Origin of the sequence: Butyrivibrio sp. AE3006, assembly GCF_000424165.1 — a bacterium.
GTDB lineage: Bacteria > Bacillota > Clostridia > Lachnospirales > Lachnospiraceae > Butyrivibrio.
Genome location: NZ_AUJJ01000028.1, coordinates 1 through 53,224, shown reverse-complemented (window position 1 = coordinate 53,224; position 53,224 = coordinate 1). Strand labels below are relative to the sequence as shown.

45 protein-coding genes, 2 tRNA genes, 1 rRNA gene and 1 riboswitch are annotated in these 53,224 nt (G+C 41.5%); of the genes, 5 read left to right on the top strand and 43 right to left on the bottom strand.

Annotated elements, in window-relative coordinates:
* The 9 genes from G603_RS0114305 to tsaE form a co-directional block, all read right to left on the bottom strand.
* Window positions 1-142: ribosomal RNA gene (locus G603_RS0114305) — 16S ribosomal RNA — on the bottom strand; the annotation flags it as partial.
* A 324-nt stretch (window positions 143-466) separates the two neighbouring features.
* A tRNA-Ser gene (locus tag G603_RS0114300) sits at window positions 467-555 on the bottom strand.
* Between the two features lie 39 nt (window positions 556-594).
* Window positions 595-680 (bottom strand) — tRNA-Ser (locus tag G603_RS0114295).
* A gap of 109 nt (window positions 681-789) precedes the next feature.
* On the bottom strand, window positions 790-1,500 hold the full coding sequence (gene ispD / locus G603_RS0114290) for a 2-C-methyl-D-erythritol 4-phosphate cytidylyltransferase (protein WP_026670657.1): 711 nt from the start codon (window positions 1,498-1,500) through the stop codon (window positions 790-792).
* A 33-nt stretch (window positions 1,501-1,533) separates the two neighbouring features.
* Window positions 1,534-2,628, bottom strand: a complete 1,095-nt coding sequence (gene tsaD, locus G603_RS0114285; protein WP_051207916.1) for a tRNA (adenosine(37)-N6)-threonylcarbamoyltransferase complex transferase subunit TsaD — start codon at window positions 2,626-2,628, stop codon at window positions 1,534-1,536.
* A gap of 58 nt (window positions 2,629-2,686) precedes the next feature.
* Window positions 2,687-3,280 (bottom strand): DUF6715 family protein, encoded by a 594-nt coding sequence (locus tag G603_RS0114280; RefSeq protein ID WP_026524575.1) that lies wholly within the window; start codon window positions 3,278-3,280, stop codon window positions 2,687-2,689.
* A 44-nt stretch (window positions 3,281-3,324) separates the two neighbouring features.
* Complete coding sequence (locus G603_RS0114275) at window positions 3,325-4,248, bottom strand: ribonuclease Z (protein ID WP_026670655.1); 924 nt, start codon at window positions 4,246-4,248, stop codon at window positions 3,325-3,327.
* A complete protein-coding gene (gene tsaB, locus G603_RS22090) occupies window positions 4,241-5,425 on the bottom strand; it encodes a tRNA (adenosine(37)-N6)-threonylcarbamoyltransferase complex dimerization subunit type 1 TsaB (protein ID WP_026670654.1) in 1,185 nt (394 codons plus the stop codon). Before tsaB ends, G603_RS0114275 begins: the two co-directional genes overlap by 8 nt.
* 1 nt (window position 5,426) lies before the next feature.
* Window positions 5,427-5,867, bottom strand: a complete 441-nt coding sequence (gene tsaE, locus G603_RS0114265) for a tRNA (adenosine(37)-N6)-threonylcarbamoyltransferase complex ATPase subunit type 1 TsaE (RefSeq protein WP_026670653.1) — start codon at window positions 5,865-5,867, stop codon at window positions 5,427-5,429.
* An 88-nt stretch (window positions 5,868-5,955) separates the two neighbouring features.
* Window positions 5,956-6,102: riboswitch (FMN riboswitch) on the top strand.
* Window positions 6,103-6,173: 71 nt separating this feature from the next.
* On the opposite strand from tsaE, the gene G603_RS0114260 reads away from it, so the two are divergent.
* Both G603_RS0114260 and G603_RS0114255 read left to right on the top strand, forming a co-directional pair.
* Entirely contained in the window at window positions 6,174-6,929 is a 756-nt protein-coding gene (locus tag G603_RS0114260; RefSeq protein ID WP_026670652.1) for an ECF transporter S component, read from the top strand.
* A gap of 132 nt (window positions 6,930-7,061) precedes the next feature.
* Entirely contained in the window at window positions 7,062-8,144 is a 1,083-nt protein-coding gene (locus G603_RS0114255) for an HD-GYP domain-containing protein (RefSeq protein WP_026670651.1), read from the top strand.
* A gap of 41 nt (window positions 8,145-8,185) precedes the next feature.
* On the opposite strand, the gene G603_RS0114250 is transcribed toward G603_RS0114255, so the two are convergent.
* From G603_RS0114250 to G603_RS0114090, 33 genes are all read right to left on the bottom strand, one after another.
* Window positions 8,186-9,478 carry a UDP-N-acetylglucosamine 1-carboxyvinyltransferase gene (locus G603_RS0114250; protein ID WP_026524579.1) on the bottom strand — a complete coding sequence of 431 codons (1,293 nt, stop codon included), beginning with the start codon at window positions 9,476-9,478 and terminating at the stop codon, window positions 8,186-8,188.
* A gap of 114 nt (window positions 9,479-9,592) precedes the next feature.
* Complete coding sequence (locus tag G603_RS0114245) at window positions 9,593-11,086, bottom strand: M23 family metallopeptidase (protein WP_242829634.1); 1,494 nt, start codon at window positions 11,084-11,086, stop codon at window positions 9,593-9,595.
* A gap of 87 nt (window positions 11,087-11,173) precedes the next feature.
* Window positions 11,174-11,773, bottom strand: coding sequence for a hypothetical protein (locus tag G603_RS0114240; RefSeq protein WP_026670649.1), 600 nt, complete (start codon window positions 11,771-11,773; stop codon window positions 11,174-11,176).
* Between the two features lie 277 nt (window positions 11,774-12,050).
* Window positions 12,051-12,692 carry a GTP pyrophosphokinase gene (locus G603_RS0114235; protein ID WP_035793384.1) on the bottom strand — a complete coding sequence of 214 codons (642 nt, stop codon included), beginning with the start codon at window positions 12,690-12,692 and terminating at the stop codon, window positions 12,051-12,053.
* 26 nt (window positions 12,693-12,718) lie between these two features.
* Window positions 12,719-13,645 carry a glycosyltransferase family 2 protein gene (locus G603_RS0114230; RefSeq protein WP_026670647.1) on the bottom strand — a complete coding sequence of 309 codons (927 nt, stop codon included), beginning with the start codon at window positions 13,643-13,645 and terminating at the stop codon, window positions 12,719-12,721.
* Between the two features lie 58 nt (window positions 13,646-13,703).
* Complete coding sequence (locus G603_RS20530; protein ID WP_035793397.1) at window positions 13,704-14,795, bottom strand: LCP family protein; 1,092 nt, start codon at window positions 14,793-14,795, stop codon at window positions 13,704-13,706.
* A gap of 80 nt (window positions 14,796-14,875) precedes the next feature.
* Window positions 14,876-16,285, bottom strand: a complete 1,410-nt coding sequence (locus tag G603_RS0114220; RefSeq protein WP_026524584.1) for an undecaprenyl-phosphate glucose phosphotransferase — start codon at window positions 16,283-16,285, stop codon at window positions 14,876-14,878.
* Window positions 16,286-16,307: 22 nt separating this feature from the next.
* A complete protein-coding gene (locus G603_RS0114215) occupies window positions 16,308-17,291 on the bottom strand; it encodes a glycosyltransferase family 2 protein (RefSeq protein ID WP_026670646.1) in 984 nt (327 codons plus the stop codon).
* A gap of 14 nt (window positions 17,292-17,305) precedes the next feature.
* On the bottom strand, window positions 17,306-18,703 hold the full coding sequence (locus G603_RS20525) for a glycosyltransferase family 2 protein (protein ID WP_196808083.1): 1,398 nt from the start codon (window positions 18,701-18,703) through the stop codon (window positions 17,306-17,308).
* Window positions 18,704-18,772: 69 nt separating this feature from the next.
* Window positions 18,773-20,515 carry a phospho-sugar mutase gene (locus G603_RS0114205; RefSeq protein WP_026524586.1) on the bottom strand — a complete coding sequence of 581 codons (1,743 nt, stop codon included), beginning with the start codon at window positions 20,513-20,515 and terminating at the stop codon, window positions 18,773-18,775.
* A gap of 69 nt (window positions 20,516-20,584) precedes the next feature.
* Entirely contained in the window at window positions 20,585-22,648 is a 2,064-nt protein-coding gene (locus G603_RS0114200; protein WP_026670645.1) for a glycosyltransferase family 2 protein, read from the bottom strand.
* Window positions 22,648-24,615: a glycosyltransferase family 2 protein gene (locus G603_RS0114195; protein WP_196808082.1), complete on the bottom strand. Its 1,968-nt coding sequence runs from the start codon at window positions 24,613-24,615 to the stop codon at window positions 22,648-22,650. The genes G603_RS0114200 and G603_RS0114195 overlap by 1 nt, the downstream gene beginning before the upstream one ends.
* A gap of 213 nt (window positions 24,616-24,828) precedes the next feature.
* Window positions 24,829-26,958, bottom strand: coding sequence for a class I SAM-dependent methyltransferase (locus G603_RS22085; protein ID WP_081667348.1), 2,130 nt, complete (start codon window positions 26,956-26,958; stop codon window positions 24,829-24,831).
* A gap of 3 nt (window positions 26,959-26,961) precedes the next feature.
* Window positions 26,962-28,236, bottom strand: a complete 1,275-nt coding sequence (locus G603_RS0114185) for an ABC transporter ATP-binding protein (protein WP_026524589.1) — start codon at window positions 28,234-28,236, stop codon at window positions 26,962-26,964.
* Window positions 28,237-28,268: 32 nt separating this feature from the next.
* Entirely contained in the window at window positions 28,269-29,291 is a 1,023-nt protein-coding gene (locus tag G603_RS0114180; protein ID WP_081667351.1) for an ABC transporter permease, read from the bottom strand.
* Complete coding sequence (gene rfbC / locus G603_RS0114175; RefSeq protein WP_026524591.1) at window positions 29,291-29,857, bottom strand: dTDP-4-dehydrorhamnose 3,5-epimerase; 567 nt, start codon at window positions 29,855-29,857, stop codon at window positions 29,291-29,293. Before rfbC ends, G603_RS0114180 begins: the two co-directional genes overlap by 1 nt.
* A 24-nt stretch (window positions 29,858-29,881) precedes the next feature.
* Entirely contained in the window at window positions 29,882-30,400 is a 519-nt protein-coding gene (locus G603_RS0114170) for a hypothetical protein (RefSeq protein ID WP_026670643.1), read from the bottom strand.
* Window positions 30,390-31,259: a glucose-1-phosphate thymidylyltransferase RfbA gene (rfbA, locus tag G603_RS0114165; RefSeq protein ID WP_026524593.1), complete on the bottom strand. Its 870-nt coding sequence runs from the start codon at window positions 31,257-31,259 to the stop codon at window positions 30,390-30,392. The genes G603_RS0114170 and rfbA overlap by 11 nt, the downstream gene beginning before the upstream one ends.
* Before the next feature lie 105 nt (window positions 31,260-31,364).
* Window positions 31,365-32,294, bottom strand: coding sequence for a glycosyltransferase family 2 protein (locus G603_RS0114160; RefSeq protein ID WP_026670642.1), 930 nt, complete (start codon window positions 32,292-32,294; stop codon window positions 31,365-31,367).
* 112 nt (window positions 32,295-32,406) lie between these two features.
* Window positions 32,407-33,495, bottom strand: a complete 1,089-nt coding sequence (gene rfbB / locus G603_RS0114155) for a dTDP-glucose 4,6-dehydratase (protein WP_026524595.1) — start codon at window positions 33,493-33,495, stop codon at window positions 32,407-32,409.
* A gap of 109 nt (window positions 33,496-33,604) precedes the next feature.
* Window positions 33,605-33,943, bottom strand: a complete 339-nt coding sequence (locus tag G603_RS0114150; RefSeq protein WP_035793380.1) for a hypothetical protein — start codon at window positions 33,941-33,943, stop codon at window positions 33,605-33,607.
* Window positions 33,940-34,311 carry a transporter gene (locus G603_RS0114145; protein ID WP_035793378.1) on the bottom strand — a complete coding sequence of 124 codons (372 nt, stop codon included), beginning with the start codon at window positions 34,309-34,311 and terminating at the stop codon, window positions 33,940-33,942. The genes G603_RS0114150 and G603_RS0114145 overlap by 4 nt, the downstream gene beginning before the upstream one ends.
* Window positions 34,301-35,278 (bottom strand): SGNH/GDSL hydrolase family protein, encoded by a 978-nt coding sequence (locus G603_RS0114140; protein ID WP_155832688.1) that lies wholly within the window; start codon window positions 35,276-35,278, stop codon window positions 34,301-34,303. Before G603_RS0114140 ends, G603_RS0114145 begins: the two co-directional genes overlap by 11 nt.
* A gap of 22 nt (window positions 35,279-35,300) precedes the next feature.
* Window positions 35,301-36,386: a hypothetical protein gene (locus G603_RS0114135; protein ID WP_026670638.1), complete on the bottom strand. Its 1,086-nt coding sequence runs from the start codon at window positions 36,384-36,386 to the stop codon at window positions 35,301-35,303.
* A gap of 32 nt (window positions 36,387-36,418) precedes the next feature.
* Window positions 36,419-37,753: an MBOAT family O-acyltransferase gene (locus G603_RS0114130; protein ID WP_051207909.1), complete on the bottom strand. Its 1,335-nt coding sequence runs from the start codon at window positions 37,751-37,753 to the stop codon at window positions 36,419-36,421.
* Between the two features lie 113 nt (window positions 37,754-37,866).
* Entirely contained in the window at window positions 37,867-38,628 is a 762-nt protein-coding gene (locus G603_RS0114125) for a hypothetical protein (protein ID WP_026670636.1), read from the bottom strand.
* Window positions 38,629-38,636: 8 nt separating this feature from the next.
* A complete protein-coding gene (locus tag G603_RS0114120; RefSeq protein WP_026670635.1) occupies window positions 38,637-39,857 on the bottom strand; it encodes a DUF6077 domain-containing protein in 1,221 nt (406 codons plus the stop codon).
* Between the two features lie 2 nt (window positions 39,858-39,859).
* Window positions 39,860-40,486 (bottom strand): uridine kinase, encoded by a 627-nt coding sequence (gene udk, locus G603_RS0114115; RefSeq protein ID WP_026670634.1) that lies wholly within the window; start codon window positions 40,484-40,486, stop codon window positions 39,860-39,862.
* Window positions 40,487-40,506: 20 nt separating this feature from the next.
* A complete protein-coding gene (locus G603_RS0114110) occupies window positions 40,507-42,012 on the bottom strand; it encodes a hypothetical protein (protein ID WP_026670633.1) in 1,506 nt (501 codons plus the stop codon).
* Between the two features lie 86 nt (window positions 42,013-42,098).
* A complete protein-coding gene (locus G603_RS0114105) occupies window positions 42,099-43,277 on the bottom strand; it encodes an SGNH/GDSL hydrolase family protein (protein WP_026524605.1) in 1,179 nt (392 codons plus the stop codon).
* Between the two features lie 191 nt (window positions 43,278-43,468).
* Window positions 43,469-44,413, bottom strand: a complete 945-nt coding sequence (locus G603_RS0114100; RefSeq protein WP_026524606.1) for a glycosyltransferase family 2 protein — start codon at window positions 44,411-44,413, stop codon at window positions 43,469-43,471.
* A 13-nt stretch (window positions 44,414-44,426) separates the two neighbouring features.
* Window positions 44,427-46,199: a DUF6044 family protein gene (locus G603_RS0114095; protein WP_026670632.1), complete on the bottom strand. Its 1,773-nt coding sequence runs from the start codon at window positions 46,197-46,199 to the stop codon at window positions 44,427-44,429.
* 14 nt (window positions 46,200-46,213) lie between these two features.
* Window positions 46,214-47,209 (bottom strand): radical SAM/SPASM domain-containing protein, encoded by a 996-nt coding sequence (locus G603_RS0114090; protein WP_026524608.1) that lies wholly within the window; start codon window positions 47,207-47,209, stop codon window positions 46,214-46,216.
* Window positions 47,210-47,377: 168 nt separating this feature from the next.
* On the opposite strand from G603_RS0114090, the gene G603_RS0114085 reads away from it, so the two are divergent.
* Window positions 47,378-49,270, top strand: a complete 1,893-nt coding sequence (locus G603_RS0114085) for a hypothetical protein (protein WP_026670631.1) — start codon at window positions 47,378-47,380, stop codon at window positions 49,268-49,270.
* Between the two features lie 184 nt (window positions 49,271-49,454).
* Here the strand turns inward: G603_RS0114085 and G603_RS0114080 are convergent, their stop codons facing one another.
* Window positions 49,455-51,083 carry an IS1182 family transposase gene (locus G603_RS0114080; protein WP_026670630.1) on the bottom strand — a complete coding sequence of 543 codons (1,629 nt, stop codon included), beginning with the start codon at window positions 51,081-51,083 and terminating at the stop codon, window positions 49,455-49,457.
* 154 nt (window positions 51,084-51,237) lie between these two features.
* Between G603_RS0114080 and G603_RS0114075 the strand changes: the two genes are divergently transcribed.
* Together G603_RS0114075 and G603_RS0114070 are read left to right on the top strand one after the other, a co-directional pair.
* On the top strand, window positions 51,238-51,939 hold the full coding sequence (locus G603_RS0114075) for a helix-turn-helix domain-containing protein (RefSeq protein WP_051207548.1): 702 nt from the start codon (window positions 51,238-51,240) through the stop codon (window positions 51,937-51,939).
* The gene (locus G603_RS0114070) at window positions 51,936-52,901 is read left to right on the top strand and encodes an IS3 family transposase (RefSeq protein WP_026669667.1); all 966 of its coding nucleotides are present in this window, start codon (window positions 51,936-51,938) and stop codon (window positions 52,899-52,901) included. Before G603_RS0114075 ends, G603_RS0114070 begins: the two co-directional genes overlap by 4 nt.
* Window positions 52,902-53,224 lie beyond the last annotated feature (323 nt).

Genomic DNA, 53,224 nt, shown 5'->3' with positions numbered 1-53,224 from the left:
GCCCACGCGTTACTCACCCGTCCGCCACTAAGATTTAACAAGATTCCGCCGAAGCCTCATCAGCGTTAAATCTCCGTTCGACTTGCATGTGTTAGGCACGCCGCCAGCGTTCATCCTGAGCCAGGATCGAACTCTCACGTTTAAAATCTATCTAATCACTTAAAGTGACTGGATCGTTCGTCTGACCAGAACTAAAGCTTGGCTTTGTTCTGTCCGTTTTTACCTTGTTAGGTTTGTTTTGTTCTCTGAATATTCGTTATTGATCAGAGCCGGTATTGCGAAACGCTTCGCGTTTCCCAATCTTTTGCTTTCGCAAAATAAAATCATTCATGTATAGCTCTTAGCAAGTAAACTTGCACGAGCTATCCCTGATTGATTTTGCTCTTCTCAATGCTGTTTGGAATTTTCAGGGTTGCATTACTATTCCATTGTCAAAGTGCATCTCATCGATGTTACTGATGAGGACCGCAGAAGGAGGGATTTGAACCCTCGCGCCGCTGTTAACGACCTGCACCCTTTCCAGGGGTGTCTCTTCAACCTCTTGAGTACTTCTGCAAAAGTGTTGACTTTAATTCTTCACTCTTCAATTTTGAGCGGAGCGAGAGGGATTCGAACCCTCGTGGCGTTGCCGCCAAACGGTTTTCAAGACCGCCTCGTTATGACCGCTTCGATATCGCTCCAAACACTATATCGGCTACTGTTTGTTGGGCTTCAACGCACAGCGCGATAATTATAATAACAACGTAGTAAACCTTTGTCAATATTAATTTTTGAAAATTTTTAATAATTTTATAGTTTCTTATTTATAATGGATTCCGCAAGGGTCAAATCCTCAGGTGTAGTGATTTTTATATTGTCATAAGACCCCTTTATAAGTTTTACCTTTCTGGTACCAAAAGTTTCCATAACCATGGCATCATCGGTAATATTTACCCCTTCTGAAAGAAGTCTTTCTTCTTCAGCAGCAAGCTTTTCATAGAGCTCTAATATCTCAGGATAGAGAAAAACCTGTGGTGTCTGAATGAGCCAGGTCTTGTCTCTGTCGGGAGTTGTAGCAGCAAATCCGTTTTCATCGGCAATCTTGATGGTATCCTTTACAGGCATACCCACAACGCATGCACCATATTCTTTTACAGCGGACAAAGCACGATCGAGAATCTCATCATCTATGAAAGGTCTTGCGCCATCATGAATAAAAACAGCCTCAGTATCTCTTGAGGCTGCAAGGAGTCCTAAACGTACACTATGATATCTTGTACTTCCTCCGGCGACTATGGCCTTTATTTTGGAAAAGCCGGCAGGATCTATTATATCTTCTTTTACCTGCTGTATGTCACTCTCGGGAAGTACTAATATTATTTCATCTATAAAACTGTTTTCAAAAGCTTTTAAAGAATACAGAAGAAGCGGCGAACCGCATATTTCCATATACTGTTTTTTTACGCCGCTTTGCATTCTGCTGCCGCTTCCTGCAGCAAGCACTATCGCTGTTGTTTTCAATGAGAATCTCCTTAACATAAATCTATAAAAAGATTAGTTACTGCTTCTTCCATGATATCTGCGTTCTCTGTCTCCAAGGGGTAGATTGGGAACAGCATTAAGATCCATTCCTGCACGGTTACCTTTTAGGTACTCGTAGTAGCCTGCGGCACCTATCATGGCTGCATTATCCGTGCAAAGTACAGGTGCAGGCCTATAGAAAGTCATTCCTCGTTTTTCGCATTCTGCTTCCAGTCTCTCTCTAAGTGCTGTATTGGATGCAACTCCGCCTGCTATTGCGACTTTTTTACATTTATATTCTTCGGCAGCTTCCATTGTGTGCTCAGTTAAAACATCTACAACCGCTTTTTGGAAGGATGCTGCCACGTCATTTTTATTAATTTCTTCACCCTTCATCTCTGCCTGATTAAGGTAGTTGAGAACCGCAGACTTTAAGCCGCTGAAGCTAAAGTCATAGGATTTTTCTGAGGTTTTGGCTCTGGGAAATGCGATGGCATCGGGATTTCCCTCTCTTGCAGCTTTGTCCACCTTGGGGCCTCCGGGGTATCCAAGACCTATGGCTCTTGCGACTTTATCAAAAGCTTCTCCTGCCGCATCATCTCTGGTCTGGCCGATTATGTCATATTCTCCGTAATCTTTTACATAGACAAGATGAGAGTGTCCGCCTGATGCAACAAGGCACATGAATGGCGGCTCAAGCTCTTTATATTCTATATAATTGGCGCAGATATGTCCTTCTATGTGATGTACGCCAACAAGAGGTTTACCTGTTGCAAAGCTTAAAGCTTTTGCTTCAGATACACCAACAAGAAGAGCGCCTACAAGCCCGGGGCCGTAGGTAACTGCAATAACGTCAATGTCATCAAGAGTCATTCCTGCCTCACTTAATGCAGCTCTCACACAGACATTGATCTTCTCCACATGCTTGCGGGATGCTATTTCTGGCACAACTCCGCCATAAACAGTATGAAGTGCAATCTGAGAAGATATGATATTAGAAAGAACTTCTCTTCCGTTTCTGACTACTGCCGCAGCGGTCTCATCGCAGCTGCTTTCGATAGCAAGAATGTTAATATCTTCATCTTTTGATTCCTGCAAAGCTTCAGTCTGTTCATTTTTGATTGACATAAATATTACGCCGTCCTCATCGGTACGGCGTTTGATGTTTTCATGATTGTTATCCATATTAATTCGCTTCCGTATCCTTTACTTCTGATACTGTCCACCCGAGGATTTTCCAGTTTTTATTGGCATCTTTTCTAAGTACAAAAAGATAGTTGTATATATTTGTATGGGTTCCGTGCCTTAAATAAACCTTGGCAAGGACGTTTGCTATTTCTTCACCGGTTTCTTTGGTTTCTTCGATGTCATTTGAAAGGACTTCATATTTGGAAATGGAATAGTCCTCTTCCTTTTTTTGATCTACCTCATCCTTAAGGCTTTGAGGCCAGTTGGACTGATTCGCAATAAGATCGTCATCAAAAATACCCTTCATTACGTCTGCCATCTGGTTAAACTCTTCATCAGTGTAGGTCTGCTTGTACATTACCTTCATTATACGTATGTACAGATCCGCAACGGTGGCAGGTGTTTTGGGATAGGTCTTGGACAGGTCCGTAGTGGTGATCTTCTGAACCTCAGTAAGTTCCTGATCTTCAGTAGTGCTGTTGGTACTGCTTCTACCTCTATTTACTATGACAAAAATGCCCAGTATAACTGCAGCAAACAGAACCATCAAAATAACAGCTTTTATAATAGCGTTCTTTTTGGAATCGTCCATATACCCCTCCTACATGTCGTCCTAATTCCGTTAATTTCTATGCTTTAGTCTTCTTCAAATCTCAAGGTTATTACTCTTCCATCTTTTGTTGCAACAGAGTTCTTGAAAATATCCTTTACCTTTGGCAGATATTCTTTGGGATTAACAAGTGAAGGGCTGTAATGTGTAAGCCACATCTGCTCCACCTGTGCCTTTTTAGCCAGTTCTGCTGCCTCATACATAGTCATATGCTTGTTTTCTCTTGCCTTTTGAAGCTTATCCTCTTCACCATACATGCCTTCACATATGAAAAGATCAGAGCCTTCGGCATTTTCCGCGATACTGTCCGTTGGTCTTGAATCTGTCACATAGGTTAGATGGATTCCTTTTCTCTGCTCGCCAAGAACCATATCCGGGGTGAAAACTTTGCCATCGTCTGTGGTTATAGTCTCGCCCTTCTGAAGTCTGTTCCAGAACTTCATTTCGATTCCCGAAGCTTTTGCCCTCTCCACATCAAATTTGCCTATGCGATCAAGATGCATGGTATAGCCGTAGCATAAAATATTGTGATTTACCTTAAAGGCTTTAATTCTGAATTCATTCATTCCGGGGAGTGTGAATTCATCGCTATCCCCTTCTATTTCATGGTACTGAATCTCAAAAGGCAGCTCCGGAGCTATTGTCCGCAAAGCCTTTACTACGCGCTGGAGCCCTTTGGGGCCAACCAAAAGAAGGGGCTCCGTTCTCTCCGCATTACCCATTGTAAGAAGCATTCCGGGGAGTCCTGAAATATGATCTGCGTGGTAATGCGTAAAGCAGATAACATCTATGGGCTTGGGACTCCATCCTGATTTCCTGAGGGCAATCTGTGTTCCCTCTCCGCAGTCAACCAGTATGCTTTTTCCGTTATATCGCACCATAAGTGCGGTTAAAAATCTGTTCGGAAGCGGCATCATTCCGCCGGTTCCAAGTAAACAAACATCAATCATTCGTATTTCTCTTCCAATAAATTACTGCATTATCGTCCGGATCATCATAGAAATTCGGACGTATTCCTTCATTAACAAAGCCAAGCTTCTCATAAAGCTTCCTTGCAGGCTGATTCTGTTCGCGAACTTCGAGGGTAAAATCCCTGCATCCGATGCCTTCTGCCTTTTTCAAAAGCTCAGTAAGCATCAAGTATCCAATCCCAGTGCTGCGAAGCTCTACTGACACTGAAACATTGGTAATATCACCCTCGCCTGAAATATTCCTTACTCCGCAAAGGCCGACTACTCTACCTGCTTTTTCTGCAACAATATAAACCGTGTCATCACGAGTGCAGGCTTCAAGTAGCTGCTTCTCGGTCCAGGCTTCTTTTCCAAGACTAGCAGCTTCTAAAGTGGCAGCATCTGTGATGTCCTCTGCGCTCATCTCTCTTATCTTAACGGCATTAGCCTTTTTCTCTTTTGCTTCTCGCTCTGCCTGTGATGCCCTTAAGTATTCGGGAGCAAAGCTGTCAGTATCTGCAATCTTGCCTTTTCTGAAATACTCCGCTGCAAGAACAGAAAGAGCTGCAGCACGCTGCCTGTTGGCAAGAGGCGGTGCAAGAATGTAATCAACCTTAAGAAGATCGTCAAGTTTATCTCTGTAAACAGGGATTCCATCCCCAAGAAGGACAACTCTTTTGCCAATCTGATTGAGCCTGTCTGCTATGTCTGCAACGGACATGGCTGCCTGCGGCATGAGAGTCTTCATCTTATAGAAAACTTCGTGCTGATCTTCATTTTCTTTTTCCGGAACAAAGGTATAGATTCCCGTATAGACCTGACTTCTTCTGGCATCCATCATGGGACAGATAATATTCTCATTGCCATAAAGGTTGTATGCCAAAGCGTCCAATGTAGGCACTGCTATAAGGGGCTTATTCAGCGCAAGGCAAAGTCCTTTCGCTGTTGCCACACCGATTCTAAGGCCTGTAAATGATCCGGGACCCGCTGATACAGCTATTGCATCAACAGTACTAAGATCAAGTGAAAGCCTCTCTTTTATCTGCTCCATCATAGGAAGAAGGAGCTCTGAATGTGTTATTTTATGCTGAATTGAAAACTCAGATAATAGTCTGTCATCCTCTGTAACTGCTACAGTGCAGACAAGCCCTGAGGTATCCAGTGAAATAATCTTCATTTTATCTGTTATCTATCGTCTCAAGGGTTATGCGGCGATAGTCTGTTCCTTTCCTTAAATCCTTTTCGATTGTTATTTCCATGTATTTTTCAGGCAATATTTCTTCTATAAGATTGGCCCATTCTATGAAGCACAGGCCTTGCCCATAAAAATAATCCTCATACCCAATCTCGTCCATCTCACTGGCATCACCGATTCTGTAGACATCAAAATGATAGAAGGGTATTCTGCCCTGATCGTAAACCTGTAATATTGTAAAAGTAGGGCTGTTTACGGGGCCCTCGATTCCAAGACCGGCTGCAACGCCCTGGGTTAAGACGGTTTTTCCCACGCCAAGATCACCCACGAGGGTATATACCATCCCGGGTTCTGCGGTCTCGCCTATTCTTTTGCCAAATGCAAAAGTCTCTTCAGCTGAAAATGTTTCTAATATTGTATTCATATAATCAGAATATTGCAGAAATCATCAAAATGCAAGTTATACCCCTATTGACGAATTTGATTTGATGAAATATTATTGTGTTTGTAAATAATATCTTCGGGGCGGGGTGCAATTCCCTACCGGCGGTGATACCCAGGTGAGAAGCTCATCTGAGGGCAAGTCCGCGAACCGCTACGGCGGCCGATTTGGTGTGAATCCAAAACCGACAGTATAGTCTGGATGGTAGAAGATGTCGTTATATGTCTAGTTTTATTACGCGATTAATCTTTTTCTAATCCTCCCCGACAATCTAAGGAGGAAAAACCAATGAAAAACAACCTATTAACTTCAATTGCAGACAACGCAGGATACGTTGTTGTATTTCTGCTTCTTATCGCTGCAATGTTTGTCGTAGCAAAGGTAGCTGAAAAGCTTGTTGCTAAAAAGACCGGTGATGACGGTTCCGCTCTTACAACCCGTAAAGTTGTAATAATCGGACTGTTTTCCGCAATCTCCGCAATCCTGATGATTTTTGAGATTCCGGTATTCTTCGCACCCAGCTTTTATAAGATCGATCTTTCCGATCTTCCTGCAGTAGTCGGTGCATTTGCTTTTGGTCCTATGACTGGCGTGCTCATCGAGTTCATCAAGATTCTTCTTAATCTTGTAATCAACGGAACAACAACCGCATTCGTAGGCGAGCTTGCCAACTTTATCGTAGGCTGCAGCTATGTACTTCCTGCTTCTATCATTTATCTGTTTAAGAAGACACGTAAGATGGCAATGATCTCCTGCCTTACAGGAACTCTTATTATCACAATCGTAGGAAGCTCATTAAATGCATTCTATCTACTTCCTGCATTTGCAGCACTTTACGGAATGCCTGTTGATTCACTTATCGCTATGGGAACAGCTGTGAATCCTTCAATCAACAACATGCTTACATTTGTTCTTTTCGCAGTTGCACCTCTTAACCTCTTAAAGGGCGGCATCATCACCGGTGTTACCGTAGCAGTATATAAGAAGTTAAGTCCCATCATTAAGAATGCTACCATTGTTTCTGCAAAGAGACAGGAAGCATAATAACAAAGCCTTCATTTATATTTTCTTAATCATTTTTTAATACCTGGTGTAGGTGCCTTTATTGACTTTTGTCAGCGCAATATCATAAAATTATTGTATAAATGCTGAATATTTATTGTCTGCGAGGCACCTATGAAAAGGTTGATCACCAAAAAACTCATTCCCGGCATGATCCTGTCGGACAATGTATATTCTTATGACAATAATCAGCTTGTGTTGCCTAAAGGAACAGTCCTTGATAATCAGGCAATCACCAAGCTGTCTTTTTATTCTGTCGCAAATGTCCTTGTTGAAGATTATGATGAATCATTAGATAATATGCCCACTGACAGCTCAGACGGTTCATACGCATCAAGGCTTCGCGAAACCGCTGAATTCAAGGAGTTTAAGCAGGATTTCGAAAACTGCTCCCAGAAATTCAAATCCGGTATAGACGATCTCATTAACGATAAAGAAAACTTCAGTCTCGAGGAAGTGATGTCTCCCATTTATGCACTTATGCATAAAGGTAACAATCCTTCGAATATTTTGGATATGCTTCACAGCCTTCGTCGTTATGACGATGCAACTTATGTTCACTGCGTAAGTGTGGCCATGATATGCAATATTATGGGACAATGGCTGAGAATGAGTGATGACGACATCGAGGTTTTGACTGAGGCAGGTCTTTTGCATGATATCGGAAAACTGATGATCCCCAGTGAAATCATCACAAAGCCCACAAACCTGACTTCAGATGAATATGTGGTGGTACAGACCCACCCGGCACAGGGATATATGGTACTTACCGATCTGGATGTCAGCGATCATGTTAAAAATGCCGCCCTTATGCATCATGAAAGATGCGATGGATCCGGGTATCCTGCTCATTTAAAGGGACCTCAAATCGATTATTATGCAAAAATCGTATCGATTGCGGACGTATATGATGCAATGACCTCTGCCAGAGTTTACAGAGATCCTCTATGTCCGTTTTTGGCTATTGAGTTATTTGAATCTGAAGGTCTTCAGCGATACGATACCAACGCCATAATGACATTCCTTCAAAACATTGTTAATACCTATCTTCTGAACAAGGTTCGGTTAAACAACGGGCAGGAAGGCGAAATAATCTTTATTAACAGGGATCATTTGTCGAGACCGACGTTAAAGATTGGTTCGGACTACGTGGATCTGACACAGCATCCGGATCTCCATATAGAACAGATACTATAAAAGCCACACCCTCTAGACGAAGGTATGGCTTTTCTTTTTAATTATGCAAATTTAAGTTTAAACTTCTGAATATCTCTGTCGGTATCTACCTTAGTGATCTGTGCTCCCAGCTCCCTGAGCTTCACATCAAAGTCCTCATAGCCTCTTTCGATATATCTGATCTCTTCTACAGTAGTAAATCCTTCTGCAGTAAGACCTGCTATTACAAGGGCTGCTCCTGCTCTAAGGTCAGGTGCTGCAACTTCAGCTCCGGTGTATTTATCAACACCTTCAATAATGGCTGTGCTTCCCTCTACTTTGATATTGGCTCCCATTCTGGTAAGCTCATCAACATATTTAAATCTGTTTTCAAAAAGTGACTCTGTCACAAGACTGATACCACTGGCAAGCCCGAGAACAACTGTAATCTGCGGCTGCATGTCTGTGGGATATCCGGGATAAGGAAGAGTCTTAACATGAGCATTGCGCATTCTCTTGGTGGCAACAACTCTTACTGCATCATCAGACTCAAGTACCTGGCAGCCCATCTCTATAAGCTTGGCGCTGATAGACTCTAAGTGCTTGGGAATAACATTTTTAATAGTAATATCGCCCTTAGTGGCAGCTGCTATCATCATGAAGGTGCCTGCCTCGATCTGGTCGGGAATAATAGTATATTCCGTACCGTGAAGTCTCTCAACACCTCTGATTCTGATAACATCAGTACCTGCACCCTTGATATCAGCTCCCATACTGTTAAGGAAGTTGGCAAGATCTACTACATGAGGCTCTTTTGCAGCATTCTCAATAATAGTCTTACCCTCTGCCATTGCTGCAGCCATCATGATATTGATGGTGGCACCAACACTGGCTATATCAAGATATATATGACTTGCAACGAGCTTCTCAGCCCTTGCACTGATCATTCCGTGCTCGATTGTTACATTAGCTCCAAGAGCGGTAAAGCCCTTGATATGCTGATCGATAGGTCTAAGACCTATATTACAGCCACCGGGTAATACAACCTGAGCATTGTTATACTTTCCAAGAAAAGCTCCAATCATATAGTAAGAAGCTCTGATCTTCTTGATATACTCGTTCTCTATTCTATAGTCACTTACATGTGAAGCATTGATTTTAACTGAATGACGACCTGTACGCTCGACAATAACGCCTATGCTCTGCATAGCCTGAAGCATTACATTTGTATCAGCTTCATCGGGCATATTGTCGATATAAACTGTCTCATCAGACATTGTCGCAGCGGCAAGAATCGGAAGTGCAGCATTCTTGGCTCCACCTATTTCAACTTCACCAACGAGCGGTATACCGCCCTTTATTACGTATTTTTCCATATAATCTCTACTACATTCACAAATTTGTGAACTTCCTAGTCAATAAACTCTCCCCATAAATTGCTAACGGCTATTGTTATACCACAAATATATAACTTTGTAAAATAAAAACCGTCAGTTCAAGTAATTAAGCGGATTTACCTGTGATCCGTTAATAAGGATCTCAAAGTGGAGATGTGCTCCCGTACTTACACCGGTATTACCGCTAAGAGCGATCTTCTGTCCCTGGGAGACGGACTGTCCAACGCTCACAAGTATCTTGGAAAGGTGACCATATCTGGTCTCTCTGCCATCGGAATGTCTGATATAGATTACATATCCATATCCTCTGCCCCATCCGGCTCTTGTTACTACGCCTCCATTGGAAGCCATTACCGCAGTTCCTACAGGAGTAGCCCAGTCAATTCCCTTATGATAGGTACTTGCTCCCTTGGTAGGTGCTGAACGTCTTCCAAATCCAGAGGACAGGCGTCCGCCGGAAATAGGCTTTATATATGTAGGAGGTACGATTGTTCCTCGTTCTACAATCTTTGCTACAGCTTCGTAAGTAACTTCTTCTTTTTGAATATCTCGTCCGGTCTCACCGTTATTCTCATAGTTTACAAGTGCTACTACCTTACGATGTCCCGCAGAAGGTTCCTGAACAACTTCCTGTCTTGTGGTGTACCATGAGTCATTATCAATGTATATTACATCAGCTTCATAATCTTCCTCATAGTATTCCTGCTTAGTATAAACTACAGAAAGCTCAGGCTCCGGAACAGTTACTATAATCTCATCACCCACACGAATCATGGATTCCGGAGTGTCTATTGTCTCATTCATTGCCACCAGATCATCCAGAGAAAGTCCAAACTTCTCTGCAATAAGTCCAAGTGTATCACCGCTCTGGATCTCATATATCTGATTGGTCTCCTGATCCTTGGTAACTTCATCGATGGCGGTCTGAACATCTGTTATCTCTGAAAGCGGAAGATAACTTTCAACCACCTCTATCTTGTCACCAAAATCGATGTTCATAAGTCCAAGCTTATAATCCTCAAAGCTCTTTTCCTCTGTAAGAGGCTTAATCTGATTGAAAATCTCGCTGATAGCAAGATCGATTCCGGCTTCAGGAAGCTTAATCTGTTCCTCCTTAGCCTCTACCTCTTCTGTGGAAACCACTTCTGAGGTAAGTACATTAACCTCTCTTGCATTATCGGTAACAAGGTCGACACTATATAAATTCTCAGTATCATATTTTGCAATCGCGGTCTGAAGAAGTGTAAAAACATCATCCTTGCTGGCCAGATTCACGATAAACTTATTGATTTTTACTGTATAGGCTCTCTCAAGAGTGGTCTTTGTGTCGCTCTTTAAAACATCGAGCATATTCTGTCTGACAGTCTTTTTACTGTCAACCTCTCCAAAAAGCACCTCACGTCCCTCGAGAGTGAGCTGAGCATCAGAAAGGACTAATTCCTCACTTCCCTTTGCAAACTGCCTTCTAGCGTCTCTTAAACACTTTTTCGCGGCCTGTTCGGATGCAAGTGTTCCAACATGCACTCCGTTTAACGAAACCTCGAAAATGTTATTGGCGCCATGCTCTATAGGTGAATATACGGGCAATAAGAAAATTATCCACATAACAACAGCAATTGTTGTGCCCTGAAATAACCCTATTCGAATTTTTTTGTTGCCTTTAAATCTCATTTATCAAACCAAACCTAAAAATCTTAATATGTTGAACACAAGATCTCCCAAAGAGATAAGCAGAACTATAACCAAAAGAGGCACAACACCTTTACCATTTGATTTATTGGAGTTCTGATACTGCTCTTCAAGCTGATTTCTTGTAGTATCAAGCCTTCTTAAAAGCACAGAGAATTCTCCTTTTATAGCATCTGTCTGCTTATGAAGATCTTCTCTGATATCATCGAGCTGCTTTTTCTGTTCATCAATAACAGAAGCCTGGACATTACGATATATGCGCACACCGATATCATGTGTGGCTTCGTCAGTCTTGTCCATTCTTTTTTCTATATCTTCTTTTATACTGTCAATAACACGGTCAAGATCACCGGTGGATGTTTCGTTTGTTGCTTTAGGCTCCTTAATATCCTTTAAAATCCCCTCAATACTGTCAAGGCGTGCTTCGAGCTTGTCAGCATTCTTCTTAAGAACATCAATCTCCTCTTCATATTGTTTGTTCTGCTTCTCAATCTGCTCGCGATGTGCTGCTTCAGCGGCATTATTGGCCTTTATCATCTCCTGCGCGCTGATTTTGTCCGTATGCCTCTTAATAAAGTTTTCCATAGCCCCTCCCATCAAACAATTATGAGTCAGTATCTAGATTACATCATTTATGCAATTCGCACAATAATTCGTTTTGCTCATCTAATCTTTTGTATGAATTAACCGCAAGTTTAAAGAATGTTCATAATTTGTTAATAATTGGTTGTTATAATTTACAATGTGTTAAGGAATTAGTCCTTACACATGAAGCATTTTACATTAGCTCCGAAAGATAGATAAATTTTTTCATAATAGCCCGGGCGCCGAAAGGTGTCTGGGCACTCCTCATTAATGGGGATTATTCTATATCCTGCGTGTTCACAGACTGAATCTCATCATTAAGCGAAAGCATTCTCTCGTCCAGTTCTGCAACGATCTTGGCGCACTCAAATAACTGGGCTTTGATTCTGGCAGGTGCCTTCGTTTCGAATTTGTACTGTATCTTATGCTCAAGACTTGCCCAAAAGTCCATGGCAACAGTACGTATCTGCACTTCTACCTTAACATCAGCCATTCTGTCGGAAAGATATACCGGAACAGCCAGTATCATGTGATAGCTTCTGTATCCGCTGGTCTTGGGATTCATAATGTAATCCTTGATGGTAAGAACCTTTATATCCTGCTGATTGCTGATCATATCTGCGATTCTGTATATATCAGAAGTAAACGAACAGATAATACGTATTCCGGCTATATCATTAACGTACTTGATCATATTCTCAAGGGTGGATTCATATCCGTGCCTTCTGAGCTTTTTAACAATGCTCTCCGGCGTCTTGATCCTTGACTTGATATGCTCAATCGGATTATACCTGTGAACCTCCTGAAACTCATCATTGAGAATTTCAAGCTTGGTATTGATCTGTTTAAGCGCTGAATTATATAGAAGACTAACTTCTTCCCAACTTTTTATATCACCATCTGAAAGTCTTGTATCCATATTTCCCCCATTGCTAACCCAAAGTCTTATTTCCAGTAAGACTTATTCATAGAGCATGCCTTAACAAGCTTTTTTGGTAACTTTTTGTAATTCCGTCCAAGCTTATAACCAAGTAATCTGAAGGAACACATTATCACATAGTCAGGCACCAGATAAGACTTACCTATATGTCTGAAATGGCGAATGGTATCACGAACCATGCGCTTTCCTTCTGATTCTGATTTGATTCCGGCGAAAATCTCAGGATGATCTGTCTGAGAAACCCCGAGATCAAAATTCCTGCGAAACTGCTGCATGTATGAGTAGTTGTGTGAATGAATCACTCCTGCCTCAGGTACATAGCAGATAGCATAGCCCTGATACATTGCATTGCCTGCAAATACCATATCTTCATTAAAAATAGCCTTGTGCAAAAAGCCTCCGACCTTGTCAAAAACATCTCTTCTGTACATTGCACAAACATTGGAGCAGAAGAAAGTCTTTATTCCAAGTCTCGGCAGATCCTTAATCGTCTTGCGCACAGCTTCCGTAGGATAATTGAATTTCCTTGAGTATCTCTCAGCCAGATTACAATCGGCCTTGGGATACTGCCTTGCATAAGCTGCAGCAACTCCCGGATCCTGAAGCGCATTTACAAGATGCGAAATGAGCGCATTGTCTCTTGGTATTGCATCCTGAGTTATCATCAAAAACAAGTCAGCATTTGAAAGGCTGACACCAAAATTCCTGGTATTACCATGATCAAATTCAGACTTATCAATATGTCTGACCTCAATATTGCCATATTTAGCCACAGTGTCCACTATTTCAGCACGTTCTACAAAGTATCTCTTCTCAGTGTTGATAATAATGATCTTATTTACTGCATAAGCCTGCTTCTCAAGCTCATCAATGAGCATTGAAAACTCAGGCCCCGGCTTGTATGAAGGTATTATTACATCTACTGTTTGCATATTATTCCTAACGTTATAAAAGGCCCCGGCTAATCCGGGGCCCAAAATCATCTGCCACTTATTCGCCGATATATTCACTGACATCAGCGGCTATCTTTGAACTGTATTCCTGAACGCTTGATGAAACCTCATATTCAGTATCATCAAACAGGAAATTGTGAAGCCACTGTACATTAGAAGCAAGTGTTACAGGAAGTACACAGCTGCCCTTCTTGCCCATTGTTCCGGTAGTACGCATATCTGCTGTCGGGAATCCATCGTTTGCAACGACATTATATTTGGTAACATTTCCCAATAATGCAATTATATCCTGAAGATCAAATGAGGTATATGTCTCACCAAATATCTTGCCGGCAATGTTCTCAAGCTCTGAAGGGCTTGCGGTCTTTGCCTTATCAAGGATTGCCATGAGAACCGTTCTCTGTCTCTCAGCTCTTCTGAAATCATCACCTGCTGTATATCTGATACGGCAATAAGCTGTTGCCTGTAAACCATCCAGTGTCTGAAGTCCAACCTCAGTAACAGGAGTATATTTCATTCCAAGCTCCTCAGCCATTGTGGACTGATAGTTGTTAAGATGAGTGATCTCACTCTCTTCTATATTGATCTGAACGCCGCCAAGCTCATTTACAACATCTGTAAGTCCACCAAAGCCGATAGTTACAAAATCAGTGATATCCAGGTCAAGGTTCATGTTGAGCATGGATATTGCCTGCTCAGGGCCACCTGTAGCATAGGCTGTATTACATTTATTGTAAGAATCGTTACTGAGATTAAGATAAGTATCTCTGTAAACGGAAACAAGCTTTATTTCGTTATTCTCATTATTAATGGATGCGATGATTATGGTATCGCTTCTGGTCTTTTTATCAAGATCACCTTCACGGGAATCTACACCAAACAGGGCAATATTCCTATAACCGGTCATCTCCTCATTCTCCTCGACGCCGCTGTTCACACTGCTGGCTATTTTTTCTTCATCGAGGTTAATCTTTCCTACTTTATCAACCTTCATTCTTCCGAATAAAGTCCATACAACAAAAAGCAGAATTAACAGTACAACTACTTCTATTCCCAAGATGATAAATGCCTTCTTGGTATTTTTCCTGCCTCTTCTTCTCCTGCGCCCGTCGGTACCACGATTCGACATGTCAGTATAATCTCCTTTATAGTTGATATTCCACTGACCTATTTTGCCATAAAAAGACAAATTATACAAGTCGAAGAGACTCAATATGCATTCTTATTAACAAAGCCATGGAAAAAGGTTCCAAGCAGTATCCTTATATCAAATTCAAAGGTCCAGTTTTCTATATAATATATGTCATATTCGATACGTTTTCTTATGGAAGTATCGCCTCTGTAGCCGTTGATCTGCGCCCATCCGGTTATTCCGGGACGAACCTGATGCTTAACCATGTATCTGGGGATTTCGCCTTTAAATTTTTCAACGAACTGAGGTCTCTCAGGTCTTGGTCCAATAAGGGACATATCTCCAAGAAGCACATTGAAAAACTGAGGCATCTCATCAATACTTGTTTTTCTTAAAATCCTTCCGATCTTAGTAACTCTGGGATCATCCTTGGTAGTCCATCCCTTTTTCTCTGCCTTCTCAGACTGACATTCCATGGTGCGGAACTTGTACATCATGAAAGGTCTTCCGTGGAGACCTACTCTCTCCTGCTTGAAAATAATAGGGCCAGGGCTTGAAAGCTTTACTGCTATGGTTGCAAAAAGCATAGCCGGTGAAAACAGTATTATTGCAATTAAAGAACCAATGATATCTGTAAGTCTCTTCACAATAACATTGAATCCGTTAGTAAGCGGTACATATCTGATATTGATAACAGGCAGTCCAAGAATATCCTCTGTATAAGGGTTACTGGGAAAAAGGCTTGTGTAATCAGGTATAAACTTGGTGTGTACGCCTGACCTCTCACATATCGCAACCAGTTCCTCCAGTTTGTCGTATCTGTCCAGAGGAAGGGTAATGGTGATCTCATCATATTCGTTGGCACTAAGGTACCTTGATAACATATCGATCTCACCGATAACCTTAACACCGTGATAACTGGTGCCTATGGGTACCATGTCATCAAGAATACCGCTGACAACATATCCCCACTGAGGATTACTGTTGATCCTGCTGATATAACCCTCTGCTGAGCGCGAATAGCCAATAAGCAGAATGTGCTTAAGGTTATAGCCTCTTTTTCTGATATATCTCAGAATTTTTCTTAATAAAAGTCTGGAAAGACTGGTGAATACAACATTCAGCACAAAGAAATACCCGATCATAACACGGGAGAAGTGTGCCTGCTTGATCATATACAGAATTACTAAGAAGCCTGTTACACCGATACCGTTTGCCAGCAGGATACTGTACAGCTCATAGCGCATCTTGGTGGCACGTCTTGGGGTGTAAAGGTTGAACATGCTGTATAAAACAAGATATGCGGGTACCAAAAAATAGAGGGCAGTAAAATATGTCCCCATAGATAAGTAACCCACATCTGGAGCGACGTTGGCAAATACTGACTCAAACTTTAAATACCACGCCAGTATATAAGAACCAGCTACTATAAATCCGTCCCCAATAATATGAATTCTATTCAGATTTGTCTGGTTATCTTTAATCATATCAGATTTATTCTATACCAAATCACCCTGCAAGTCTACGAATACAGTTAACAAGTAGCTCGGCTTCCAATATGAAATAGTTGCCGAGGTTACCGGGTGAAAACGGCACCTTTCTGTCTGAATGTTTAATTATCTTCTTAATACCCATCAAAAGCCCCTTAGCATAAGACATACCAAGACCTTTTCTGGCAAAGTACACCTGCTTGATAATAACACCGATTATCAAAAGCGGCAGGTTAAAAATCAGCTGAAGCACCGGCATATTCTTGTATATAAAATACAGATTGTTGGATGCCGTAAGCTCCTCTTTGAATTTGTTGTATCTGGAGCCGCTTGTGCCACTACCTGCATGATAAACTATTGCAGAAGGCTCCATAAGGTTCTTATAGCCGTATATCCTTGCCCTGTAGCCAACATCCACATCTTCGAGATAGCAGAAATGAACCTCATCAAAATATCCTATCTGCTCAAATACATATTTTCTGTAGATAGCTGCTCCGGCGCAGGCCGTTGTGACAGCGCATCTCTTCGAATAGCTCTTGCTATTTTTATCTCTGGCAGGTGAAAAGGCCCATCCAAGGGCACAGTACAGATCCCCGGCATCATCAATAACATCCGGGTTTTTCATAGAGAGCATTTTCGCTCCAACGGAAAACACCTTCTTTTGCGACTCTATTGCACGAACAAGCTTCTCCGTCATACGCTCTTCGCATACCGTATCATTATTAAGAAGTATCACATATTCGGAATCAGCTGCTTTTATTCCCACATTAACCGCATTTGCAAAGCCTGTGTTCTCATGAAGCTCAAGAAACTTAAGCTTCGGATATCTTCCGGGCTTTTTGGATGCCATCTCTTTAACCGCATCCACAGATCCGTCCTCAGAGCCGTTGTCCACGATAATAACAGGTGCCTTCATAGTCTGTTTCCCAAGACTTCTAAGGCAGTCGTCCATATACTTTTTTCCATTATAATTTGGAATAACTATAGTTACTTTACTTTGCAAAATACTTCCTCTCTTTATATGACGGTCTCGTACTGCGGATCCCACAGCAGCTTATATCCCATCTTTCTGACTTCCTGTCCGAAAAGAATGCATTTCCTTCTTATTTCTTCATCATCACCGATGCCGCTAAATACCACCTGATTGCCTTCAAGAGTATCCTGATAAGGCACTCCAAAAATCTGTTCATAGATTTCAGAGAGTTCCGGTCGTATTCTCATGCACCTGAGATCCACTGCATCCGTATCCTGCTGAAGAACTGCTCTGTGCTGAAAGCCGCCGCTGTAATTCTTGGGAAGATTATCAAATCTGACCTTCCCACTGTCTCTGTAGTTACCGCCCTTTATAAGTCCCCTTCTATCAAGAAGTCTTCCGCCGATAACGCCTACATCCTTCCTGGTTTCGAAAATATCAGCCTTGTATTCTACCCGATAAAATCCCACGTGCTTTAGGTGACTTACCGATGCATCTATCTTGTTATTATCCAAAAAGTCCTTAACAGCCCGCCTTCCGGCCTCATAAGCATAGGTCTTACTCTGAGGATTGGCAGAAGTCGATGCATCATGGCTTCTCCAATGATATAACACCTTAGGGATGTGAATTATCTGCCTTGAAGCAGTGGGACTCCACATGGTATCCCCTATAGCTCTTAGGAAAAGGTCATAGTCCTGAGCTCCGTCATACTCATCTCTGAACCTTGTCTGAAACATAACATCTGAACGAATGGTCGTAAAATGACAGATGTAATTATTTGAAAGAAACATATCTGCATTAAATGCAGGCTTCTTATGGTGTTGGAAAAACTTAGTTCCTTCAGCATCACACTTATCCTCATCAGAATATATAAGCTTTGGATAGTTTCTTATGGCTGTGATTGCCACCTCGCATAACGCATCCGGTGTTAGCGTATCATCATGATCCAAAAGAGATATGTAGTCTCCTCTTGCTTTATCAAGAGCTGCATTTGTGTTCTCAGATATACCTCCATTGGTCTTAAGTCTTAGGTATTTTATTCTACCGTCTGTCTCAGCATATCCTGCTATAGTCTTCATAAGTGGATATACCTGCAGAATCTTATCGCCCTTTTGACGGTCTACAGGAGCCTCTGCCAATATCAGCTCCCATTTTCCATAGGTCTGATTCCTAACTGACTCGATCATATCACACAAAAATCTCTTATCAGTGTTATAGCATGGCACAAGTATGCTGATCAAAGGAAGCTTTACTGATTTTGAAGAATCATTCAATATCGAGCGATACCATTTCCTTTGCCGCTCAAGTTCCTCTTCAGAAACAGGCACAAATGTATAGTTATCAGCTCTCTGATCATGAATTCTCTCTGCAGCAGCTACCACAGCACCTGATATGCCATTCCTTCTGGCGTATGAAATTGTCTTCTTTATATTATTAAACATGGCAACATTATACATTAAAAATAGAGCTGTCGCGATAGGCAGCTCTATTTTATGGGCTTTTGTTATCTATTATTTCTCAATCAGTGCTTTTACAGCTGCTGTAAGCTCTTCCTGTTTCTGATCTGCATCATCAAGGCTTGTTCCCTTTACACCCATGTAGAACTTGATCTTGGGCTCTGTTCCTGAAGGACGAGCGCAGCACCATGAGTCATTATCAAGTGCAAAGTAAAGAACGTTTGATGAAGGAAGCCCTGTCTTGCCCTTCTCGCCTGTAGCAGGGTTAACAGTCTCGCCTGTCTTGTAATCACGGAACTCCTCTACTGTCCACTGACCGAAGGTCTTAGGAGGATCATTTCTAAGCTTATCCATAAGTGCAGCAATTTCCTTAGCACCTTCGATACCCTTCATTGTGATGGAATACTGGCCTTCTTTGTAATAGCCGTAATCTTCGTACATCTCGATCATAGCATCCCAGAGAGTCTTGCCTTCCTTCTTGCAGAATGCTGCAACCTCGCAGAGCATCATAACTGCTACGATAGCATCCTTATCACGGGCATGTGTGCCTGCAAGACATCCATAACTCTCCTCAAGACCAAATACATAATTGTATTCCTGGTTGTTCTCCTCGAAGAGTTTGATCTGCTCTCCGATATACTTAAAGCCTGTAAGAACCTCGATATAGTGAAGTCCGTACTTCTCAGCAACTCTCTTAGCCATATTTGTGGTAACGATAGTTGTAACGAAAGCAGGTCTCTCAGGCATTGTACCTGTAGCCTGTCTCTCACGAAGGATATACTCACCGATCAGCATACCGGACATATTTCCTGTGAAAGGAATATACTCACCTGTCTTTGTATCCTTAGCATATACACCAAGTCTGTCAGCATCGGGATCAGTTGCAAGAACGATGTCTGCATCCTTTTCCTTAGCAAGCTCAAGCGCAAGCTTAAATGCCTTGGGATCCTCGGGATTAGGATAATCAAGAGTTGTAAATTCAGGATCCGGAAGCTCCTGCTCGGGAACGATATAAACGTTCTTGAAGCCAAGCTCTGCAAGTACTCTCTTTACGGGAACAAGACCTGTTCCATGGAAAGGAGTATAAACAACTGTGAGCTTCTCAGCCATTTCCTTAATAGCATCAAGGTGGATGATCTGCTTCTTAAGCTCTACCATGTATGCATCATCGATGTCCTTACCAATTACCTCATAAAGTCCAGCCTTCATGGCATCTTCCTTGGACATGGTCTTAACATCATTGTAGTCAGTGATAGCCTTAACCTCATTGATGATTCCTGTGTCATGAGGAGGTGTTACCTGAGCACCGTCTTCCCAATAAGCCTTATATCCGTTATATTCAGGCGGATTGTGGCTGGCAGTTACCATAACACCAGCTATGCATCCAAGCTTTCTAAGTGCAAACGAAAGCTCAGGAGTAGGTCTGAGTTCATCAAATACATACGCTTTGATTCCGTTTGCAGCAAGGCATCTTGCTGTCTCATCTGCAAATTCAGGTGAAAATCTGCGGCAGTCGTAAGAAATTGCAACGCCTCTCTTTGCGCCGTCAGCTCCTCCGTTCTTTTTAATATAATTAGCAAGTCCCTGAGTAGCCTTACGAACAACGTATTTGTTCATACGGTTAGTACCTGCACCGATTACTCCTCTAAGTCCGCCTGTACCGAATTCAAGTTCCTGATAAAATCTATCCTCTACCTCCTTTTCATCATTTCTGATGGCAAGAAGTTCCTGCTTTGTCTCATCGTCAAAGTAAGGATCATTTAACCAATATTCAAGCTGTTTTGTTGCGTCACTCATTCTTTTCCCTCCTTAAGAGCTAGATTTGATAATCTAATATATTAAGTAAAACACTATGAAGCCCAAATTTCAAGCATCACGCAGGCTGCTGTAGCCTTCCACATTCAGCGAAAAATCACTTCTGTCCAGTGAAAAGTTCGGATTATAGTAGGGGTCCCCCGCATCCAAAACCTCTTTCCACTTAGCTTTGAAATGATCTGACTCCTTCACATATCTCTTGGCATTTTCACCTGCCAGATCAAGACCTCTCGAAGCTGATTCGTAATGATACATCTCAGCAAAAGGCGTAAATATGTTAAGGTAACCCTTTTGACGTAATTTAAGGCAAAAATCTACGTCATTAAGTGATACTTCAAATGACTCATCAAATCCGCCGACCTCATCATACTTTTCTCTCGAAACCATGAGGCATGCACCTGTAACGGCGGATACGTCCTGGGCGTAGCAAAGTCTTCCCATATAACCCAGGTTCATACCTTCCTGCTTGTAATGGCAATGACCTGCTGTTCTGTGAGCACCAAGTCTGAGTACTATTCCTGCGTGCTGGATCTTCCTGTTGGGGAAGTAAAGCTTGCCACCAACTGCACCGACATCTGCTCTCTGAGCATACATCAAAAGCTCTTCCATCCAGTTAACAGTGATGACCTGTGTGTCATTGTTAAGAAGAAGGATATAGTCACCAGTAGACTGCTTAACACCGTAATTAACAACCGCAGAATAGTTAAAAGGCGGTCTTGATCCGTCGGGACCAAGATTATTCTTATCTTCATAATAGTCTACAATCTTTACAACAGAGCTCATGGCGCTGTTCTTAATATCGTCATAGTAAGCCTTTATCTCTTTGGACTTACTGCCATTCTCAACAACGATTATCTCATAATTATCATAGGTTGACTTCTCATATATTGATGTAAGGCAGCGCTTTAAATCCTCCAGATGCTCGCAGGTAGGAATAACAATCGATATCTTTGGTGTTCCCTCCACCTCGTAAGCAATTTTGAAGATGGTCTCAAAGGCTCTGGTACTGGTGATTTTGAAATGTTCATAGCCATGGCGTCTCAAATGATCCGCTACAGCTCCTCTTGCCGCATCAATGGCATAGCTTTTAGCACTAATATCAGATGCTACGCTTCCTGCATGGGATCTCCAGTAATAAAGAAGCATGGGAACATGAACGATATTCTCGGCATTATCCGTAAGTCTGAGAATCATATCATGATCCTGGCTGCCATCAAACTTGGATCTGAAAAGCTCTGTTCCATCAAGAAGAGATCTTTTAAACACACTAAAATGACAGATGTAATTATTGGCTCTAAGATTATCCGGTGCATAGTCAGGTTTGAAATGCATAGTGATCATATGATCTATGCTCTTACCGGAAAAAGTAGCCTCATCGCAATATATATAATCTGCATTTTTCTCATTTATTGCTTTTACGTAGTAATACAAAACTTCCGGATGTAGAATGTCATCATGGTCAAGAAGTCCTATATATTCACCGTTTGCAAGCTTAAGACACTCATTGGTATTGCCTGATATACCTGTATTTTTCTCAAGTCTGTGGTATACGATACCGGTATTATCAACTTTTCCAAGCTTATTTCTTGGATCCTGCTGATATTCCTTTATTATGGTCTCCACATAGCCGTGCTCGGAGTCAGAGCCATCAGCAAGGCAAAGCTGCCAATTCACATATGTCTGATCAAGTACCGACTCGATCATATCTCTAAGGAAATTCTCAGGAGTATTATAAAGCGGAACAAGAATGCTTATAAGTGGCATCTTTGCAAAGATCTCATTTCGCTCAGCAGCTATCCTTGCTTCATCAGGAAAGCTCTCTGTACCGTAATGTACCTTGGCTTTTCTCTCAATCTGCTTGTACCTGACTTTGGCGATAACACCACCAATTGATCCCGCATTTTTAAGGCGATCCTTTTGTCTTATTACAAAATGCATAGCGCTTCTTGCAGGTTTGCTGGCTTTCCAGATAGGATTACCCTTGATTCTGTTAAGCTTGAATTCGAGCTCCTGATTTTTGTCCTCAAGATCAGCTATCTTCTGTGCAAGATCGGCACTTTTGAGCTTCTCCTTCTCGTATGCGGTTTTATAGTCAAATTCGTTATTCTCTGTCATTACACTTTCACCTTAAGTAAATTTGGAACCCAATTGATCAACTTAAGCCTGCCTGTCATATCCATGGCAACCATACCCAGCTGATAATATCCGGGCTTAAGCTTTCCCTTTGCTATCCTTACCTTGTATCCCGTGAGGTCAACATCTATCTGATCCTGAAGCCTTAGTTTTATATCAGGTCTGTACCAGGTATATACAGGCGTGCTGTAAACCATCGAAGATACGGGTCTTGCGCCTTCTGCGGTAACTTCTACCTGCCTTAAAACCAGTCTTCTTTCAAAAAAAGCATTGTCCGAGCCAATTACGAAACAGTAACCCTTGATAAAGTAACCACTTTCCGCATCACTCTCACGAATTCCATACATCCAGTTATCCATAGTCCCTGCATACTCAACACCAAGGCGCAGGCATGCATCCTCGCGCACTTCAGGATAACCACCTTCATGCTCTTTTACCGCATGATAAGGTATATCCAGCACAGGAAGGAAATCCTCGCATGGAATTATTGCACTTATGGTCTCATCATCAGTGAGATATCTGCTATAGAAGGGATCCTTGTTGTAAAAACCGGGATGCCTCTTCATCAAAGTGTCATATTCTCTGGAAAGACGTTCCATTTTTTTCATATCAAGCGTATCAAGACCGCGACTTAGCGACTCGTGATGATACAGACTTATATGATTGCAGCATACATTGTAGTATCCGCGCTGATGAACACTATAGCACAGATCAACATCATTAAAAGCTACCGGGAGCTCCTCCGGAAAACCGCCGACTTCATTAAACTTTTCTCTGCTGAGCATTAGGCAAGCGCCTGTTGCTCCCATGAGATTATGTATACCCCTGTTAAAACCAAAATAATGGGACTTCTGATCATGCATTCTCTGCAACTTATGAACAGGGCCAAGTCTTACATTGGTAATACCTGCATGCTGAATAAGATCCGTGTCAGGATAAAGAAGCTTTGCCCCTACAACTCCCACATGACGAAGCTGTGCCTGAGAGAGCATCTCTCTCATCCATCCATCCTGGGTTGCCTCTATGTCATCGTTCAAAAAGAGCAGATAATCACCACCGGACCTTGCCGCGCCTCTGTTACACATGTGCGAGAAGTTGAATTCTTCAACTTTATACAGATATGTAATATTTGTTAAACCGTTAATCCTGCTTACAGAATTAATATAAGATCCATATCTTACACGGTTATACGCACTACTTCCGTTATCAACCACCACTATTTCATATTTGATATTTTTCTCATGGGTGGTAGAAACTATTGATTTAAGGCACTGCAGCAGAATGTCAGGATGATCCTTGGTGGGGATTATTATACTGACCGTTGCAGGCTTAATAAGCATATGTCTTGAATTATGAAAGCCTCTGCCATAGAACACGTCAGTATCTGCATTTCTATGGAAAAGAATCTCGTCAATGTGCCCTATAGGGAACTCCATGCCATTTCTCTTACCAAAGGCTCTCTCCTCTATGGCAAGCATACAAAACAGCACATCGGCAGAAAGCATACTGGCTTCTCTGCCCACAGCTTCCGGAGAATTCTTTTTTACTCCTGAGGTTCCGCCCAGCATTTTAAGGGCATTATCATATTCCTTAATAGCCGATTCATAGGTATTTGCTCTGCAGGCAAACACACTTCCAATATAAAAAGCATTAAGATAAGTATCAGGTGACCAGTCGGGCTTGAAATAGGGACGTCCGTATTTGCCGTGACCAACCATTTCATCCTCATCACCGTAAACTACGTTGATTTCAGGATGAGCCTGGAAATAATTACGAATGTTATCAATAGCATGTCCCGCAAGCTTTCCCTTAGGACTTACAAAAATCAGAATTTTCTCCGCAGTTGCCGAAGGGTCAGACTCCCTCCATACACTGGTGTACGAAACAACCTCAGTAACAAGCTGCAAACGGCCTGTAACCTCAGCTGCCGCACCGGTGGGTACGGACATAGGGCGTTTTTCCCTCTTATGCTCCCAGATGTTGTAAGCGTTTTTACACTCCTTAACTTTACTCTGGTAGTCACTTTTTCTTTTGCTTATTAGAACTTTTTTGGCAACTTCCTTGAGCATTAATTCCCAGCCTGTCGGCTCCCCTTACTACTTTTTGTCATGCATCCTCAAATCAAAAACTAAGTTCAAGATGCGGTGCAATAAATTACTGCATCAATCCTTTGAAAAAATCTTCCTCTTGATCTTACCGAAGAATTCTTCTTTCTCCCCCTGGCTCTCTTCCGCCGGTACTCTCAGTGAATCCTCAAGAGCAACGGCTGTTTCTTTTGGAATAAGAGTCATCATCATTGTTACCTTGAGATGATTCTCTCTCTTTTTCTCAATCTTACTGTCAGCGAAACCAAATTCAATATTCGGATCATCTGTACCAAAGACTATACTGTCCTCAGAAATCCAGGATCCGTTTGGATGAATCGAAATATGGAGATCGCCTTCTTCAAGAGATACCCCATTCCAAAGCACCTGCTTCAAAGTAACAATGCAGGATGCAAAAGCAGGATCAATTCTGATGTTTCCTACCTGATCGTTACACTCCACATCAATGGTCACTGTATTGTGATCATCATAGGTCTCCTCAGGGAAAATGGAATCATCTTCGCTGTATCCATCACCTTCATCCACATAAATCTGAATCTCTTCAGCACTTCTGGCTGCGTCCACGCTACCTGCAAGTTCCTTGGGAACAATGGCGTTTCTGCCAATCATCTTCCACATCTCTACCTGAGACTTGCGTCTTCCGGTAACATATTTCTGGAACTCAGCCTCTTCACTAAGAAGATTCTTTATATCATCATCTGTAAGGCCAAGTGTCTCATATAAAGCCTTAACATCAAGCTTATCCCTGCTTCTGTCTTCAAGCTTGTAGCTGTAGAGCGCCCTGAAGGCTATCTCTTTTGCAGGAATACACTTACCATAGGTCCACTCATAATCTATGATTGTCCAAATAGGACCATTTACAAGGATATTTGGGAAAATCAGGTCGTAATCGGTAACCGGATAATCCTCTCTGTATCCTATTCTCCTCAAATATTCGCGGAATAAAGCATTAAATGAATCCATATCATCAGATTCAAGACATGCATCAAAAAGAGCTGTCAGCGGGATTCCGTTCACATAGGAAAACATTGCACATCTGCTCTTTTCATCAAGCTGGCAGTCATTAACTTCAAGATCGCCGCCTCTGTACTTCTCGCGAAGGCCGTAATAAGCATCCTGCATTCCAAAAACATGCTCTATAGCAGCCTCGTTAAGGGGGTGCTTCTTAATAAGCTTACGTCCAAGCTTATCTACGACGATATCCGTTCTGATCTTGAACTCTTCTGCGCGGTCATTTGAATATTTACAATATACCGTGTCAAATCCTGGTCCTAAGATTACCTCGAAGGAATTAGCAAAATCCGGATACATTCCATCATGGATAAGACACTCATAGGCTCTCTTTTCATTGAAAAGAATAAGTCTGTCTCTATCGTAATTTCGTACATTATCCTGCAATTCTCCGTATTGCGGCAGATGATCATCAGAATGAAGCGATGTCATAAGCTTATAATCCGGATAAGGATAATAGAAGTGATAGTCATTCATACCACATTTCTTAAAAATCCTGATAAGACCATTTCTTGTGAAGGTCCTTGCTACCGCATCCTTGGAGTAGCCTTCGATTCCTGAGAAATATGTTCCAAGATGATCCTCCTGGGCACCTGCAAAATACTTAAGACCGGTTCTGTTTTCAATAGCAATAACGATTCGGCCATTCTTCTTAAGGTGCTTTTTAAGCATAAGCAGGAAGTTCTCATAGGGACTGTCTGTGCCGATATATCCCTGACCATATTCAAACACGCCAATAAGGAAAATAAAATCAAAATCTCCCGGAAGGTCCGGCTCTATATCCCTGAAATTGCCTACATGAATAGTGACATTATCGCATTCACTGTTTCTGGTAGCGTTGATCTCACTTCTGCGTCTTGAAAGATCGCAGGCAATTACTTCACTTGCCTTTTCAGAGAGCATTCCTGTGATAGCACCGCATCCTGCACCGACTTCAAGTACCTTTTCATTACCCTTCATCGGAATCCATTCAACAATATTACTTCTGAGCTCAGATAAATGATAAAGAATAGGCCAGCTTGCCTTTTTCTCAATTATCGCAGGATATTCTTCCTTTTTGTGCTTGCGAACAATATCAAAAATCTCATTCTCAATAGGACCATCACTGTAAAGATCAAGTCCTGCGTAATGCTTGTAATTTAGTTTTACATTCCCAATTAAAACTTCTTCCTGCATCTTTTAATCCCTTTTTGCATCCGTTACACTTACCTCGGATTCCATATCAAAGAATCCTACGGTGTTTTTGTCTGATACCACTGTAATATTGAGCGCATCATACAGACGATGATACACTACAAAATCATCCTGCTCAAATCCGGTAACTCCGAAGGATACCAGATATTCTCCCCCCTGCAGGCGCATTCTCTGTTTAAAGACAATCTCCTTCTCATCTCCTGCCTTAACAGGCTCTAGGAAAGACTTCTCTACCATAGAATTCGTGCCTGTAATCTCGATACCAAGAATGTTTTTGAAGGTAAAAGCAAATATAGGAGCATTTACATCCTGTAAAAACTTAACCTTCATGTGAATCTCGAACTCTGACCCCTTTAAAACAGAATTCGTTCTGATTCCCTTGGAATCAAGAGCATAAAACTCAGTAATCTGGGCTGCGTTATTGCCATATTCCAAAAGGTTAGGATTCTCAGCCTTCTCAGCAGCCTCTCTGATATCTTCATCGTCGAGAAGTGACTTAAAATCATTCTCGGGAAGCGGGTACTGTCCCACCAGAACCTGCTTATAGATATCAATCATTTTCTTGGGTGTTCCTTCGCCAAGGATCACGCCTTTATTTAACAGAACAGCCCTGTCGCAATATCTGCTTATGGTTGAAAGATCATGGGATACGAAAAGTATGGTCTTTCCCTGTTCTTTAAATTCTTCAAACTTGTGGTAGCACTTTGCCTGGAAGAAAACATCTCCAACAGAAAGTGCCTCGTCTACGATCAGTATCTCAGGATCGATATTTATGGCAACAGCAAATGCCAATCTTACAAACATACCACTGGAGTAGGTCTTAACCGGCTGATAAACGTAATCACCGATATCTGCAAATTCAAGAATCGCATCAAGACGCTTATCAATCTCCTCCTCGGAAAAACCTATCATCATTCCGTTAAGGTAGATATTGTCAATTCCGTTGTACTCCATATTAAAGCCCGCTCCAAGCTCAAGCAGTGCTGAAATATGACCATTTACCTGTACGTCACCGGATGTGGGTGAAAGAACTCCTGTAATGATCTTAAGAATTGTGGACTTTCCGGAGCCGTTGGTTCCGATAATTCCTATAGTCTCGCCGCGCTTTACCTCAAGGTTCACATGATTAAGAGCAAGATGCTCTGTGTAACCCTGCCCCTTCATGAGGCCAAGTGCATCCTTAAGCCTGTCAGAATTCTTATTATATAATTTATACATTTTTGTAAGGTCAGTGACCTTAATCGCTATATCCTTATCCATAAAACTCTTTCTGATAGTCTTAAAGTAATCTGTTACAGAACATCTGCAAAATGCGTTTTGGTACGCTTAAACACAAGTGAGCCTATACCAAAAATAAGTGCAACCACTATCCAAAAATAAGTGCTTGAGTAGAAATGCTCAAAAAACCACTCATCTCCGTAAACCGCATTCCTGTACCCATTAACAATATAGGTCATGGGATTGAGCTTAATGATCCACTTAAGTCTGTCGGGAAGCATATTTATATCCCACAAAATAGGTGTAGCCCACTGACCGACCTGAAGAACGATTGCAAGAATCTGGGTAAGATCCCTGAAAAATACCACAACCGAGCAGGTGGTATAACAAATGGACAGCACCAGAATGAATTCACAGATTGCGTAATAAAAAATCTGAAGCGTATAAATCGTAGGATGATATCCATACAAAATAGCCACAACCATCATTACGCCTGCAAAAAATACATGTATAAAAAGTGCAGCAATTATCTTGATAAGAGGCAGAATACTAATCTTGAAAAGAACCTTCTTAACAAGGTAGTTGTATTCAAGAAGAGATGTAGTTCCGTTCATAAGAGCTTCATTGAAGAAAAACCACGGAACAAGACCTGTTGTCAGGAAAAGAACATAGGGAACCTCTACTCCTCCTGCAACCATCTGTGATCTGGTATTAAAAATACGATCAAACACAAAGAAATACATCAAAACAGTGACCACCGGCTGAACCAGTGCCCACACAACGCCCATATAAGAGCCGGCATATCTTTTTTTGAAATCGTTGACAGAAAGTCGCCATATAAGGCGCCTGGAATTATATAGCTCCACAGGAAGAACCATGAGCTTGTCATACCAGGCTGTAATCAAAACCATTGACAGTATAAGCAGTACACAGGCACAGATTTTCTTAAGAAGCTCTGTTCTCTGATCTGCCAGTGGATTAAAGTGGAATACTATAATCAGCATCAAAGCAATTGCTATGGTATAGTACACTCCAAGTACCACAGTCTTAGGCAGCTTACTTAATACAGGCAATCTGTCTATTTGCTTTTCTGCCATTATTCTACTCCACGTTCCTTTTTATAATCAGCAAGTGTGCCCCACTTGGGATCCTTCTCAGACATGATAAGCTCTGACTCATCCTCGTAAGGCCACTCAATTCCTATCTCAGGATCACTAAAGAGGATTCCGCCCTCATCATCGGGATGATAAAAATCGGAGCATTTATATACAAACTCTGCATAATCAGAAAGCACCAGGAAACCATGTGCAAATCCCTTAGGAATGAAAAACTGCTTCTTGTTCTCTGCAGAAAGTCTTACGCCGAACCACTTTCCGAAGGTCTTTGAACCCTCTCTTAAGTCAACGGCAACATCAAAAACCTCACCGTTTACTACTCTTACAAGCTTATCCTGTGGAAAGTTCTTCTGGAAATGAAGGCCTCTGAGAACACCTTTTTTGGATGCTGACTGGTTGTCCTGAACAAACTCAACATCTATTCCAGCCTCTGTGAAATCTCTCTTAGAATAGGTCTCCATGAAATAGCCTCTGCTATCACCGAAAACCTGAGGTGTAATAACCTTAAGTCCCTCTATTTCACATGTCTCAACAGTAATCTTTCCCATTTTTATCTATCCTCTCAAATTCAATTACTTTTTTTCTGCAGCTTCGTCAGCTTTTGTATCTTCTGTGGTCTCTTCCGATTCCTCTACAGAATCTTCTGCCGCAGAATCCGATGCTCCTGATGAAGGTCTGTCTCTGGTGATATCCTCGGGCCTTGCCTCGATCCTGTCATCACCTGTAACCTCATTATCCATCGGTTCATAAAAATCTGTTGATCCTGTAGTTGTTCCCTTGTCTGCATTGGCAGGAACGGGGACGTTATCCACAACCACAACAACTGACGGGCGCTGCTCATTTTTATCAAAAAACTTATCAGATTTAAGGAAGCCTTTGAGATCGTCACCTATCTGTTCTCCTGATGACATGATCTCAGCCTCATCAATAGCCTCGTCTTCCGGGATCTCCTCCTCTACAGTGCTGGCAAATTCATCTGCGTCAATAAGCGCAGCAATCCGCTCCCTGTTAGCGGCGTAGACAACAACGCTAACAAGGACAACTGTAGTTATAATCGCCAGAATTGACAATCGATAAGCTTTAGAGTCCATTTGCTACCTCAACAAGATATTTACCATAATCAGTCTTCATAAGGGGCTCAGCAAGTTTAAGGAGCTGCTCCTTAGTAATAAAGCCTCTCTTATAAGCTATCTCTTCGATACAGGATACATAAAGTCCCTGTCTCTTCTGGAATGCACATACGAAATCAGCAGCGTCAAGAAGAGAATCATGGTTACCTGTATCAAGCCAAGCAAAGCCTCGGCCCATAGTCTCAACTCTGAGAGTTCCGCGGCGAAGATACTCGTTATTAACACTTGTGATCTCGATCTCGCCTCTTGCGGAAGGCTTAACATTCTTAGCTATATCAATTACATCATTGTCATAGAAATAAAGTCCGGGAACTGCGTAGTTGCTCTTGGGATGCTCGGGCTTCTCCTCGATGGAAAGTGCCTTACCATTCTCATCAAACTCAACAACGCCGTATTCTCTGGGATCACGAACATAGTAGCCAAAGATTGTAGCTCCCTTTTCTCTTGAAGCAACCTCTCTAAGGAGCTTACTGAAGCTCTGACCATAGAAAATGTTGTCGCCAAGTACAAGAGCAACACTGTCACTACCGATGAAGCTCTCACCGATGATGAATGCATCAGCAAGACCTCTGGGCTCCTCCTGAATAGCATATGAAAAGCTCATTCCAAGCTGCTCACCTGTTCCGAAAAGATCCTCGAATATAGGCAGATCTCTGGGTGTAGAGATAATAAGAACCTCTCTGATACCCGCAAGCATAAGAGTAGAAAGCGGATAATAGATCATGGGCTTGTCATAAACCGGCATAATCTGCTTTGAAATCGCTCTTGTAAGAGGATAAAGTCTTGTTCCTGAGCCACCTGCCAAAATAATTCCCTTCATGGGCATAAACCTCCAAAATAAAAATAAAACTAAAATAATCGCAACAATTATATCATAAATTAGTGCTTTTCCGCACTATGGCGGACTTATTTGTAATGCAATTTATTACTTATCGTTTTTACGAACCTCGTCTATGATAAACGGAGGACGTTTCCTTGACTCCTCAAGGACTCTCCAGATATACTCACCCAAAATTCCAAGGGTCAGCATGATGACACCGGATGCAAAAAGAATAACGCACATAAGTGATGCATATCCTAAAATAGGTGTTCCAACGGTAAGCTTCTCATAGATAGAGCAGATAATTCCCACAAAAGCAAGCAGAGCAAACAATACACCACACATACTCATGACCCTTATGGGGAAATATGAAAAGCTCATCATGGAATCCATCACCAGCTTGAACTTCTTAGCAAAGGTCCAGCGTGATTTTCCAACAGTTCTGTCCTTTCTGTGGAAATAAACCTTGGCTGATTTAAAGCCAATCCACATTACCTGAAGTGTCAGTGATGAGTTCTTCTCATCAAGCATCTCGATAACTTCGATTGCCTGTCTGTCAAGAAGATAGCAATCGCAGCCTCCCTGGGGCATATCCTTGTTGATGGTCTTCCTTACAAGCCAGTAATACATGCCTGCAAAGAACTTCTTCATGGCACCCTCATCTCTCTCAGCTCTGATGGCAAGTACTACCTTGTAGCCTTCCTTCCACTTCTCAAAGAGCTCAAGAATAAGTGTGCTGTCCTCCTGAAGGTCAGCCTGCTTGGTAACTGCGCAGTCACCTGTGCACACAGAAAGGCCTGCCAAAATAGCCGCATGCTCACCAAAATTCCTTGAAAGTCTGGTGCAGACAACGTTCTCATCCTTCTCGGCAATCTTGTTCATTACCTCCCAGGAATTATCTCCTGAACCGTCATCCACAAAGACGATCTCATATTCAGGAAGCTTATGGAGGATTTTCTCCTTCATGTCATCATAAAGCATTTCCAGTGTATCTGAGTTGTAATACACAGGAACTACTATTGACAATTTGCTCATAAAATTTATCTCTCCTATAACGCAAAAATAGAATTCCTCCTCGGAATTCTGTTTTTAACACGTAAGGGGCTAATAGGGATTAACCTAAAAGCCCCATGTTATCACTTAATTATCAAAGCTTGTCGCTGTACATGCTATCGTAATACTTCTGATAGTCACCGCTTGTTACATGCTCCATCCAGTCCTCATGCGCAAAGAACCACTTAATGGTCTTTCTGATACCTTCCTTGAACATGGTCTCAGGCTCCCAGCCGATCTCAGCCTTGATCTTGTCAGGTGCGATCGCATAACGACGATCGTGTCCCTTTCTGTCCTCAACATAAGTGATGAGGTCATAAGTAAGCTTCTCTTTTCTGGGATCTGAATCATCAAGAGACTCTCTGAGTACATCGATTATTGTCTGAACGATCTCGATGTTCTGCTTCTCATTGTGTCCGCCAATGTTGTAAGTCTCAAAAAGTCTGCCCTGCTCCTGAACCATATCAATTGCCTTGGCATGATCTTCAACATAGAGCCAGTCACGAACGTTCTTACCATCACCGTAAACAGGAAGCTGCTTGCCCTCAAGTGCATTGTGGATCATAAGAGGTATAAGCTTCTCAGGGAACTGGTAAGGTCCGTAGTTGTTTGAGCAGTTTGTAATATTTGCAGGGAACTTATATGTATCCATATAAGCCTTAACAAGCATATCTGAGCTTGCTTTACTTGCTGAGTAAGGGCTATGAGGATCATAAGGTGTTGTCTCATAGAAATATGCGTTGGGATCCTCAGGAAGTGAGCCGTATACTTCATCAGTACTTACATGAAGGAATTTCTTGCCTTCCTTGAAGCTGCCATCAGGGAGCTCCCATGCCTTCTTAGCTGCATTAAGCATTGTAGCTGTACCAAGTACGTTGGTCTCAACGAAGATCTCAGGATTAACGATAGATCTGTCAACATGACTCTCAGCCGCAAAATGAACAACGCGGTCGATGTCGTTCTCCTCGAAGATCTTATTTATAGCATCTCTGTCACAGATATTTGCCTTAACAAAGGTGTAGTTGTCTCTCTCCTCCACATCCTTGAGGTTCTCAAGGTTACCTGCGTATGTAAGTGCATCCACATTGATAATGCGGATCTCATTATCATACTTTTTAAACATGTAGTGAATGTAGTTTGAACCGATGAATCCGGCACCGCCTGTTACAAGATAAGTTCTCATTATTTAACTCCTATTATTAAAAAATTTATAATTATTAGGCTCATAAAATTATAACCGCAATGCACATATCATGCAAGGCGGCGCAAAACCGCACAGAAGCGGCGTTTGCTCAAATAAGATAAAATACACATATACCTGAAAGTATAAGAAGCATTCCTATAATCTTATTTTTTGTAATTTTCTCAGCAAACAGCATCCTGCTAAGAAGCATAACCATGATATAGCCCACCGGCTCTAAGATTACCACATACATATACGGCATGTGACCATAGCATACTATGGCAATAAACATGGAAACAACCAAAAGTCCGTATCCCATAATTACCAGGACATTCAGATACTGTCTGATAAAATTCGGATATTCCTTCTGTGAGCTTTTCTTAAGAAGCATCTGTGATATGGATGCAATAAGCTGTCCTACAAGTGCAAGGATAATGAAAGGAATCATAAGCTCCCTCCTTCCTCGCGAGCAGGCTTATTCAGGATGATGGTTCCTGTTATTACCAGAGCAACACCAATGGCCTTGGGCACTGTGACCTCGCCATGGAATAGAATTACACTCCATAAAAGTGACCACAAAAGTGTCATTGCTTTATTGGCATAGGCTATTGAAAGCTCAAACTTCTTAAGAAGCTGCTGCCACAAAATGGCATATACACCAAGAACTGCAAAATCCAGCATATAAAACAATATGAATTTAGCAGACAAAAACTCGTAATTTGAAACTATCTTGCTGATAACAGTGGTGAGGGAATATATCAAAACCGCACCCTGCAAAAACAATATAGCCTTCAGGGAGACCTTCTTATTTTCCATAAATAGCCTCCGCAAAGTGAGCTGCTATATGCTTGTTGCATTCCTGATTAACATGGATGTTATCAAGAAGATATTCTGAGCTGTTACCCTCATCTATAGTTCCGTAATAGTTATCTATAAAGGAAACGCCTGTCTCTCCGCATACATCTATCATGTGCTGCATATAGGTTGTGAGCTTACCGTTTCCAAAGTCTACTCTGTCACCGTTCTTAAGACTTCCGTCAGAATCATAAGCATAGCAGAAGGTAAATGACATGCATACTACTCTGATATAAGGATATTTTTCCTGAATCTTCTTAATTCCAGAGCGAAGGGCTCCCATATATGTCATGGGATCAACTTCATCACCGGGATTCATTCCGGGGCGAAGACTTATATAATCAAGTGCATCATAGTAGATCACAAGAGTATCAACCTTACTAAAATCGGTATTCTCAAGACTGCCAAGGCTAAGTGTATAAGTATTGTCTTCAGTAAATGAATTCAGCGCTTCATCCATTCTGGAAAAATCGCCAGTAACGATTGAATCTACAATATTATTAAAGCTGAAGCTGTCCATGGGATAATCAGCCTGATACTCTGCATTCTTAACAGAAATAGTACTTTTAGGGAAGCCTGCGTTGATCACCGTAGCTCCTGTTTTATCTGCAACAAGTCCGCAAAAGCCAGTATTTGAATAGTCATAGGTCACAGCGTCATTACCAAGAACAAGTATGGTCTCTTCGCCGTCATCCTCATGACCTTCCTTTTTTTCTGCGGGAAGTACAAAAATCTGGTCAAGGACTTCAACCTCATAGTCCTCTGCATTGACATCAGAAGTATCAACTTCTCTTCCCTTATTCCATATACTAAGCTTCACCACTACAAAAATGATAACAAGTGCGATTACGGCAAGCACCACAAAATGTACCCATGCCGGAACGGAAGATTCCCGTTCTCTATTGTCATTTGATCGTAAGTTTGGCAATGTTAATTCCCTCCATACCTGCTTAATAATACTCCGCAGTTAGTAGAGCGTCGAAATCAAAGTCATTCACAATACGCATCATCTCCGAAAGCTCATGTTCAAACTGCTCATTACTTTTGACTTCATGTTCTCCGTTTGCAAAACACTCCGTCATATAACGATTAATCTCCGGCTTATAATGTGTATAATCCGCATAGTTACTAAGGTCTGTAACTATTTCCTCCATGTTCTGAAAATAAAACAGACGCACATTATCATACGACAAAAATTCGGATGCCGCAAATCTATATTGATTAAGGGTCGCTTCGAGGTGGTTCTCAGTTAAAACATTATTCCAGTATAGAATGCTGTAGGGCGGCACAAACACATAAAAAGTTGTCTCAGGATGAGCCTCGATAAAGGGCAAAATATTTTCCTCAAGATTTATCTTTGTCTGAGGTATCAAAAGACCCGGATCCATCTCCTCTTCAACTTTTTCCGGAGCCTCATATCCATGCATTACATAATTGATATTGTAATATTCCTCAGTCCACCAGCTGGCGTAGATTTCAGACATATTCGAAGGCCTTTTCTGAATATAAGGTCTGAAAATATACTCAAGGATAACGTCCTTATTCCAAAGATACTTCACATCATTAAGAACGTTCTTATCATAGAGATATTCCGGCAACGGATATTTTATCTCATCTGTAGCCGCAGTAAGAGTAGGAATATCCAGCACCATAAAAACAGCCTTAACATCATTTGTCTGCCTTGCCAGGGTGCTATCGTCATAGACGATACTAAGAATATTGTAATCATCCCTTGGATATGCGCCGCTATATGACAGCTTAAGAGTATTAAGCCCCATAAGCTCGCGGAAATCGTCCGTGTGAAAATTCACAGTCATTGATGAGCCTATTATGCAGCTGTCGTAGGTCATATTTCTGGCCATGCCGGGATTCTGGGAAAGCTGATTATCCACAACATAAGGAAACCCTGAAAGGGGCTTATGATAATGGAAAAAAGGATCCACATATATAACCAGCGCGCTGATAACTGACAGCATAAGTGCCACAATCACCGCGAAGATGAGTATTAACTTTTTGGCAAATCCGTCTTTTTTCATAAAACTCCGATAAAAACCGTATTTTCAATGCATCAGAAATTCACATACAGGAAGGTGCTGACTCTTCCAAGGCTCAGGGTACACCATACAAAAAGTGCTGCCAAAAGCATCATGCATACCACCAAAAAGGCTCTGCTGCCGCCCTGCTCTGTTACAAGCTCATAGCGTTTTTCAAAGCCTGCAGCTAGTTCCTTTGCATTTTTTCCTGCAAACACAAGAAGGCATGAGAGAATCACAATAAACCACATGCACACATAGCCGCTCCAGCTATATCCGGGAATAGGCGTAACCTTAAGAACATACCATAGCTCATCCAGCTGAAAACACTCTGCCAGCTTAATGCTTATCCTAAGGCCGCTCCAGGCAGCGGGTTCTACTATTTTCCCAAGAAGTGTTAGGGCATCTGCTGCGGTTCTTGCTCTAAAGAATACCCATGCCGCTGAAACATAAATAAAAGTAAAGAGCCTGCTCTTGAATTTGTCCGGCTTAACAACCCTTGTTATAACCATCATAACGCCGTGCATAAGGCCCCATATTATGAAGGTAAAGCCTGCACCATGCCAGATTCCGCTAAGAAAGAACACAATCAGAATATTAAGATATGTCCTCATGGTTCCCTGCCTGCTGCCTCCAAGGGGAATATAAACGTATTTCGTAAAAAACCTGGTGAGAGTTATGTGCCACCTATCCCAAAACTCTGCGATATTCCTTGCTTTATAAGGCGAGCTGAAATTGATTTCAAGATCCATACCGCACATTCTGCAAATACCCTCAGCCATATCGCAGTATCCGCTAAAATCAAAATAGAGCTGAAGTGAATAGCTAAGAGCCACAATGATGGCATCTATTGCCGTAAGAGTCTGAATATTGGAATATCCGTAATCCGCCCCAAGTCCCAACGCATCTGAGAACAGGACCTTCTTAGCAAGACCGAGAATAAAAAGCACCATTCCCATAAGGATATCCCTTGATGCTACTTTCTTTTTAATTAGGGAATTAAGCTCACCTGTAATCTTTTTGTAATCAGCAAGGGGGCCCTGCATTATCTTTGGAAAAAACAGAATGTAACTAAGATATTCAGAAAGTCTGAAACTTTCTACTTCCTTCTTTTTCAGCATCACAAGAAATGCTATCTGCTGGAAGGTGTAAAAACTCACAGCCACCGGCATTACGATACTGCCGTTATATTTAAAAAAGCAAAGAAATAAAACATTTCCAAGAACTCCGGGAATCAGTGAAACGCCCTTTTTATCTATAAGATATCCCCAAAGCACATTCCAGATTATGCTCACAAAAAGAGCACCTATGCTTAATGCTCCGTAGCCTGCAAAAAACAGGACTGACATGGCAATAATCCAAAGGCGCATGATAACTTCGGCATTATCTCTCGTACTACAAAATCTCTGGATTAAATGTATTCCGAGAATAAATACCGGCAAATATACAAATATGAATATGTAAGAATTAAAAGTCATAGGAATCAGTTTACCATCTTAGGGTCTTCGTAAATATTATATGCATCCACTTCTGCAATGAGAGTAAGTCCCATTTTCTCCAGGTCCACATCAATACTTCTGCCCTTGGGCATAACAATATATCTGCATTTAGTCTCTCTTGTTGCGGCAAGAAGCTCCTCTGCATTTATGGTCTCAACATTCTCATAAGCCTCATGAACAGCGTTGTAATATTTCCATGCAATAATATCTCTTCCGTAAGGCATCATGATATTAGTGTCGTACTGTCTTACAAAATGAACAAGCTCCTCAGGGAAAACCGCTCTTACTCTGGGCTCACCCTCCTTGGGCGATATAACATCACAGACATCGATAGCAACCTGCGGTATATGATAAAGATTCTCAGCTCTTTGCATATACTGATTTTTATAAACAATGCTGCCGCAAAGAATGATAAGAGCGCTGACAACAACCGTGCCAATCCTTCTGTGAGAAGCAAAAAGCTTACAGCCCGCATAGGCGATGCACACTCCCATAGGAAGAAGCCACAGTATCCTGTAATAGGTATCTGCCCCATCATCCAAGATTGCAACATAAGCTATTCTGGTAAAGGGCACAAAAAAGCCAAGAAGCACGATGAGCGGCGCAATCCCGATCACCATCTTTTTCCTGTAATCTTTCTCTGCTATAAGGAGATATATTAGAGCAGCCGCAAAAAGGACCAGCATAAAGCCGTTTCCTCCGTACTGCTTAAATATCACCCAGCTTTCCATAAAAATTCCGTACATAATAACCTCTACATAGATTTATATACCAGCAGATATATCACGCTGGGAATTATTGAAAGGGCCGCCTTAACGATGACCTTAAAATCTCTTGTGTAAATAAGTAAAAGGAAGGTCAAAAGTGCTGTAAAGCCGCATGCAAACATGATTCCCATGGAGCTCATGATTCCTGCACACATATTGACCATAAAAAGGATCACCCATGAACAGTTTCTGATAACCCTTGTTCCGCCTGCTGTCTCTTCCTTCCACAGATATCCGGGCTTTCTGCAATCATCAAACATCCACAAAAACAGCCACAAAATAAGCGGAATGATAAAATTGGAAACCATGGCTTTACCCTGCCAGGTACGCATCATAAGAAAGGTCTCTGCAGTGTAAATGGAAGTATTTCCAAACATGATAAAAAGAGACATAAATATCATGAAAATCGGAACCATCGCCTGCTTACCGGCAAGAAGGATTCTTCCGATCTCAAGATATATAAGATAAACCAGTGGCAAAAGCACAAGGGGCATAATGGAATGGCACACGATAGTCGCATGCACTCCGCTAACCTTGGCGATAAATGCTTCCCACATGGTAAATACAGCCATTGCGTGTCTAAGATCAAGGCTTGTGGAGCTTCCCGTATAAGGAAGGATTGTATTCATAACCCCGGCCTGCTGTGCAAGAAGAGATTCAACTACATAATAAGCATCATCTCCGTCAAAGGGTGCCATAAATACTGCCATAAATAACTGGAACAATACTATAAGAAAAAAGATTCCCCAGAAAACATAGCTCTCAAGGCTGTACTGAACCTTCATCACTCTCACATCAGTTCTTGGGCTTATAAGAGCTGAAGGATCTGCCTTCTCTTCACCGGGAAAGGTAAGCTTCATGAAGGTATGAATTCTGCCTCCCCTGAAATCCTCAGAAAATCTTGGCACGTAGCCATCGCGGACTTTTTTCCTGACTCTCTTTGCTGTTAAAAATACACCTAAAGCAGAAAGCAGAATCTCGCAGGCTCCAAAAACACGTACGCACATCTTAAAAGCGCCGTACTTTAACAAAATCATACAGGGAATAGATACTACCTCAAACACAGCAAAAGAAAGGATAAAACCGCATAAAAAGGTTATCCCAATGGTCTTTTTTGTGTAAGGAAGCAGTCCCTGCAAAAGAAGTCCCATGCACATCGGTATAATAAAAAGCCATAATATTAGAGCAAGAACCGAAAGCACAATCATCCTCAGCGTACCTCCTCCCTGAGCATGGACTGAAGATGTTCAGTAAAGATATTGATTCCTGTAAGATTCTCACCGCCTCTTGGAATAATAAGATCAGCGTATTTCTTACTGGGTTCAATGAACTGTTCATGCATAGGTTTAACAGTCTCGCCATACTGTGTAAGAACAGAGTCGACACTTCTGGCTCTCTCGATAGTATCTCTTCTGATACGCCTCATAAGTCTCTCATCCGCATCAGTATCAACAAAGACCTTAACGTCCATAAGGTCTCTAAGCTCTTTATTTTCAAGAATAAGGATTCCCTCAAGCAGAATTACGGGCTTTGGAACCACGTGAATAGTTTGCTCTGATCTGTTGTGAATAGCATAGTCATATACCGGGATATCAATCTCCTCGCCTCTCTTAAGCTTTTTCACATCCTCTATAAGAAGCTCTGTATCAAAAGAAGAGGGGTGGTCATAGTTAAGTCTGCTTCTCTCATCATAAGAAAGGTCGTTATGAGCTTTATAATATGAATCGTGGCTTATAACAACAATATCATCACCAAACTTCTCTCTGATCCTGTTGACGATGGTGGTCTTCCCCGAAGCTGATCCTCCCGCAATTCCTACTACACAAACTTTAGCCATTTATTCTTTCCTTTCTAAAATCATTTTGTGGAAACATATTCTGTCTGCTCTGGTTCATAATACAGATGGGTAAGTATCTCTCCACTATTATTATCATATATCAAAATCTGAATATCTTCATCATAATGAGTATCATCATATAAATAGTTCACTTCCTCATCACTTGAAGGATATAGAAGCCTGAAATTCTTCTCAATCGGAATATAAGTAAGCTCTCCCATGGCTGTGGCGGCATTTTCTATGGTTTCCATGCCGCAGGCCTCATATTTGCCATAGGCTGCATCCTTAATCAGTATGTAAGGACCTTCCGTAGCTGATGCCATCTCTATTCCATCAGTCCCTGAAAGCCTTGAAATTAGGTGTTTAATACCCTCATCATGAAAAGCTTCTGACTCAGTATTTACATAAACAATGCTGCTGACATCATCCCTCATAAGAAGATTGAGCTCACATCTGATATCATTTCCGGAAAGCAGCATGTCGTCTAACTCTTCATGAAAATCTGCCGCAAGCTCATCCCACTTGGAATAGTCGCCATCTCCTCTGTGATCTGCAAGATCCGCATTCTGGCTAAACCACTCTCCAATACGATTTGTGACCTTGGTTGCTCCGTTAACATTGAGGTGTCCGTGGTCGTTAAGGTCTGTAGCCTCGTCAATAATGCCATCTTCCTTAAGCATATTGATGCAGGGAACGCCATATCTTTCGGCTACAGCTTCAGCAGTATTAGCCGCAATCTGATCCTTGGTCTCAGCTGAAAAAGGCAGGTAAGTCACAAGAATACCTATTCCGTCTCTCTGGCACTCATCGATAATCTTCATCAGATACTCTTCGCCGACTGTGTGCTCATCAAGAACCTGGCCTTCCTCGCACTGAGGATATTCATCCACATCGGTTTTTACAAGATATCGCATCTCAGCGCCCATAGCCGAATTGGTATTCATGGTACCTGTGAGTCTCTTAAAATCGCTGCCCTCAAGCTCCTTCCATCTGTCATGATAAACAATGAAGTTAAAAAGGAACTGATTCCTTATATCCTTATCCTCTATAAGATCGTTTATGGCTGCTATCTTAAGTCTGCTCAAGGGATAAGCATCCATATTAAGATGGAGCTGCTCTATGGATGTCTTACGCTCGTCCTCCGGCGTATCCTCATAGCATTTATCAAGATACTTATAGTTTTTCTCAAGCATATAGGCATCAACAACCACATAATCCGGTTTACAGTACTGAAGCGCCCTTATAAGCTGCCAATAGCTCTCCTGCAGAAGACTTCCGTGTCCACCGAGATTGTATGAAGTAATACCATAATTCTCGTAAAGTACCAGCGGATTGATACCATTTATCACATGGGATGATCCTATAAAAAGAACATCAAGATGATCTGCCTTTGCTTCTTGGAAAAAGGATGCATTTTTCTCATAGCTGGATTTTCTCTCTGTGACAAGCATTGCTGCAAAAACAGCACCTGCAAGAATAATCAAAAAAATAACTGTGCTGACAAGCAAGCGGGGTCCTTTTTTCATCAAAAAGACTCTCCTTCCTAAAAAATGAGCTTCAGGTTATTACTAAATACCCTGAAGCCCATTATATCGCATAATTATATTAGTTGTTAATTATTATAAGTAAATGAATTAATCTCAATATATGGAAGCTCTGCATCATCGCGTCCAAGAGATTTGTTCAGGAAATGTGCCAAAACCGTGGCATAGACCTGTCTGCCAACCTCTTTGTAATGAAGTCCGTCAGCGAGATAATCCTCAAAAGTAGTAATCTTCAGATCAAAATATGTAGCATACATAGTATCAAGGTAGAAATAGCCATTATCCTCGCAAAGGTTCCTTGATATATCCGCATACTCCGCAAGAGTACCTATTCCCTTACTTACCGTGTAGCTGTCTCCAATAACATATCCGTCAGCACCATACCAGATACAATATGAAGGGCTGCAGATGATGAATTTTGCCTTAGGGCTTATGGAACTTAAAATATCACAACCCTTATTAAGAGCGCCTCTGAAGGAGTGAATATCAAAGGGCTCCCCCTCAGTACTTAAATCCTTACCATTGATGTAATCGTTTGCACCGTATTCTATAACATAGAAATCAACATTGGCAGGATTAACCTTGTGATAATCCTCAGCTGCAGATGTATTATTCATAAATGAATCATCCGGGAGCTGTCCTGCAAGAGCATAGCAAATGCCTACAAAGCATGAATCATTGATATCCTGCGGAAGATCACTGGCACCTCTCTCTATGGAAGCACAGGTTCCGCCGATTCCAAGGTTATAAACTCGTACATCATCACCCATAAGCGCTCTGGTATATGCAGGGATCTCACTTCCTGTATCTCTGGCATTGTCAAACTGGCTGTCACCAAGAAAAACAATATCGATAGTGTTATCCTCCGGAACAGCCGCCTCTGTCTGTGCCTCAGCTTCTGCTGATGCGGCTGCGGCTGCATCTGCTTCTGCATCCTTCTGAAGAACATCAACAGGCTGTGTTATCACTTCTTCTGCAATCTCAGGCTCAACTATATCATCCGGATTAAATGAAGCTGCTACGGAAGAAGCATCACCTGAAGAATTCTCAGCATCTGCATTCTCAGTAGATGACTCTGCGCTGTTTGCATCATTCGCACCGGCATCTTCAGTGCCAGTTACATTCTCCTCAGAAGCTTCTGTCTGTGCCTTATTAGCATTGTTTTTGGCAGATAATACTGCTTCCTTTGAGCATCCGGCAGAAAATACCAACATAAGTGTCATGGCAAGTGCCAGCTTCTTTTTCATAAAAAACTCCTCTCAGTAAGTCAGTCAAAATTAATTATCCTTTTGATAATATCATGAATTTAATTATTTTGTAGAAAGGCTTTCGAATCTTAAGATAATCTTAAGATTGTGGTCACAGTAAATTCAAAATAAAAAATCCCATAAAAATGCCCTCTTTTCCGGTTTTCTCAGATAAAGAGGGCATATTTTTGTCAAGATTTTTTTAGCTTTTCCTTTTTTTCGGAATGAAGGCTTATGAGCCTCATCTCAAATTCTCTTCGGTGATTTATTGTCATGTTATTGAGCATCAGTCCCGAGAATATCGAAAGCAGCGCAGCCATCATAACAAAGCCGCATACGATAAGAGTAGGGAATCTCTCAACCAATCCTGTTTCAATATAAGAAATAAGGATCGGAATAAAGAAAGCAATTGAAACAACGGCGAAAATCGCAGCAAGGATTGAGAAAAAGCCCATGGGCTTATAATCTCTGTAAAGTCTTGCAATTGTCATAAGCACGCGCATACCGTCAGAATAGGTGTTGAGCTTGGACTCGGAGCCCTCCGGACGATCACGGAACTCTATGATGTAGTTCTCTATCTGCATGTGATTGTTAACAGCATGAATTGTCATCTCGGTTTCAATCTCGAAGCCTGTGGACAAAACAGGGAATGTCTTTGCAAATTCGTAACTAAATGCGCGAAATCCCGTCATAACATCTCTGATATCACAATCAAAAAGCTTATTTATACTGCCTCTTACAAGACTGTTTCCAAAATTGTGGAAAGGTCTCTTGTTCTCGGTGAAATATGTTGATGAAAGTCTGTCTCCCACAACCATGTCAGCGTTTTTATTAAGTACAAGTTCGCACATTCCGGGAGCTGAATCCATAGGATAGGTATCGTCTCCGTCTACCATGATATAACACTCTGCATCTATCTCACGGAACATTCTGCGGATTACATTCCCTTTTCCCTGTACATACTCATGTCTTACGATGGCGCCTGCTGCCTTTGAAATCTCTGCAGTTCTGTCCGATGAATTGTTATCATATACATAAATAACCGCATCAGGCAGGGCTGCCTTTGAGTCCTTTATGACCTTCTCAATTGTCTGCTCTTCGTTGTAGCAGGGGATTAAAACCGCAATCTTATCCATCACTTTACCTTCCTTAATTAACCTCGTATACATAAATCACATATGGCGATGATTCATCACTGTATGTGCCCTTTAGCGTAAGTTCTTTTTCCTTCGCATTGGATATATCTATTCTGGAAAAAATATATCTGCAGCCCAGATCTTTCAGAGCTTTACTGTCAATATAAATATCATTATCGGTGACACCGGTATAGCTTCTTGTAGCCATAACTATTGAATCATCGGTTCCCGAATAGAGATAACATCTTGCTCCCCACTCATCAAAGTATATCCGGGTATTCTCCTTGCGGGAAAGCGCCGGCTCTATAACCTTTCTGAAGGCATCCTTATATTCCTGGGTGTAGAATCCAAGATAGCCGTCTATGGTTGATATTCCATTATATTCGAGCACTGCGGGATGCATTCCGTAGGCTGCCGACCAATCATTCTCCGAATAATCAATATCGTTCTTTATTATATCAAAAAGTTCCTCTGAATAGAATTCTCCATAGCTAAGCCTGTCCACTTCATGGCCCGTCTTTATCCTATAGGCCGTTCCGTAAGCAGTGTCATAGAGATCGTTATAGTGCTTTGATCCGATAAGGATCACAAATACTGCTACGACCGGTATGATTGCAGATCCAAAGCTCAGAGCCTTCCTATAAATATCACTATCGCTCTCCCCTGCTGCCTTAGCCATCCGGTAGCAGATTATAAAAAGAGATGCATACCACAAAAAGGGGCTAAAGAAGATGGTTCTGTTAAACTGCCAGCCCGTAAGAGGAGGAACAAGCGTTGCAACAAGATTCCTCATGGCCTCGCTATAATATGACCCGTATACTGCACTGTTAAATACTAAAAGCACAGCAAACAGATTATAAACATCACCAAAAATCCCGCGAATGTTCTTTTTCCAAATATATCTCACATTCAGAAAAACAAAATAGATGATGCATATGGGCAAAACAAAATATGAATGGGCATCATCTGCATGCATCATGCCGTTTTTCCATACATCAAAGGACTCTCCCAAAATCTGCGGAAGCGTCATACTGGCATCCTTCATGGAGCTTCTGATCGTAACTTCATCAGAAAAGAGCATGGTTCCAAAAAGGCGATACTCTAAAATGACAAAACCTGCCGCCAGCACCACAAGGCCGATGCAAAGAGGGATTGATAGCTTTTTATCTGCTATCCATCTCCATATTATGGCCAGCACCAGGTATCCAAGTATAAACATTCCAAAATAGGAAAAATAAGAAACTACCGGGTACAAGAACAAAAGCACATAGAATTTAATTGATTTTACCGATAGGCCCTCTTTGTAGATCCGTCTTAGGAGATAGATCACGAGGGGGATTGAAGCAAAGGAAATTCCAAAAGCAGGGAACAGATTAAGTATTCCATAGGCAAACCCGCAGATATATGCAGGGGCATCGCATTTAAGCCCAAAATCCTTTGCAAGCAGAATACATGAAACAAGGCCTATCACAACCTTTAGAATATATCCCAGGATATATGCTGTATAAGCGGGGAAAACTTCAAATAATACCGAATAGAGATAGAACTCACCGGGGAGATTATCTCTGCTGATCCCATGAAGAAACGGCACCAGCGCATCACGAGCAAAAAACGTATCGGTATTTTGCATCATCTTGTACTGTGCCATGAAAAGATCGAGATTATCGGGTATAGCAATATAGCTGTTTTCACCAACCACCATGTACATGGTAAAAACAGCCATAATAAACAAAGTTATAAGCAGGATATACCATCTTGAAAGTATTTTTCCGGCAAAATCCTTCACAATTACTCCTTAAATCAGTCTTCCTTCTTGATGAGCTTCATTCTCTGCTGACCGCCAAGCTTGTTGGGATCTCTTCCCTCAAGAATAGCGTTAACCATAGTCATACGGAAGCCTGCATCGATGAAATCACAGTGCTTACAGAAAGGCTCGTTCTGACGACCGTTTGCGATCTTTCTTCTGACTTCCATGAACTTCTCTGAAGCCCAGCCTTCCTTAAGGCTTACCTTACTAAGATCGGCAAAATCAGTAACCTCATAGTTATCACAGCAGCAAAGACCAAGCTTACCGTTAGGCATGATCCACATATCTGTGAAGGGAAGAAGACATGTCTCCTTGATAACCTTCTCTGTGGCCTGCTTATTGGGTGCAGAGCCTGCTCTGTTTGTAAGGACTTCCTCTAAATATCTCATCTGAATCTCGATATCAAGATCCTTAAACTCCTCGGGATTAGCCTTAACGTACTCATAGATCTCCTGAATATTGTCATGGAGCTTAAATTCCATGCTGTAGTTATTGATAATGAGCTGATTGATGTAAGGCTTAATCTGTTTAACCTTATCAATTGTAAGGATAAGACCGTTGGTACTCATGAAAATGAAACTCTCAGGGAGCTTCTCTCTTGCGTACTTATGTCTTTCAACAATCTTGGTATCAAGCCAGGGCTCGTTATTACCATAAAGAGTAAGATGTCCCTTGTAGCCCCAGTCTGCAAGCTGGTCGATGATATTCTTGTAAAGCTCATCATCAATCTTGCAAAGAGGTCTCTTCTCTGCGTGTACATTAGCTGTACAGAAAGCGCAGGTAGAGTTACATCTGTTGATGGTCTCGATATTTACAACATTGGGCATCGGCACTTCAGGTGCGTTCATGAAGTAGTCAATATACTTCTGCTGAGACTTATGTCTTGTGACAAACTGAAGCTTCAAATATGCTTCACTTGCAAGCATAGGAAAATGCTTTCTTGCAAACCATCCGAATTTACCCATGAAACTGTTTATCTTAATTGGCATTATACAATCCTCCATAAATTGTCAAACAGAGTTTATTATAGCACATGAATGTCAGATTTTGCTACTATAACGAAATTTGTTTTTAGTTTGACGGAAGGCCAGCTGTTTTCTATAATTAATGGATATTAGGAATAAAATCCTTAGAAAAATCAAGCTTCGGAGCACACTATGAGTAAAATAAACCTATTATTTACTTTATTATATCTGGCTGCCTCTGGCGGATGTGTTGTTCTATGGTATAAGCGTGACAAAAGCAGCAGCTCTCAGATCAATATCTCAAATGTTTCATTTAATAAACTCTATACTATTCTGCTTCCTATCGCAGTAGTGGTAGTGGGAGCTCTCCTTAGATTGTACAAACTTGGCGAAATTCCAATGGGTCTTCACCAGGATGAAGCTTCTATAGGATATGAGGCTTACATTCTGTCCGCATTTGGCATCGACAGAAACGGCTTCAGGTTCCCGGTTTATCCCATAACCTACGGTTCAGGCGGCGGAAGTCCGCTTATGATCTACCTCAATGTGATTACCACATTCCTTTTTGGTTCAGGGGTCACAACACTTCGTGCATTACCGGCTGTTTTGGGGATCATTACACTTCCTCTGTTCTTCCTTACAATACAGAAGCTATCCTCAACCAGTATTAAAACCTCTGAAAACATAAACTCACTTCAGAATATAAACGGCGAATACGTCTGGATTCCGCTGGTTTCACTTTGCATCATCACCTTTAGTCCTTATCATCTGATGCTCTCAAGGTGGAGTCTTGACAGTAACACCACACCTTTCTGGATTATCCTGGCACTTTTCCTTTTTGCTCAGGGAATGACCCTTCAGAAGGATTTTTCCTCCTTCGAAAATGTGGGAACACTTTTCCAGACAAGAGATAAAAAGAAAAGGCAGGTTCTTAGCTCATCTGATGTAAAGGCCACAGTTATCTTTGCGTTGTCAGCCATCTGCTATGCATTATCGCTCTACAGCTACGGCGCAACCACCATAATTATACCGATTCATCTTTTGATAATATCCATATTCTGCGTAAAAACAGGTCGTATGACACCTTTCCAGATGATCCTCGGCATTATACTGTTTATTCTGGCATCAATGCCGCTGATCCTATTCTATGCAGTAAGCTTTTTCGGACTTCCGCAGATCGTAACACAGGTATTTACAATAAATGCTCTTACCGCAAAAAGATCCGTATTTGCCTCCGGTTCAGGCTTTATGCTGGCCATCGCAAAGAGCTTTATTACCATGGTTAAGAATCTGACTGTGGGTAACTCATCTGAGCAGATTCTAAACTATATACCGGGCTATGCTCCGCTGTTTACCTTTGCCTTTCCTATGACCATCATAGGCATTATCGCAAGCTTTATAAGAGCAAAACGCGGTGAATGCATGGACATCTTCATAATAAGCTTATTTGTACCGGCATTTATCTTCGGGCTCTTTGTTGAGGAAGATATAAACAGAATGGTGGTACTCTTCATACCTGCCATGTATTTTCTTGCAAGAGGATATATTTTTACCACATCAGAATTCATTTTGATAGAGAAATCTACAGCAAGTAAGGCTATACATGCTATGATGATAGCCTGCAAGGCCGTGGCACCTGCCATATTCTTTATAGGCGCCGTTCTATTCATAAAGACATATTTTGGCGAGTACAACAAAATGAGTGCTGAGGCCTTCATGCCGGGCTATGGTGAAGCCTGCAGCTATGCAAACGAAGCAGCAGCTGACGATAAGCTTGTTTACTCAACCTACTCGCACTTATCAGCGCCATACATGGTTGCCCTGTATTACACAAAGACATCACCTTATGAATTTATGGAAACCGTTCACTACAGGGATGATAACTCAGAATTTAGAATCGCAGATTCCTTTGGAAAATTTGTATTTAGTCTGCCGGAGGATTTTGATAAAGCCTTTGGTTCCTACCTTGATGATGGAAACATTTTCATCCTGCATAGAGACGATATAGCGGAAAATGAAATAGATACAGATAATTCCAAATACAAATTCTCATATTTTGGGAATTTCGTAGTGGTAACAAACTAAACAATAAAAACTTAAGGGGCTGTCGCATTAGATGATTAAATCATCTGGGCGATGGCCCTTTTTCAGGCCTAAAAATCGGTACTTATATCTGCTTTCTGCTCATATCTCATATTTTTAGAGTAACTTAATAGTCCGAAGATATCTTCGGATCAGATACAGGAGTTTGATTTTTAAGGATCAAAAATTATGCCGTTTTCTTTAGCTCAAAAAGATGAGTTCCTGTTCGGCCGGCCATGATCTTGTGATGCAGTTTATTGATATCGAATCCGATTGCAAGCAACACGCTTTGTGCAAGAACATTCTTCGTCCCCTTATACAAATATCTTCTGAAGTTCATGTCTTCTTTTACATTTGCAAATGAACCCTCCGCCTGAATGCTTCGGTTCATTCTGAGCTGCGTGCCGAATTCGCTGGTTATCCGCTTAAGGCATTCACTGCGCTTTTCTTCAAGCTTTCTCGAAACGTAAAGCCTTTTGTTCCTGTCTTCAAATGGTGTCTTGCAGTTGTTTCCTTTAATGCAATCTTTCTTGTACGGGCATTCCTTGCAGCTATCACATTCATACGTAGTGACACTTCTTGAATAGCCACTTGCTGTTTTTTCGTTGCGGGTAAAGATTGCCTTTAATTCTTTGCCATTCCTGCAAACATAAGCATCATCCTCACTGTCATAATCCATGTTTTCACGTCTGCTGATGTCATTTTTAAATTTCCTTGTTTTTGAAAGTTCATAATTCTGAGGTTTTATGTATGCTGTCTGGTCATTTTCCTCGACAAAAACATAATTCTCTTCACTTTCGTAACCGGCATCAGCCACGATGTTCTTGTACTTAAACGGCAGATGTTTTTCCATGTCATTGAGAAACGGAATGAGTGTCAGAGTATCTGTGGGATTTGGATATATATCAAGCCAGGTAACATACTCGGCATCGACACCATGCTGGAGATTATAAGCAGGTTTAAGCTGTCCGTTCAGCATGGCATCTTCTTTCATGCGCATAAAGGTTGCATCCGGATCTGTTTTTGAATAACTGTTACGATTTCCACACTTGTACAGCTTATATGTGTAATCCTTGAGTTTCTTTATGTATTCTTCAAGTGTTTCGACAGACCTTTGAAGAACAGTTTTTCTCTTTCCGGAGCCATAGACAAACTCTATTCCTTCATCATTCTTAATCTTGTAAAGTTTCTTTTTGAGTCTTTTTAATGTATGAAGTGATATCTGGTCATCATAGACAATCTTCAGGCCATAAAGTTCCTCGCACTCTGCGCAGAAGAGGCATATCTTCTCAGTCAGTTTTGCCATGTTTTTTGAAACTGTTTTTTTCCAGACAAAAGTATATTTATTCGCCACGGATTCAATCTTTGTGCCATCGATGAAGATGTTCTCCCCAGAGATTTCACCAAGATCAAGAAGGATTGTTCCAACCTGAGCCATCATCTGTTTTGAACACTGTGACAGATGCAGGGAAATAAACCTTGCAATGGTTGAATGGTCCGGTGCGGGCAAGCCTTCAAGAAGGTACATGAAATTGATATCACGCTTGCATGAGGTTTCTATGTCTCGAGATGAGAAGATTCTGTTCATTGCTGCATAGACTGCTATCTTCATCATATGACGGGGCGTTGCCTGGCCTTTTCTGATTCTTTCATATGTTGCATAAAGATCAGAAAGGTCCATCTCCTCCACGAATGCGCTTACCAGGCGTACCGGATCGTCATCTGCTACTGATAGGTCTATGTCGAGCGGAAGTTTTATTTGATGATTTAAGGAAGAAAGGCTATAATTTCCTTGTAAGATTTTATTTAGTAGCATAAATATATTTTACAGCAAAGACCAGGCTTTTCGAAGCCTGGTCTTTGTGTTAATCAAGACTTTTAGCACTAAAAAGGGGCCTCGCACTAATTCTGATATGATACCTCCAAAGTAGATAGGTTAAATAACCAAAGTCTACTTTGGAGGTATTTTTGTGTTTTCTTATAAATATAGTGCAGCGCAAAAAATCAGAGCTTGTGAAGATTATCTGTCGGGAAAGTATAACTCTTATGATGTATGTGAGCGTAATGGAATTCATTATAATAAAGAAACACGTTCAGATTCAGCACTGAGACAATGGGTTGCGAAGTATAAACTTAGAGGAGCGAGTGCTTTTTCGGATGATCATTCGACGGCGAAATCGTATTCTTCAATTACTAAAATAAATGCAGTTGAGGATTATTTATCAGGAAAAGGATCAATAACAGACATAACTGCTAAATATGATATCTCAAGCACGACGGTTTTAAGACGGTGGATAAAAAAGTATAATGCCAATAGAGAGCTTAAGGATTATGATCCTAAGCGGGAGGTCTATATGGCAGAAGCTAGAAGAAAAACCACTATTGAAGAACGTAAGGAAATCGTTAAGTACTGCATTGATCATGATCGCGATTATAAAGGTACAGCAGCCACCTATGATGTTTCCTATACACAGGTGTACAGCTGGGTGAGGAAGTTTGATGCTAACGGAGAAGACGCCCTCATTGATAAGCGTGGACATCACAAAACAGATGATGAAGTTAATGAACTTGAACGCTTACGCAGAGAAAACCTGCGACTTAAACGACAGCTTCAGGAAAGGGATATGACTGTTGAACTGTTAAAAAAAGTGAGAGAATTGGAAGGGATGTGAGGCTCGGTAAGGTTAGGTTTGAGTGCAAATATATAGCAATACAGTCTTTCTACAATGAAAAGCACTGGAGTATAAACTGGATGTGTAAAACACTGGGTGTATCACACGCAGCTTATTACAAATGGCTTAATCGGGAGATCCCCGAAGAAGAACTAGAGGACCATAAGATTGCTGAACTCATAAGAGAGTATGACGATCGCTTTGGCCATATCCTTGGATACAGACGTATGACACTGTACATAAATCATTTCAATGGTACTGAATACAAGGTCAAACGCATACACAGGATCATGAAGGCTCTTGGGATCCATGCCATTATACGTCAAAAGAGAAAACAGTATACGTATGCTACACCGGAAACAGTTGCAGCAAACAAGCTTAACAGAGATTTCCATGCTGACAAACCTAACGAGAAGTGGGCTACTGACGTTACAGAATTCAAGATTCCAGAGGTCAATAAAAAACTATATCTAAGCGCTATTCTGGACCTCTATGATCGTGTTCCGGTATCATATGTAATCAGTACAAGAAACAATAATGCATTAGTTTTCAAAACATTTGATAAGGCAATAGAGGCATATCCGGATGCCACACCTCTGTTCCATTCAGATCGTGGATTTCAATACACCAGCAAAGTATTCCAAATGAAGCTTCAGAACCAAGGAATGGATCAGTCAATGTCCAGGGTTGGACATTGCATTGATAATGGTCCTACAGAGGGATTCTGGGGAATAATCAAGACAGAAATGTATGCAATGTATGACATAAACGACGAAACATCGCTCAGAGATGCAATAGAAAAATATCTCCACTTCTACACATATGAACGTCCACAGGAAAGATTTAAAGGAAAGGCTCCGGCAGAAGTACGTCAGGAAGCTCTGCTCACAGACACTCCAGAGGATTATCCTATTGCGGAGAACAAGCGCATCCAGAAGTACAAGGCAAAGTGGGCAGCATAATCATCTATCAAAAACGAAGCCAGAGTCTGGCGACTCTGCCCTTGAATAAAGTGCGCTAAAGCGCACAAATATCCTTGATCTGCTTGACTACAGAATAACTGTCAGGAAATATCAGTCAACCCCAACGCCGCTCCGCGGTGCGCTTGGCGCAGGGTTGACAGTTATTTCCTGGCAGTTATAGTAGTCAACAAGCAGACCAAGGATAAATATGATGGATACAACCATCGACAAAGTAAAAAGGTGATCACTGTTTATGTGACCACCTTTTCGTTTGATGTTATTTTGTTTGTTTTGCCTGTCTACTTGACAGACCCCAGATCATT

Excerpts from the sequence above, each read along its gene's own strand:
- tsaD (WP_051207916.1), bottom strand. The coding sequence starts at position 2,628 with ATGTCAATCAAAAATGAACAGACTGAAGCTTTGCAGGAATCAAAAGAT.
- G603_RS0114280 (WP_026524575.1), bottom strand. The coding sequence starts at position 3,280 with ATGGACGATTCCAAAAAGAACGCTATTATAAAAGCTGTTATTTTGATG.
- G603_RS0114275 (WP_026670655.1), bottom strand. The coding sequence starts at position 4,248 with ATGATTGATGTTTGTTTACTTGGAACCGGCGGAATGATGCCGCTTCCG.
- tsaB (WP_026670654.1), bottom strand. The coding sequence starts at position 5,425 with ATGAAGATTATTTCACTGGATACCTCAGGGCTTGTCTGCACTGTAGCA.
- tsaE (WP_026670653.1), bottom strand. The coding sequence starts at position 5,867 with ATGAATACAATATTAGAAACATTTTCAGCTGAAGAGACTTTTGCATTT.
- G603_RS0114260 (WP_026670652.1), top strand. The coding sequence starts at position 6,174 with ATGAAAAACAACCTATTAACTTCAATTGCAGACAACGCAGGATACGTT.
- G603_RS0114255 (WP_026670651.1), top strand. The coding sequence starts at position 7,062 with ATGAAAAGGTTGATCACCAAAAAACTCATTCCCGGCATGATCCTGTCG.
- G603_RS0114250 (WP_026524579.1), bottom strand. The coding sequence starts at position 9,478 with ATGGAAAAATACGTAATAAAGGGCGGTATACCGCTCGTTGGTGAAGTT.
- G603_RS0114240 (WP_026670649.1), bottom strand. The coding sequence starts at position 11,773 with ATGGAAAACTTTATTAAGAGGCATACGGACAAAATCAGCGCGCAGGAG.
- G603_RS0114235 (WP_035793384.1), bottom strand. The coding sequence starts at position 12,692 with ATGGATACAAGACTTTCAGATGGTGATATAAAAAGTTGGGAAGAAGTT.
- G603_RS0114230 (WP_026670647.1), bottom strand. The coding sequence starts at position 13,645 with ATGCAAACAGTAGATGTAATAATACCTTCATACAAGCCGGGGCCTGAG.
- G603_RS20530 (WP_035793397.1), bottom strand. The coding sequence starts at position 14,795 with ATGTCGAATCGTGGTACCGACGGGCGCAGGAGAAGAAGAGGCAGGAAA.
- G603_RS0114220 (WP_026524584.1), bottom strand. The coding sequence starts at position 16,285 with ATGATTAAAGATAACCAGACAAATCTGAATAGAATTCATATTATTGGG.
- G603_RS20525 (WP_196808083.1), bottom strand. The coding sequence starts at position 18,703 with ATGTTTAATAATATAAAGAAGACAATTTCATACGCCAGAAGGAATGGC.
- G603_RS0114205 (WP_026524586.1), bottom strand. The coding sequence starts at position 20,515 with ATGAGTGACGCAACAAAACAGCTTGAATATTGGTTAAATGATCCTTAC.
- G603_RS0114200 (WP_026670645.1), bottom strand. The coding sequence starts at position 22,648 with ATGACAGAGAATAACGAATTTGACTATAAAACCGCATACGAGAAGGAG.
- G603_RS0114195 (WP_196808082.1), bottom strand. The coding sequence starts at position 24,615 with ATGTCCGTACCCACCGGTGCGGCAGCTGAGGTTACAGGCCGTTTGCAG.
- G603_RS22085 (WP_081667348.1), bottom strand. The coding sequence starts at position 26,958 with ATGCAGGAAGAAGTTTTAATTGGGAATGTAAAACTAAATTACAAGCAT.
- G603_RS0114185 (WP_026524589.1), bottom strand. The coding sequence starts at position 28,236 with ATGGATAAGGATATAGCGATTAAGGTCACTGACCTTACAAAAATGTAT.
- G603_RS0114180 (WP_081667351.1), bottom strand. The coding sequence starts at position 29,291 with ATGGCAGAAAAGCAAATAGACAGATTGCCTGTATTAAGTAAGCTGCCT.
- rfbC (WP_026524591.1), bottom strand. The coding sequence starts at position 29,857 with ATGGGAAAGATTACTGTTGAGACATGTGAAATAGAGGGACTTAAGGTT.
- G603_RS0114170 (WP_026670643.1), bottom strand. The coding sequence starts at position 30,400 with ATGGACTCTAAAGCTTATCGATTGTCAATTCTGGCGATTATAACTACA.
- rfbA (WP_026524593.1), bottom strand. The coding sequence starts at position 31,259 with ATGAAGGGAATTATTTTGGCAGGTGGCTCAGGAACAAGACTTTATCCT.
- G603_RS0114160 (WP_026670642.1), bottom strand. The coding sequence starts at position 32,294 with ATGAGCAAATTGTCAATAGTAGTTCCTGTGTATTACAACTCAGATACA.
- rfbB (WP_026524595.1), bottom strand. The coding sequence starts at position 33,495 with ATGAGAACTTATCTTGTAACAGGCGGTGCCGGATTCATCGGTTCAAAC.
- G603_RS0114150 (WP_035793380.1), bottom strand. The coding sequence starts at position 33,943 with ATGATTCCTTTCATTATCCTTGCACTTGTAGGACAGCTTATTGCATCC.
- G603_RS0114145 (WP_035793378.1), bottom strand. The coding sequence starts at position 34,311 with ATGGAAAATAAGAAGGTCTCCCTGAAGGCTATATTGTTTTTGCAGGGT.
- G603_RS0114135 (WP_026670638.1), bottom strand. The coding sequence starts at position 36,386 with ATGAAAAAAGACGGATTTGCCAAAAAGTTAATACTCATCTTCGCGGTG.
- G603_RS0114130 (WP_051207909.1), bottom strand. The coding sequence starts at position 37,753 with ATGCGCCTTTGGATTATTGCCATGTCAGTCCTGTTTTTTGCAGGCTAC.
- G603_RS0114125 (WP_026670636.1), bottom strand. The coding sequence starts at position 38,628 with ATGTACGGAATTTTTATGGAAAGCTGGGTGATATTTAAGCAGTACGGA.
- G603_RS0114120 (WP_026670635.1), bottom strand. The coding sequence starts at position 39,857 with ATGATTGTGCTTTCGGTTCTTGCTCTAATATTATGGCTTTTTATTATA.
- udk (WP_026670634.1), bottom strand. The coding sequence starts at position 40,486 with ATGGCTAAAGTTTGTGTAGTAGGAATTGCGGGAGGATCAGCTTCGGGG.
- G603_RS0114110 (WP_026670633.1), bottom strand. The coding sequence starts at position 42,012 with ATGAAAAAAGGACCCCGCTTGCTTGTCAGCACAGTTATTTTTTTGATT.
- G603_RS0114105 (WP_026524605.1), bottom strand. The coding sequence starts at position 43,277 with ATGAAAAAGAAGCTGGCACTTGCCATGACACTTATGTTGGTATTTTCT.
- G603_RS0114100 (WP_026524606.1), bottom strand. The coding sequence starts at position 44,413 with ATGGATAAGATTGCGGTTTTAATCCCCTGCTACAACGAAGAGCAGACA.
- G603_RS0114090 (WP_026524608.1), bottom strand. The coding sequence starts at position 47,209 with ATGCCAATTAAGATAAACAGTTTCATGGGTAAATTCGGATGGTTTGCA.
- G603_RS0114085 (WP_026670631.1), top strand. The coding sequence starts at position 47,378 with ATGAGTAAAATAAACCTATTATTTACTTTATTATATCTGGCTGCCTCT.
- G603_RS0114080 (WP_026670630.1), bottom strand. The coding sequence starts at position 51,083 with ATGCTACTAAATAAAATCTTACAAGGAAATTATAGCCTTTCTTCCTTA.